This is a genomic window from Bradyrhizobium sp., assembly GCF_049519115.1.
In the GTDB taxonomy this organism is placed as follows: Bacteria; Pseudomonadota; Alphaproteobacteria; order Rhizobiales; family Xanthobacteraceae; genus Bradyrhizobium.
Genome location: NZ_JBEKRB010000042.1, coordinates 1 through 54,498 on the forward strand (window position 1 = coordinate 1; position 54,498 = coordinate 54,498).

Here is a 54,498-nt window from a genome sequence, read left to right on the forward strand (position 1 = left end):
GGCGCAAATGGTACTGCTTGATCCAGCGGCCCAATCGCGTGCGCGGCTGATAGGGAATGTGGGCGACGTAGTGCACCCATTCATAATGCAGGATCGCCAGCATCATGCCGAACAGCGCGGACGCTGAGCCTTCCGCGCCGAACACCAGCGCCACCAGAGCGGCAGCGACGGCGAGGTTGGGCACCAGAAACCAGATCGGCAGAAACAACAGGTCGAGCCGGCTGGGCTCGACATGGTGATCGTAATGCAGGCGATGTTGCAGCTTGCGGGCCGGCGGCCATGACAGCGGCGGCGCATGAAAGGCAAACCGATGCATGCCGTATTCGCTGAGGTAAAACAACAGCGCGCCGAGCAGGATCAAGGCGAGCCTCGGCTCGATCCAACCGGACAAAAACGCCAGCCCCAGGATGGCGACACCTGCCAGAAGCGCGGCCACACTGCCGTGACGAAGAAACACGAGGAACATTTCCGGCCGTCCTCCCGCAATTGCCCTGTATTTTATTTTTCTTCCTCGGGCGATGAAGCGAAAATATAGGAGAAGGCAGCCGGCCGCCAGCGTCTCCTTCGGCGGTCTGAAGATGTGCGGCTCATTTCTGTTCCGGGTGCAGCGCGGCCTTCTGCGCTTCCAGTTCAGCAATCAGCGCCTTGATCCGTTCGATGGTCAGCTGGTCGGTCATCGCCACCCTTACTTTCTTGTAGTGCTCGATCTTTTCGTCGAGCTCGTCGCATACGTCGCACATCCAAAAGTTCCCCGCCGGCAGCCGACAAGGGCTGTTGCTGATATGACGTCCGAAAAACAAATTGGTTCACCGTACACATCACCGTCAACGCGCCAAATCCCCTCTCGCCGATGTCGTATCCAGCCGATACCTTCAGCTTTGACAAAACGAAAAGGTGCCAAACATGAAGCGACCCGCGGCGACAGCGCCGGAGATTTCCAGCGCGCGGCGATTTGACCTCGTTCGACGATCGACGCCGGCGTTGTGTGTCGCAGTGTTGCTTGCGGGTACGATCGCGACGCTTGCCTCGATTTCTGCTTTGGCCCAATCGGCACCGCTGACCGGATCGGCCGCGTTCGGCGACTGGCGGGCCGACAGGCCGGGCCTCGCTCGCCTGATCCGCCCATCCGATTTGCCGAAACCCGGTGCCACCGCTTCGTCCGCCAATGTCTCGCATGTGGTGCCGCGGCCAGCTGCCGCGATGCCCAAGGTGCCGGATGGGTTCAAAGTTGAACTGCTCGCCGAGGGCCTGAGCGGACCGCGCGAAATGCAGACGGCGCCGAACGGCGATATTTTCGTTTCGGAAACCCGCTCGGGGCGAATTCGCGTGCTGCGGCTTTCGCAAGACGGTTCAAAGCCGGTCAAAAACGAAATCTACGCGGGCGGCCTCAACCAGCCGTTTGGAATCACGTTTTTCCCGAGCGACAAGCCGCAGTGGGTTTACGTGGCCAACACCGACAGCGTGGTCCGCTTTCGTTACCAGGACGGCGACCTGAAAGCCAAAGACGAACCCGAGACTGTGGTCGCCGAGCTGCCGCATGCGGCCGGGCATTCGACCCGTGACATCGTCTTCATTGAGAACGGCAAGCGGATGCTGGTTTCGGTCGGTTCGGCCAGCAACGATGCGGAAGGAATCAAGAGCAACCCTTCCGACGACTCAAAACTCGCACTTGGCGCAAGCTCCGGTTATGAGGCCCGCCGCGCCGACGTGCTTTCCTTCAACCCGGACGGAACGGAACCAAAAATCTTTGCCACGGGAATCCGCAATTGCGTCGGGCTCGCCGTTCACCCGACCACCGGCGACGCCTATTGCTCGACCAACGAGCGCGACGGTTTTGGCGATGACCTCGTCCCCGACTATGTCACCCGCGTGCGCGAGGGCGCCTTCTACGGCTGGCCCTGGTTCTATATCGGCAACCATGAGGATCCACGTCACGCAAGCGAACGGCCAGACCTGAAGGACAAGGTCACCGTTCCCGACGTGCTGATTCAGGCGCATTCGGCCTCGCTCGGGCTCACCTTCTACAACGCCAGCGCATTTCCTTCCGAATACCGCGGCGACGGTTTTGCCGCCGAGCATGGTTCCTGGAATCGTGCGAAGCGAACAGGTTACAAGGTGATCCGCATCCGCATGAAAGACGGCGTCCCGACCGGCGAATATCAGGACTTCATGACGGGCTTTGTCGCCGGCGATTCCGATGTGTGGGGACGCCCGGTCGGCGTCACGGTCACGCGCGACGGCGCGCTATTGGTCTCGGAAGACGGCAACGGCACGATCTGGCGCATCAGACATTAGCGCATCATCCGGAACAGTGTGTAGCGGTTTTCCGTCGCGACAAACGCGAAAGCGCTTGCGCGGAGATCATGCGCAAAAATAAGTGCCAAGGCGAGCGCCAGCGCGGACGGCTACTCACAATATTCCCTGCCGTTGAACACGAAACACTTCGGATTTTCCACATAGGGAAAAGCCCGGTGTACGAAGTATCGCCGGTGGCTACGCGGGCGCGTCTGCTCCGGATAATGTTGCACCGTTGGCCTCGTACAGCGGTCGTTGATGTCTTTGTCGGCAACCGGCTTCCATGACATGCGATCGCCATCGGCCGTACACGTCAGCATCAGCGACTTCTGAACGCAAACAAAAGCCCCCTCGCTGTAGGTCTTGCTTTCATAGAGGCAGGCCGGGCTAGCGTCCGGCTTGGGCTCAGGGGCAGCCCAAGCCGTATTCCAGGCCCCGCCCAGGCAGGTTGCTAAGGCGAGCGACAGGATCAAGCGGCGCATCATCTCGGCTCTCCCTTCAGGGGCAGCTTGCCGGTTAAGCCCCCGATTGATATGAAAAAGCGTAACAAATTTTTGGGGGCCCGGGGTGCGGTCCGCATTCCTTTTTTATTTGGATTTTTATTCTGCCTTTCGACAGATCCGGCGCTCGCTGACAAGCGCGTCGCCCTTGTCATCGGCATGTCCAAATATCAGCAGGCGCCCCGGCTCGCCAATCCCGCGCGCGATGCCGACGTGGTCGCGGCCCTGTTCAAGCAGGCCGGCTTCGACACCATCAACAATCAGCGCGACCTCGGCATCGTCGACCTGCGCCGGGTCATCCGCGAATTCTCCGAAACCTCGCGCGACGCCGATATCGCGGTGGTCTATTACGCCGGACACGGCATCGAGGTCGATGGCACCAATTATCTGGTGCCGGCGGACGCCAAACTCGTCAGCGACTTCGACATCGAGAACGAGACCGTCTCGCTCGACCGGGTGCTCAAGGCGCTTGAGGGCACCAAGCGGCTGCGGCTCGTGATCCTCGACGCCTGCCGTGACAATCCTTTCGCCAATACGATGAAGCGAAGCCTCGCCAGCCGCTCGGTCGGCCGCGGCCTCGCCAAGATCGAACCTACCATGACAGACACGCTGATTGCCTTCGCGGCCAAGGCGGGCGCGGTGGCGAGCGACGGCGATGGCGCCACAGTCCGTTCGCGACGGCGCTGGTGAAGCACATTGCCGAGCCGGGGCTTGATCTGCGCCTCGCCTTCGGCCGTGTGCGCGACGATGTGCTCAAAAGCACCGGCAACCGGCAGGAGCCGTTCGTCTACGGTTCGCTCGGCAGGCAGACCATGTCGCTGGTGCCGCCTGCGGCAAAGCCGGTTGATCCGGAAACCGAAGCCCGCGTCGATTATGAGCTTGCCGCCCAAATCGGCACCAAAGAGGCCTGGGATTCCTTCCTCGCCAGCCATCCGAACGGCCTTTATGCGAACCTGGCGCGGGCTCAGACCAGCAAGCTCGCGGCCGCACAGGAATCCCGCACCAAGGCCGACGATGCGCGGCGCGATGCCGAAGAGCAGGCCGCGTTGAAGGCTGTGGAGTTGCGCAAGCAACTGGAAGAGCAGAGCCAGCGTCAGACCGCCGAGGCCAAGCAGAAGCTGTCGGAGCAGGCAAAGAAAGACCTCGAAGAAGCCCGGCGCCAGGTCGCCGAGCAGGCCAAGAAAGAACTCGACGAGGCAAAGCGGCAGGTCGAACTGGCGCAGCAACAGGCCGAGGCCGCCCGGCAACAGGTTGAGGAAGCCAAACGCCAGGCAATCGCTGAAGCGCAGCGCCAGGTCGAACTCGCCAAAGCCGAGCAGGCCAAACGCGCCGTCAAGGAAGCCAATAAGGACGACGCCGACAAGCTTGCGAGCCTGGCGCCAGGCCAGGCCGCGCCCAAAGCGCCGACAGCGCCGCAAATCGACCAGGCCGACGTCACGCGGCTGTTGTAGGCGCACCTGAAACGCGTCGGCTGCAATGCCGGCAATGTTGACGGCACCTGGGACGACAGTTCGCGCAAGGCGCTCGAACTGTTCAACAAGAACGCCAATACCCAGTTCGACGTCAAAGTCGCGAGCCTCGACGCGCTGGATGTGGTGCGCAGCAAGTCCGACCGCGTCAGCCCGCTGATCTGCGCCAAGGGCCAGAAGGAGGATGGCGGCCGCTGCGTCCAGATCAGCTGTGGCAGCGGCAGCTTCCTGAATTCGAGCGGCGTCTGCGAGAAACGCCCCGATCCGGTGTCAAAGCCGCGCACCGCGACACAAGACCCGGCGCCAAAGCAGCGTGCGGCCCCTGCGGGCGGTGGAGGCGGCGGAAAGTGCTTCTCCTTCAACGGGAAAAGCTACTGCGAATAATCGGCCGCTGTTATTTCCTTCAAAACGTCTCTCTCGAAAATCGAGTCCGATAAAATTTCACGCCAAATGATTGGGGCCAGACCAATGATTGACCGTATCTCCGCCGCCATCCTCACGCTCGCGATGACCACATCGACGGCCTTTGCTGCACCTGCCCAGCTTTACGGCAAGTCGGTGATCGTGAGTTGGACCGAAAGCCGGATGCAGACCACCGACCGCGACGCTGCTCCGACCGCGGTGACAGCGTCGGGACAATTGTCGGTCTATGTCAGCGACAAAGGCCGCGCCTTCAGCCGCGTCAGCATGTCGGTATCGAGGGGGCGCGGAACAAGGTCGGGACAACGCGACACCGTGCAAGGCGACGGCTCGGCGAGGGCCGTCAGCTTTAGCGGCAACTCGATGAGCACGACCATGCCGCGCGGCAATGCCGGCGCGCTGCTGGTCTCGGTCAGCTTCGATTCGGGCTTTCAGGGCTGCAGCGCGCATGTCGTGTCAGGCAAGACAGGCGGCGCACAGTCCACACGCATCACCAGCATATCACCGGCCGTGAGTACGATTTCTATTCGGTCAAAACTAGCGGCGAGAGCTGCTCGATCCAGAGCGGCAACGTTTTCGGTAACTGATTTCGGCGAATGTCAAGCCTGTTCTTCCTGTGCGTAACTCCCCGGTCGCGGGGTCGACTCGGCGGCGGGTAATGGCGACAATCTGCAGGTAGCTTTGGTTTTTCGAGTTCACTGCAGGACGTCGTTGTTGAGTGTGTCACATACCCGGACCGTCTTGATGGCCGCGATGATCGGCTGTGCTGCGCTGTCGTGCGCGCGGGCGGGCGCGCAGTGGTGGTCTCGCGGGCCGTCCGATTTCGAGGAATGCGCCGACGTCGCCGAGAAGGCTGCGAGCAAGGACGCGAGACGGACCGCGCTTTCCGAATGTAACGCGAGATTCGCCGGCCGCCGCAAACCAAGCGGCGGCTACACCTATTTCGATTTCATGCAAAATCGAAGCTTCGACATCGCAGGCCCCAACCCGACGCCGGAAGAGCAAAAGCAGATCGACGAGCAATATGCGATCTATCTGGAAAATCAGCGGCGTCGAAACATCGCGGCGGCCTTTGCCGCGAAACAGCAGCAATTGCAGCAGCAGGCCTCGTTAACGGGCGAGAGCGATCGCGCGGCTCCCACGACCGGCGGCATCGCCAAGCCGCCAGTGCCTGCAAGCGACCCCCGGCGCGTCAAGCAAGCTGCTTGTCAGCAGCATTCCTTCTCCTGCGAATGGCCACGGCTTTCGGAAGGCATCAAGGACCTGAAAAAGGCCCTGTTCGGATCTTCGTCGAGCAAGGATAAGCGAAGCTAGTGTGGCGGTTCAGAAGTCCGCATCATTGTCGCCGCGAGTTCGTTATGCGGACTTCTGAACCAAAGCCACACTAGATCACTAGGTTTGCTAGTGTCCTTTCGATTCCGAAGTTCGAAACGTGGCTCCGTAAAATGCTACGAACTTCGGAATCGGGACACTAGCTCTTCGAAACCCCCGCCCGAACCTGCGCGACCGTCAGCCGCGGCGAACCTTGTTTCGCCGTCTCGGCCGCGGTGATCAGCGCCACGATGCGGCGCGACAGCGGGACGTTCAATCCACGACGATCGGCGATGGCGGTGATGACGCCCTGAAGGTAATCGATCTCGGTGCGGCGGCGGCGATCGAGGTCTTCCCACATCGATGAGCGCGCTTGCGGATCGATCTTCATGGCGGGCGCCAGTGCGATCGCAAACAGCGCATCGGGCAGCCGCAACAGATGCGGCACCAGGCTCAGCGGCACCGGCGTCGGCGATACCGGCTTGATGCCTTCGGCGCGCACCGCCATCAAGCCTTCGGCAATCTGGTCGGCAAACAATCGTCGCCATTCGCGGTCGCTAAGTTGCTCGCGCAGCGGCAGGCCGGACAGCGCATTAATGGCGTTGTTGAGGTTGACGAGCAGCTTGCCCCATTGCACGCCCGCGATATCGTCGGTCGGGCGCATCGCAAGCCCCGGCACTGAGAGTCTTGCGGCAGTATCGGCCGCATCGCGCTCGATCACGATATCGCCCGAGGTGGCACGATGAAATCGCCCCTCGCCCGCCGCGATGACATTGAACGGCACCATGGCCGCGAGCACCGTCCTCCCCGGCAGCCGGCTGCGCAGCAGCGCAGCATTGGCGACGCCGTTCTGCAAACTGACGATGACGGCATCGGGCGGCGCGTGAAGCGCGATCGCGTCGGCGATTTCGGCGGTATCGGCGCTCTTGACGGCGACCAGCACGACGCTCGCCTCGGCGAGAGCCTCCGGTTCCCCGGACAACTTCAATTGCTGAGATGCCACATGCCAGGACGAGCCCTCTAGGCACGTCAGGGTCAAGCCGAAGCGCTCGATCTCCGCGATCACGCGTGGGCGCGCCAATAGCGAGACGCGACGGCCAGCACTGGCCGAAAGGCCGCCGACAAAGCAGCCGATGCTGCCGGCACCCGCCACGACGATCGGCCGACCCTGTGCCATTTGTTGCTCCGCCCAACCTTCAAGCAGATGGCTCTGGTAGCCGACCACAGCAGGCTTGTCGCCTTGTAACCGTCATACCGCGCCGATAAGGTTCCTCCCCGGCGGGGCGGATGATCGGCAGGAGATGACGATGGGCTTACTCGACGTATTGAACGGAATGCAGAACGGACCGCGCGGCCCCTCCACCCCGAGCACACAATCCGGCGGCGGCATGTCGCCGATGACCATGGCGATCCTGGCACTACTCGCCTACAAGGCCGTCAAACATATCAGCGGCGGCTCGGCCTCCACGTCGGCACCAACGCCGGCGCCAACCCCTGGCGAAGTTGGCGGCAGTCTGGGCGGTGGAAGTCTTGGCGGGAGTCTTGGCGGTCTCGGCGACGTTCTCAAAGGCGGCCTTGGCGGCGTACTCGCCGGAGGCGCGGCGGGCAGCATCATCAGCGGCGGCCTGGGCGATCTGCTCAAGCAGCTTCAGCAGAACGGCCATGGCGATACCGCCAATTCATGGGTGAGCCCGGGTCCGAACAAGCAGATCGCGCCCGGCGATCTTGCCAACGCGCTCGGCGCCGATCAGATCAACAGCCTGATGTCGCAAAGCGGCCTGTCGCGCGATGAATTGCTGAACGGCCTCAGCCAGCATCTGCCCGAGGTGGTCAACCACCTGACGCCGGATGGACGGCTGCCGACAGAAAGCGAATTATCTGACCGGCTCTAAGCGAGCCGTTATTTTTTAGTCTGGCTTTTCGAGGAGGACGATAGTCATGGGCGGCATCATCTGGATCATCATTGTCGGCTTTATTGCCGGCATCATCGCGCGGCTGCTCTCGCCGGGCCCCAACAATCCGAGCGGCTTTATCCTCACCACGGTGCTCGGCATCGTCGGCGCGTTCCTCGCCACCTGGATCGGCCAGGCGATCGGTCACTATGGCCCGGACCAGGGCGCGGGCTTCATCACCTCCACCATAGGCGCGCTGATCGTGCTGTTCATCTGGAACAGGCTGGTGGCAAGCGGCGTGGTCCGGGACTTCAACAGGTAGTCGTCTTCATTCCGGGGCGCTGACAGCGCCCCGGATGTTTTCCCGAGCGTGTGGTCTTTGTTTGACGCGTTTTCTTCTTTATTCCCACTTCGCTCGAAAACGCTCTAGGCGATGAGATGTGCGCCGGCGTCGATCCGGACGATCTCGCCGGTCATGTTGCCCGACTGCGGCAAGGCGAGGAAGCAGACGACGCCCGCGACATCCTCGGCGGTGGAAGCCCGCTTCAACGGCACCTTGGCGACCACGGAATCGCGGATCTTCGCCGCTCCTTCGACGCCACGGCCCTTGGTGAACCAGGGCGTGTCGATATAGCCGGGACATACCGTGTTGACGCGGATCAGTGGGGCGAGCGCACGCGCCAGCGAAAGTGTCATCGTATTCAGCGCCCCCTTGCTCGCCGCATAAGCGACCGAAGAGCCGACCCCGCTGATGCCTGCAACCGACGAGACATTGACGACGGACGACGCGCGGTTAGACGCCTTCGCGCCCGCTTCCAGTAGCGATCGCGCGGCCCGCACCATCTGGAACGGCCCGATCGTGTTCACACCGAACAGGCGCTGAAAGTCCTCCGCCGAGAGACCGTCCATATTGTCGTGCGGAACGTGCTTGGTGGTGCCGGCATTGTTGACCAGCACATCGAGCCGTCCCCACGGAGCGGCTGCGGCCGCAATCTTCCGGCAATCCTCGTCGCGCGACACATCGCCCTGAACCACGACCACCTCGCCGCCGGCCGTGCGGCAGAGATCGGCGGTCTGTTCGGCCTCTTTCTGGCTGGAGGAATAGTTGATGACGATGCGCGCGGCGTTTTTGGCCAGAATGGCCGCCGTCGCGGCGCCAAGACCCGAGGCCGAGCCGGTGATAACAGCGCACAAACCATCCTTCGACATCGCATTTTCCTCAGCTTGATTTTGAATGTTTGTGGCGATCTACCACACGATTGCACCCTAAAGAAACTCCATTGCGCGGAATAACCCGTATGCCCGAACCGGCGTCGCTTCATTCCGCACCCGCAGGGGGCATTGCGGTCACTAACGCTTGTCAGGTCTACGCCTTTTCCCCATCATGGCCGCAACAAAAGCCTGCCGAGGAACGCCGTGATAGAAGCCGAGAACATTGTTGCGCAAACCGCCGAGCGGATATTTGCCGATCTGGCCGATGCGCAAACCATCAACAGCGACAAGAAAGACAGCTGGAAAGCGCCGCTGTGGCAGGCGTTGAGCGAAGCCGGCCTGCCGCTGTCCTGGGTTACCGAAGAATATGGCGGTTCCGGCGCCTCGCTGGCCGAAGGCTTTGGCGTCCTGAGCGCCGCGGGGCGTTTTGCGATTGGCGTACCGCTCGCCGAGACCATGCTGGCGGGCTGGCTGTTGTCGCAGGCCAAGATTTCGTGCCCCGCAGGCGAAATGACGCTCGCGCCAGCCGGCCCGAAAGACCGCATCACGCTCAACGCCGACGGCACCTTGTCCGGCCGCGCGCGCGGCATCCCCTTCGCGAGTGAGGCCAAACATATCGCGGTGCTCGCGCAAGGCGATGGCGGAAAGCTTTCGATTACGCTGATCGAAGCGGCCAAGTGCCGGATCGAATCCAGCCGCAATCTCGGCGGCGACGGCAACGACACAGTAACCTTCGATCGCGTCACGCCGGTTGCCGTCAAGCCCGCGCCCGACGGCTTCGACCTGACCGCGCTGCTTCTGATGGGCGCGGTCGCCCGCGGCCTGCAGATTGCAGGCAGCCTTGAGACGATGCTTGAGATCAGCGTGCGCTATTCCAACGAACGCGTTGCGTTTGAGAAGAAGATTTCGAAGTTCCAGGCGGTCCAGCACAATCTGGCGAAGCTGGCCGGCGAGTCGGCGGCGGCGTTGGCCGCGGCAACCTCGGCGGCGGACGCGTTTGCAACCGGCGCGTCGCCTGACGCTGCCTTCCTTGAAGCGGCGTCGGCAAAAATCCGCTGCTCGGAAGCGGCCGAGAAGGCCGCAGCGATTGCCCATCAGGTTCACGGCGCGATCGGCTTCACCATCGAGCACATCCTGCATCGCTACACGTTGCGGGCGCTGGCCTGGCGCGACGATTTCGGCTCCGAGAGCTACTGGGCGGTCGAACTCGGCAAACGCGTGGCCGCCAACGGTGCCGACGAACTGTGGCCGCTGGTCGCTTCGCGCTAACTCAATCAACCTCGTGAGATTCCCGGACGTAACCCAATGACCGCAGCCCTTCGTTTCGATCCGATCCGCCTTCCGCCCGAATGCGTCGCGCTGCGCAAGGAAGTGCGCGCGTTTCTCGCCGAGGAAATCGCCGCCGGCACCTTCGATCCGCACCAGCCGAACCGCGAGGACAGCGACGCCCCGGAATTTTCCCGCCGCGTCGGCGCGCGCGGCTGGCTCGGCATGACCTGGCCGAAGAAATATGGCGGCCACGAGCGCACGTTCCTCGAGCGCTACGTGGTGACCGAGGAGATGCGCGTCGCCAATGCGCCGACGCGGCGCTTCTTTGTCGCCGACCGCCAGAGCGGGCCGGTGCTTTTGAAATACGCGACCGAACGCATCAAGATGGACATCCTGCCGCGGATCTGCCGCGGCGAGGTCTGTTTTGCGATCGGCATGAGCGAACCGAATTCCGGCTCGGACCTGTTTGCGGCCAAGACCAAGGCGACCAAAACCGACGGTGGATTCCTGATCAATGGCACCAAGATATGGACCTCGTCGGCGCATATCGCCGATTACATGATCGCGATCTTCCGCACCTCGCCGCCCACCAAGGAAAACCGCCGGCACGGCCTGACGCAGTTTCTGGTCGACATGAAGAAGCCGGGCATCAAGGTCAACCCGATCGGCCAGATCACGGGGCAGTTCGAATTTAACGAAGTCGTATTCACCGACCATTTCGTTCCGGACGACCAGATGCTGGGCGAAATCGACGGCGCCTGGAAACAGGCGACATCCGAACTCGCCTATGAGCGTTCCGGGCCTGAGCGTTTCCTGGAGACTTATTACGTGCTGACCGAACTGGTGCGTGCGGTCGGGCCCTCGCCCGATACGCGTGCCGCCGAAGGCATCGGGCGGCTGGTCGCGCAGCTTCACACCATGCGGCGGATGTCGGTGTCGGTAGCGGGCATGTTGCAGGCCGGCAAGGAGCCGGTCGTGGAAGCCTCGATTGTCAAGGACATCGGTACGATCTGGGAACAGCAACTGCCGCACCGGGTCCGCGACCTCGCCGCCTTCGTCGACCCTGACGCCTCAAATCACGAGACGCTGGAGAACCAGCTGTCTTTCGCGATGAAGACCGCGCCAAAACTCACCATTCAGGGCGGCACCACCGAAGTGCTGCGCGGCATCATCGCGCGCGGGCTTGGTTTGCGCTAGCCGCGCGGGCTTGGTCTGCGCTAATTCCAGTTTATTGAATCGAGGATCGCATGAGCACCTACAAGGACATCGGCGTCGAGAAGATCGGGCATGTCGGCGTGATTGAAATCCGGCGGCCGCCGCTGAATTTTTTCGACATCTCGCTGATCAACCAGATCGCGGACGCGCTCGAGGAATTCGACCGCGACATCGAAATCCGCGCCTCGGTGCTGGCCGCGCAAGGCAAGGCGTTCTGCGCCGGCGCCAATTTCAACGATCCGGCGCGGCAGGAGCAGGAGGCGCGCGCCAAAGCCGATCCGGCCACAGGGCTTGGCCCGATCGCGCACCTTTATATCCAGGCCGTACGCATCTTCCGCGCCCAAAAGCCGATCGTCGCAGCCGTGCATGGAGCCGCGATCGGCGGCGGGCTTGGATTGGCGGTGTCGGCGGATTTCCGCGTCAGCTGTCCGGAGGCGCGCTTTTCCGCCAACTTCACCAAGCTCGGCTTTCATCCCGGCTTCGGGCTGACGGTGACGCTGCCCGAACTGGTCGGCAAGAACAACGCCGAACTGATTTTCTACACGTCGCGCCGGGTCACCGGCGAGGAAGCCACCCGGATGGGCCTTGCCAATGAATGCGTGCCGCAGGATCAGGTTCGTGAACGCGCCATGAAGCTCGCGCAGGAAATCGCCGAGTGTTCGCCGCTTGGCCTGCTCTCGACCCGCGCCACGATGCGCGCCGGGCTTGCCGACCGCGTGCTCGCCGCCACCAACCACGAACTCGCCGAGCAGACGCGGCTCCGCGCCACCGAAGATTTCAAGGAAGGCGTCAAGGCGACCGAAGAGCGGCGGGTCGCCAACTTCAAGGGGCGGTGAGGCAAGCGCCGCTATATCAACATGTCGTCCCTGCGGAAGCAGGGACCCATACGCCGCGACCTATCAAGGGTGCACTGAGGTAGAGACCATCTGTAACCACAAACAGCTGTGGTTATGGGTCCCCGCGTTCGCGGCGACGACGACTGTCGAATATTTTATATTGATGGCTATTTCTTCAATGATTCTGAAACACCGGCTTGCGCTTTTCGACGAACGCTTTCGCAGCTTCCTTGTGATCGGCGGTCTCGCCCGCGCGTGAATGATGGAACGCCTCGGCGTCGAAGCAGGTTTCCAGCGGCAATCGCTCGGCGTTGTTGATGTTGCGCTTGATGTAGCCGAGCGTGATCGTCGGCCCCTGCGCCAGCGACATCGCAAGTTCACGCGCCGCCGCGTCGACTTCGGCGTCAGGAACGACGCGCGTGACCATGCCGAGCGCCAGCGCCTCCTGCGCGGTCAATACCGGCGACATCAGATAAAGCTCGCGTGCCTTGGCGCTGCCGAGCATCTGGGTCAGGAAATAAGTCCCGCCGTAATCGCCGGACAGACCGACTTTAGCGAAGGCCGTCGTGATCTTGACCGACGTAGAGGCAACGCGAAGATCGCAGGCAAGCGCGATCGAAAGTCCGGCGCCGGCGGCCGCGCCGTCGAGCTGAGCCACTACAGGCTTCGACATCTCGTGTAGGACCCGCGAGACTTCCATGCCACGCCGCAAGTTCACCATCTTGTTCTCGAACGACATCGGCGCCCGGCCTTCCGCCATCGACTTGACGTCGCCGCCGACGCAGAAGGTGCCTCCAGCGCCTTTCAGCAGAACCGCACGGACCTCGTGATCCTCAGCCGCGCGCCGCGCCGCCGCCACCAGACCCAACGTCATGTCCGGATTGAGCGCGTTGCGCCGCTCAGGCCGGTTCATGGTGATCGTCAACAGGCCGGATTCGAGGTTCTGCAGGACGGTTTCGCTCATCGCGGTTTATTCCTTATTGTTATTGGTTGGCGTAGTCCCTGCGAACGCAGGGACCCAAAATCCCGGACGCCAGTTGTTGCCAAGCTATCTCGCCGCGTCCGAAACGATAGGCCACGGCGTACGGGTCCCCGCGTTCGCGGGGACGACGAAAGGCCGTCACTTCTTCACCAGCGGACACCGAGATTCCGAGAGCGGCTGGAACGCCTCGTCGCCGGGAATGGTCGCCAGCAGCTTGTAATCGTCCCAACGGCCCTTCGACTCCTGCGGCTTCTTGACCTCGAACAAATACATGTCGTGCACCATGCGGCCATCCTCGCGAATCCGGCCATTTTTCGCAAACATGTCGTTGATCGGGGTTTCCTTCATGATTTTCATAACGGCGGCGGCGTCGGTGGTGCCGGCCGCCTTCACCGCCTTCAAATAATGCGTGACCGACGAATAGACGCCGGCCTGCGCCGCGCCCGGCACACGTCCCACCCGCTCCATGAAGCGCTTGGAAAAAGCGCGGGTGTCATCGTTGAGGTCCCAGTAAAAGGCTTCCGCGAGCAGCAGACCCTGCGCGGTATCGAGCCCGACGCCGTCGATATCGGTGATGAAAGCCAGCAGCGGCGATATCTTCTGCCCGCCCTTCATGATGCCGAATTCCGCCGCCTGCTTGATCGTGTTGATGGTATCGCCGCCCGCATTGGCAAGCCCGATCACCTTAGCCTTGGACGCCTGCGCCTGGAGCAAATAGGACGAGAAGTCCGACGAGTTGAGCGGATGCCTGACGTCGCCAAGCACCTTGCCGCCGGACTTCTGCACCACGTTGACCGTGTCTTTCTCGAGGTCATGGCCGAAGGCGTAATCGGCCGTGATGAAGAACCAGCTGTCGAGGCCTCGCTTGACCGCGGCGAGCCCGGTCACATTGGCCTGCGAATAGGTGTCGAACACATAGTGCACCGTGTAAGGACCGCAGGCTTCGTTGCTGAGACGGATGGATCCGGGGCCAGAGAACATGATGATCTTGTTACGGGCCTTGGCGATCTCGCCGGCGGCGAGCGCGGTTGCCGAGGCGGCGACGTCGTAGATCATCTCGACGCCCTGATTGTCGATCATGTCGCGGGTGATATTGGCGGCAAGGTCGGCCTTGTTGAGATGATCGGCCGCGAGTATCTCGATCTTGCGGCCCAGCACTTCGCCGCCGAAATCCTCGGCCGCCATTTTCGCGGCCATCTCGGCGCCCGGCCCGGTGATGTCGGCATAAAGCCCGGACATATCGAGGACGCCGCCGAGCTTCAGCGGCGGTTTGCCTTGCGCGAACGCAGCGGTAGCCGTCGCAGCACACGCCACGCCGAGAAAGCCGGCAAGAAAGCCGGAAAGAACCCGTCTCATGAAAAGCTCCCTGCCCTGATCGCACTGCGGTAGAAACGCAATTGCCGTTATCGCAATCATGCCGCAAGCGTCCGGCAGCGGCAAGCTAGGTCCGATTCTAGCATTTGCATCCCGGTGTGGCAGGCACTTTTGCAAATGTTATAATCAAAGAACCACTGGGCAAATATAGGTTTCTGGTGGAGTTTTGGATTTGACATTCGCATTGCGAATTCCTGGCTAGCGGGTAGCGAATGTCACATCCACTCCACTAGCGCTCGAACGAACGTCGTTCGGTCGGATAGAATGACTAGATGGTCCGAGCCGCGCACGGTTAGATCCCAACCATGTCAAACCAGCTTCAATGGGCGACGACAATCGCGTTGGCTTTGGCTAATGTCGCAACCCTGGCTGCCGCGCCGGCTGCGCCTTGCGCGTTTGAGTTACAGGGCGAAGGCCGCGTGACGGAGGTGACCGACGCACGCAGCTTTCGTCTCACGGACGGGCGCGACGTGCGTCTTGGCGGGATTGAGCCCGCTTTCCCCGCGGAGGCGGACGCGGACGCCCGACCGTTATGGCCGTCAGACCGCCTTTGTGTGGCTATTGCCGCAGCAGACCCTGGTGCAACGGGAGCTTTTGGCGGAAGGCACGGCTGTGGTTTCCGCAACCGTGAACGACAGAGAATGTGCCGCGGCGCTTTTGGCTGCCGAGGCCAGCGCGCGTGAGGCTAAAAGAGGCATCTGGGCTGATCCCGCTGTCATAAAAAACGCGGAAAGTCCGGGCGATATCTTGGCTGGGATTGGGCGTATCATGCTGGTCGAGGGCAAGGTTCTGTCCGTCCGGCAGGCAGGGGCAACCACCTATCTGAATTTTGGACGGAACTGGACACGGGACTTCGCTGTGACTATTCCAAGGCGGGCGCTCGCCAACCTGGCGGCCGCTGGCCTTGAGCCTAAGGCGTTGGAATACAAACGTATTCGTATCCGGGGGATTGTTGAGGCGCATACCGGACCACGGATCGAGGTGGTTCGGGCGGGACAAATTGAGCTGCTGAAATAGCTCGCCGGGACAATTAGAACAATTAGAATGGCTGCCGTGGTGGACGTTGTGGGACGTCGCAAGACAAGCGTGAGTTGTCGGCCTTGGGCTTTACCGCTGGCGCCGGCCTTTCGAAGCTCGCCAGTGGGCCGAGCGATACCTCTTTGCGAGCTGCGAAAAGCCAAAGGCGCCGGCCAGTTGATAAATTCAGTGCCGCTTATCGATCTGGAGCCCCCGATACGAACTCGCCGCTTGCGGTGCGGGGGCTTCAGATCGGCGGCACTGGTTCTGGGCGCTACGTTTTTGCTTGCCGGTTGCGGCGACGTGAACCGGTTTCAAACTGCAGTCCCCTCTGCGCCAACGACCCCGGCCAAACCCAAGAGTACGTTCGTCCAGAGTCCGGCGGCCGAAAAGGAGCACGAGCGCATCCTGTCCAGTTACGGCGGCGCCTATGACGATCCGAGGCTGGAAGCATTGATCGGCAAGACCGTCGACCGGCTGGTGGCGGCCTCCGAGCGGCCTGATCAAGCCTACAAGGTGACGATCCTCAATTCCGGCGCGGTGAACGCTTTTGCGCTGCCGACCGGCCAGCTCTATGTAACGCGCGGTCTGATCGCGCTGGCCTGCGACACTTCCGAATTGTCCTCGGTGCTGAGCCACGAAATGGCGCACGTGCTGGCCAAGCACGCCTACAGTCGAGAGGATCAGGCGCGGCAGGTGGCTGCGGCTGCCGCGACCCGTGTCGTCACCGACGTCGGCAACGATCAGGATCCGACGGCGTTGGCGCTGGCAAAAACCAAACTGACGATGGCGAGCTTCTCGCGGCAGCAGGAATTCGATGCGGACAAGATGGGCGTCAGCATCTCGGCCAATGCGCATTTCGATCCCTACGGCGCGGCGCGGTTTCTGACGGCGATGGAACGCAACGCCGAACTGAAGGCAGGCAAGAATTCGGCCGATCCACGGGCGCAGGACTTCCTGTCCTCCCATCCGGCGACCCCGGATCGCGTCGCCAACGCCCAGAACACCGCGCGGCAATACACCTCGTCGGACGCCAACGAGCGCGATCGCGATACCTATCTCGCCGCGATCGACAATATCGTCTACGGCGAAGACCCGAGCGAGGGCTTCGTCCGCGGGCGCAGGTTCCTGCATCCCAAGCTCGGCTTCACCTTTACGGCGCCGGAAAACTTCACCCTGGACAATACCGCGCAGGCCGTGATCGGCGTGCGCGACGGCGGCGCGCAGGCGATGCGCTTCGACGTCGTACGGGTGTCGGCCGAGCAAACGCTCAGCGACTATCTCAATTCCGGCTGGATGGAAAACGTCGACAAGGCCTCGACCGAGGACATCACCATCAACGGTTTTCCGGCGGCCTCCGCCGTTGCCAGCGGTGACCAGTGGCAGTTCAAGGTCTATGCACTGCGCTTCGGCAGCGATGTCTACCGCTTCATCTTCGCCACCAAGCAGAAGACGACAGAGAGCGATCGCAACGCGCGGGAAACCGTGAACTCGTTCCGGCGATTGTCGCTCGATGAAATCCAGACCGCGCGACCGCTGCGCATCAAGGTGATCAACGTGCAGCCCGGCGATACCGTGGAATCGCTGTCGCACCGCATGGCCGGCGTCGATCGTCCGGCAGACCGCTTCCGCATCATCAACGGGCTCGAGGCCCATGCCCAGATCAAGGCCCGCGACCGCGTCAAGATCGTGGTGGATTGACCTGCGAAAGCAGGTCATCCCCGCGCGCGTTTGACGCGAACCGGGGATCTCGAGAAACAAACAGGGTAAGAATACGGGTCCGACAGATTCTTGTCGTCCCTGCGAAAGCAGGGACCCATAACCACCGACGTTGATCGTGACGATAGTCGTCGAACACATTGTACTATTGAGAAGCCGCGGCGTATGGGTCCCTTCTTTCGCGGGGACGACACATCGATAGGTTTCGCTAAATCACGCACCCAAGCAAAAAAAGCCCGGTCTCATCGACCGGGCTTTTTCAATTCGCTTGGACAGGAAAAGCTTACGCGGCTTCGTCCGCGACAGCAGCGTCGTCACCATCGGTGTCGGCATCCGTTTCACCGTCGGCCTCGGCATCCGCCTCAGTATCGGCCTCGGCCTTGGCGCCGCGGCGCGGGCTCTTGGCGAGCTGGCCCTCGATTTCCTTGACCGCTTCGGTTTCCGTCACGTGCTGCACGACGGCGATTTCGCGCGACAGGCGATCGAGCGCGGCTTCATAAAGCTGGCGTTCGCTGTAGGACTGCTCAGGCTGCGATTCGGAGCGATAGAGATCGCGCACGACCTCGGCGATCGCAACGATGTCGCCCGAATTGATCTTGGCTTCGTATTCCTGGGCGCGGCGCGACCACATCGTGCGCTTCACGCGGGCACGACCTTTCAGGGTCTCCAGCGCCTTCTTCACCAGCACGGGCTCCGACAACTTGCGCATGCCGACATTGGCGACCTTCGCCGTCGGCACCCGCAGTGTCATCTTGTCCTTCATGAAATTGATCACGAACAGCTCAAGCTTCGCGCCGGCGATCTCTTGCTCCTCGATGGCGAGGATCTGGCCGACACCATGGGCCGGATACACCACGAATTCGTGGGTCTTGAAGCCCTGACGCTGGGTCAACGGCTTCTTGTCTTCGACGCGCGGCGCGGCTGCCACGGGCTTGGCGGCAACAACGGGCTTGGTGGCGGCGACCGGAGCCTTGACGGGCGCCTTGGGCGCAACCGCCTTCGGAGCGGGCTTGTGGGCAGCAGGCTTGTGAGCAACAGGCTTGTGAGCAACAGGCTTGGAGGCGGCAACCTTCGAAGCAGTGGCCTTCGAACCGGTCGCTTTCGCGGCAGTTTTTGCAGTCTTGTTTGGCATTGAGCTTCTTTTGCTTTTTGAGGACTTGGCAGCCGAAGCCTTGGTTGTTTTCCGGGAATCCTTCGCGGACGCCGGGGCACGGCCCTTGGATGCACCCCGGCTCGTGGCCGCGGCGGCTTTCTTCGAAGCCTTCGAAGTACTCTTTGTACGCGTTTTTTGTGACACAGCCTGCGCGCGGAACTACCACGCCCCTGTTCGATGTTTTCACGGGAACCCATGGGGGCCGGCAAGCGGGCTGACGGGTTCGGCTAGCTACCGAAGTAACATAGCACATTTCCCGCGAAAATCAATGATTTATGCCTTCCCAGCGCCGTCCGGAGGCCGTTTTGTTATCGAAATCCGGAACAGGGTTAAGCCAATCGGCCATCCACAGCCGTTATTTGCCTGTGGAAAAAAATTAATATGACCTGTGCATAAGGCGGAAAACCCGCCCCCGGCGTCAGTCGCCGGTGCCGGCGTTCGGAGAAAAATATTTCTCGAACTTGCCTTCTTTCCCCTCGAATTCCTTAGCGTCGGCCGGGGAATCCTTCTTTTGGGTAATATTTGGCCAGGATTTGGCATATTCGGTGTTAACTTCAAGCCACTTTTCGAGACCCGGCTCGGTATCCGGCTTGATGGCGTCGGCCGGGCATTCGGGCTCGCACACGCCGCAATCGATGCACTCGTCCGGATGGATGACCAGCATGTTCTCGCCCTCGTAAAAGCAATCGACGGGGCAGACTTCAACGCAGTCGGTATATTTGCATTTGATGCAGGCTTCAGTGACGACGTAAGTCATCCAAGGCTCCGGAACGGGTCAGTTTTTAAGTCAGATTTAAGAGGGTTGCGTAGCCCAGGAACACCTGCGCTGCAAGGGAAGCCCCTCACCTGCAGGAGTGCAGATAGTCACTCCGGGCGGCCCTGCAAATCGACATAGAGGGCGCGCGCGGACGCCGCATCGCCCCGCCGCTCAGCAAATCCAGTCACCTTCAGCACGCGCACGGACCGGTCGAGCCCAACGGTGAGGACGTCACCCGCTTTGATCGCGCGACCGGGCGAGGTCTCGCGCACGCCGTTGATGCGCACGTGGCCCGCCGCCACCAGCGCGGCGGCATTGGTGCGGGCTTTCACCAAACGCGCATGCCACAGCCATTTGTCGAGACGTTGGCGCTCCACGCAACACCTAGTGCCCACTTTCCGAAGTTCGTGCTCCATCGCAGCACCCGCCTTCACGAACTTCGGAAAGTCGTGGGCACTAGCAAACTTATTTTTTCTAGTACCGCTTTATCGATCTGAAGTCCCTGATCGATTTCGCCGCTTGTCGTGCAGGGACTTCAGATTGGCGGTACCAGGCGGGAAGGTCTTGATCTGCTTCGGCGCGTTTTCTTCACGCGAACCGGTGCCCACTTCGCTTGAAAACGCTATGGGTCCTTGCGGCTCGCGCTCATCTGCTCCTTGAGCGCGGCGAGCTTGGCAAAAGGCGAATTGGGATCGATCGGACGATCACGCTCGCGCGGGCTCGCACTCGACGCATATTGCCGATGCGACGGCCCGCTTTCCCTTCCGCCCCGGTCGCGGTCGCGTCCGCCTCTGTCGCCGCGACCCTTCTCACGGCCTTTGTCCCGACCCTTGTCGCGTCCACCGTCTTCGCGTGACTTGCCCTTATTCCTGTCTCCGCCGTGTCCCTTGCCATCGACGCGATCGCGTGGCGGCCGGCCCTGCTCGCCGTCACGCGCTTCCTGTGCCGGTGCGCCATCGGGCGCCGGTGCGGCCGCAACAGCGCCATCTGCTGCCGGTTGACTGGGGCGGAGTTTGCCGAAATCACGGTGACGGTCGCGCCGTCCATGCCGATGACGTTCGCGCTTGGCGCCCTCGCCAGGCTCGCTCGCTCCAGCTTCACCGGCGGCAGCAGGCTGCGTGCCCTCGGCAGTGCGATCGGGGCGACGATGCCGATTGCGATCGTGACGTTGTGGCCGACGCTCCTCAGACCGGCCACCGGGACGCCAGACTTCGACCAGTTCGGGCTCGGCGGGTACTGCGGCCGCGTCAGTCGGCGAAGCAGCGCTCGCGCTTGCCGCTTCAGGAGCGGCTTCCGAACTCGCCTCGACCGGAATTTCAGCAGCGACAGATGGCGCCACAGCCGCGGCCTCGTCAGGCGTTGCTGCGCTCTCAGGCGCCGCTTCGGATGCGCCTGCTCCTTGTGCGAAATCGATCGCGGGCAGCAGCGTCGATGAAGCCACAGCCTCTTCGACGACCGGCGCCTCCGTCACTTCAGCGCTCAGCGCGGCATCAATCGTCGACGCGGCTTCGCTTGTGGCCGCCTCTGCAACAGGCTCGGCAGGAGTCTCGGAAGAAACAGCTTCGGAAGAAATGGCTTCAGATGAAGGCACCTCGGAGGCGGTCTCCGCCGGTGCGGCTTCAGCCGCAGGTTCAACCACCACCGGCTTCGGCGGCGGCGGACGGCGTTCCATGCGATAGCCGAGCGCACGCAGGATCGAGGCGAAATCTTCGCCCGCCGAACCCGTGAGCGACGTCATCGCCTGCGTCACCACAAAGCTGCGGCCATCGAACGCGCCGGCGGGTTTTTCTCCGGGCGAGGTTTCGCGCCAGGAGAGCGCCGGACGAATGAGATCGGCGAGCCTCTCCAGAATATCGACCCGCACCGCGCGTTCGCCGCATTGACGATAGCCGAGCACGCGATAGGCATCGCGCGGCAACGTCTTGTCGATCGGGAACGACGTGCGACCGCTGGACGCCAGATGCTGCGCGCCCGACAACGCGGAGAGATCGACATTGGCCTCTTTCAAGGCCCACAGCAGCGAAGCCAGTGCGCGCGCCGCGGGCTTGAGCAGCGGCGGCACGTAGATGTGATAGGCGCCGAAGCGCACGCCGTATTTGCGTAAAAGCGCCCGCGACGGCTGATCGAGGTCCTTCATCTCGGCCGCGATCTTGGCGCGCTCGAGCACGCCCATCGCTTCGACCAACTGAAACGCGATGCCGCGCGCAATTCCCGTGACGTCCTCGGCCTTGCTCATTTCGAACAACGGCCCGAGCAGCTTTTCGATATGGGTCTTCAGCCACAGATCGAGCCGGGTTTGCACGGCTTCGCGCGGCGCACCGCTCAAGCGCTCGTCGGAGATGATGCGGACGCGCGGATGAAGCGCGTCGTCGGCCGCCGTTAGCCGGCCGACCGCATCGCCGGTCCAGCGAATGGTTCCTTCCGAGGTCAGCACGAATTGATCGTCGGGAGCCGCGGCCAGTTTCTCGGCGCGCGCGTCGATTTCACCGGCGAGCGCCTTTTGCGCGGTCGCCTGCAAGGCCTTGGCCTCTGAGCCGGCTTCCGCCGCATCTGGCGCAAAGGTGAAACCGTCCAGACGGCCAATCACATGGCCCTCCACGATCACTTCGCCGGTCTTGCCGATTTCCGTATTCAACATCGCATTTTCCCGCAGGCGGCGCATCAATACACTGGTACGACGATCAACGAAACGCTCCGTAAGCCGTTCATGCAGCGCATCGGATAATTTATTTTCGACCTCGCGTGCGATCCCTTGCCAATGTTCGGGGTCGGCGAGCCAGTCCGGACGATTGGCGACGAAGGTCCAGGTGCGGATTTGCGCAATCCGGCCCGATAATGTGTCGATATCGCCGTCCACCCGGTCGGCCTGGTCGACCTGGGCGGCAAACCATGCATCCGGGATACGCCCTTTTTGCATCAGGAATCGAAACAGGCTCGTGACAAGTTCGGCATGGGCGGCCGGCGCGATCCGGCGGTAATCCGGGATCTGGCAGGCCTCCCACAGCCGTTCCACCGCGTCCGCCCCCTCCGCCATCTCCCTGATATCGGCGTCGCGCGCGACATGATCGAGCACGCGCAGGTCCTCGGCGATCGGGGCGCGGGTCAGAACCTCATGGTTGGGCGAGAGCGCGAGCGACACCTGAAGCGCGCCGAGCGAGGAGAAATCGAGCTTCGAATTGCGCCATTGCAGCATCCGCACGCTTTCGAAGGTGTGGTTCTGCAACGCATTGACCAGTTCCGGCTCGAATGGCGCGCAGCGGCCGGTGGTGCCGAAAGTACCGTTTCGTGTGGCGCGGCCCGCTCTGCCTGCAATCTGGGCAAATTCGGACGGGATCAGGCGGCGGAATTGATAACCGTCATATTTGCGGTCGGACGCAAACGCCACGTGGTCCACGTCGAGATTGAGGCCCATGCCGATCGCGTCGGTCGCAACGAGATAATCGACATCGCCGTTCTGGAACATCTCCACTTGCGCGTTTCGGGTGCGTGGGCTCAGCGAACCGAGTACCACCGCAGCGCCGCCATGCTGGCGGCGGATCAATTCGGCGATGGCGTAGACCTCGTCGGCCGAAAAGGCGACGATCGCGGTACGCCGCTGCTGACGGGTGATCTTGCGGTCGCCGGCGAATTCGAGTTGCGACAGCCGTGGCCGCGTCACGATGTTGGCGGCGGGCAGCAGCCGTTCGACCATGCCGCGCATGGTGGCCGCACCAAGCAACAAGGTCTCGTCGCGGCCACGCCGGTTGAGGATGCGATCGGTGAAAACGTGCCCACGTTCGAGATCGGCGGCGATCTGGATTTCATCGACGGCGAGAAACGACACGTCGAGATCGCGGGGCATCGCTTCGACGGTCGACACCCAGAACCGCGGCCGCGGCGGCTTGATCTTCTCTTCGCCGGTGATCAGCGCGACGGATTCCGCACCGGCACGGTCGACGATCTTGTTATAGACCTCGCGCGCGAGCAGCCGCAGCGGCAGACCGATCACGCCGGAGGAATGCGCCAGCATGCGCTCGATGGCCAGATGCGTCTTGCCGGTATTGGTCGGCCCGAGCACGGCGGTGACGCCGGAACCGGCCGCCTTTCCGTTATTGGCATGCGAGAAGGAAGTTGACGAAAGAGCCATGTTTTAAAGGGTTTCTGTGGCTTTCGGCGTTGAGCGCAAACCGCGCAAAATCAGTGACGAAGGTTCGGACCGGCGCACCTGCCGGCTCAAAAGTGTTTCACAATGCGACGCTTGTGAGGGTGGATTTAAGCTTCGGAACGAGTGCGGAACGAAAGGCGCCCGAATCGCTGACTCCTGGGATCGTCCTGCTTCGTTCACGCAACATATCGCGCAGATAGCCTCTTGGCGCACTAGATCAAGTTTGGCGTCGGCCTTCAAGCGACGGTTTGACGACGAAAACGCTTAACGCAGGAGTCGAATCAGAAGTGACCAAGAGTCAACAGGGATTCGGTGAGATCGTTATTCCGGGATGGTGCGTTGGCACCAGACCTCAGATGCGCAATTGCGCATCGGGGAATTTCGGGATTCCGGCCTCGCACTTCGCGCGCTCCGGAATGACCGTCAATTCGTCTTGGCGACCCGGGGCGGGGTTGGCGTCGTGATGAACTGGGTCGCTTCCAGCATCGCGATGCCGAGATAGGTCGGGATCACCACCCGAAACGGCACCAGGATGCGGGTGCCCGCGACCGGCGCGAAGGCGATTTCCATGTTGCGCGCGGAGACGAGATATTTGATCACCGGACGATCGGGGATGTAGCCCGCGACCGGCGTGAAATAGATCGCGCAGACCACGACCGGACCCTGATAGCCCTTCTCGGCCCTCACGGTCTCCATGCGCTTGAAATCGAGTTTCAGGTCGTAGCGCATGCGGCCGTCGAACACCGCGGCGCTGCCGCGGCAGGCGTCGGGCGAGAGCGGATCGGCGGTGCCGGGCACGCGCAGCATCGAGCCGGTCATCGGATCGAACACGCCCTTCTTGTGCGCCTCCGTCACCGGAATGCGATCGGGATCGACCGGCGGCTCCGGCTCGATCGCGTATTCCTTGATGGTACCGTTGCTGAGCACCATGTGGATGGCTTCGGATTTTTTCGACGTCGTGGTCGAGGCGCTGTAATTGGTCGAGACCAGCGCGCCGTTGACGACGCGCCCCTGCGCCGAGCCGGTGCCGGAGCTACTTGAAAAGCTTTTCAGGAGCCCCGCGGTGCCGCCGACGGCGGACGCCGTGAATTGATCGTCGGAAATTTCAATATTCCAGGCGCCCCTGCCGACGGGAATGCCGGCCAGCGTGGCCTCGTATTGCGCCTCGAGCTTGCCTTGCGCCGAAGCGGGCTGTGCGCCTGAGACCACAGCAATGCCGCATGTCCATGCGAGCGCCGCGAGCAACCAACGGGCCCGCCGGGACAACATCCTACGCAGATCGGTCACGGAAGCAGCTGTCCTCACAAGAGAGCGGGATCTTTGTTTCATTTAAACCAAAAAATCCGGCGAACAACGCCTGCACGCGCCTTTAGTTAAATCAGGGGCCGCTAAATCGGGGAGCAACCAAGTCACGGCCCTGGCGCTGGGCATGAACCCCCTTGGCATCTCAGGATATCAGCCCGGAATACGCCGTTTATGTGATAGCGAACCCGGCAAAAAGCCTGCCAAACCGGCCCTTTGGGACCCTTCCGAACCTTGACGGCTTGCCGATCTGCCCCTATACGTCCGCCGCTCCTCATGAATGGACGAGTTTTTGACCCTTGGCGCCGATCCGTATGATACGGACGAGAGCCGGGATGGAAGGATTTTTCAAGATGTCGCGGCGTTGCGAACTGACGGCCAAGGGCCCGCAGGTAGGTCACAAGGTGAGCCACTCCAATATCAAGACCAAGCGGCGCTTCCTGCCGAACCTGTGCAACGTGACCTTCATCTCGGATGCACTAGGCCGCAACGTGCGCCTGCGCGTCTCCACCAACGCGATCAAGAGCGTCGACCACAATGGCGGCCTGGATGCTTTCCTGTTGAAGGCCCGCGCTGCCAATCTCTCGCCCCGTGCGCTCGACCTGAAGCGGGCGATCGAGAAGAAAGTCGCCGCCGCGCCGGTCGCCAAAGCGAGCTGAACTTTCGCAAAACCTCTAGAAATTGAAACGGCCGGGTCAAAGACCCGGCCGTCTCGTTTGGGCTTTGTCCCGCCTTCGTGCGCGCTACTCGGCTAGCTCATCCAGAGCTGGATCGTTCACGGCCGGATCGTCCGGCAGCACCGAGAAGTCCTTGGACTTCTGCCCATCCATGACTTCCGCAAATCCTTCGGCGGCCATGCCGCGCTTGAGCAGTTCCCGAATGGCCGCCGCCCGGCTCGGCATCCGCCTCGCAAAACGCCAGGTATCGACGATCCGCAGTTCGTCGTGGGTCAGCATGATCTGGAGCCGTTCGCCTCGGTTGAGTTCGCCCATCTGACACTCCCCTCGAAAACTCACCCCATCAACGCAAGAGACCCAAAATGAGTTCCTTACTATTTATACTCATTGATCTAACTTTTTGGTTTTGACAAATAGAGCCAAAAAGCCACCCAATATGCCAATAATGCATTGAACTTATTATTGTTTTCTTGATCTCCGCTGTTTCGAAGCGCACCATCCCGTTTTGAGGGGATAGGAAAAAATGGCAATCTTGATCGATCATGGAGATATCGGACTGGCCGAGTCCGATCATCGGATCGCCAACAATCTCGCCAGGCTCAGCGGTGCCATTCGGCTGCAGCGCAACGCCGTTTCCAGAAGCGGCAAGCCCCTTACCGCAGACCAGGTTTGCCAACTGCTCGACGATATCAGCGCGCGCATCGAGGTAACTGCAAAACTTCACAAATCGCTCGCGGTGGCCGGCAACGGCAACGGCGTCCATCTCGGAAATTTCCTGGAGGAAATCGCCGAGATGATTGGCACGCTCGGCCCCGAAAGAAAGATGAACTTGACCGTCGCGTGTTCCGGCGAAAATCACATCGAACCGCGTCACGCACTCCATGCCGGGCTGATCACCGCCGAGCTTCTCACCAACGCCGTCAAGTATGCGCATCCAACAGGTTTGCCTGTGAGCGTGCAGGTCCGCTACGAGACCAATGACGATGGCTCGTTCCTGGTCGAAGTGACCGATGACGGCGTCGGCTTCCCGGAGAATTTCGACCCCACAACCGATGGCGGGCTCGGCTTTCAGCTGATGCGGGCGCTCACGAGAGGGCTCAACGCCGAACTTCAATTCGAGCACGACTGTCTTGGTGTTTGTGCCCGGCTTGTGAAACCGGGGACATTTGGCGGCGCAAACATCGAAAGTACGCCAGCAGTGAAAGGAAATTAACGTGGCATCTATTCTTCCGTTCAACCGCAAAGCGGGCACCGTGTTTGACGATCGAATAACCGAAATCATGGGCGAAGCTTTCGACAGCGCCTGCAAAGAGCTTCACGATAGTGGGCAGCCGTCCATTGTGTACGAGGTAATCGCCAGGCGTATCATTGATGCGACGAGGATCGGCGAGCGCGATCCGGTGCGCTTGCGCGATGTCGGATTGGCTGCGTTTGGGCGCCAGGACGACGGCAAGCAGGCGAGTTAGGCGGCTTCGGCTGCTTGCGTCTTGATTTGAATTTCTGGGATTCGGTTTTGCATGGCTTGTCGTACCAGCCTTGTGCTGCTCAGCAGGGCGCCGCAGTCCGTAGAGGATCTCTATCGTTTGGCTATTCCCAACGGATCCCGCCGCTTCCAAGAATATTAATCCGACAACCCCCCTGCAAACGCGACGACATCGGCGATCCCTTTCGCTCGGGAAACGCCGTTCGCCGACCTGCCTGGTGTGAGCAAAAGTGCTCACATTTAGATTGGCTCTCAGCCGATGCAGCCATCGGCACTGTGTTACAAGAGTGTGCACTTTCGGTTTTTGACGAGCCCGATTGCGTGTTCGAAGCCATGAGCGACCAGCGGCACGGACTAATATTAGTCGCCAAGAAAGCGCCGAGCCCTTCATGGTTTTGCATTCCGTCCCAACGCCACCCAAAGTTCTGGTCGTCGAAGACGAGATGCTGCTGCGCATGTGCGCAGTGGATATCGTAGAGGATGCAGGCTTCACCCCGATAGAAGCCGTGAACGCCGATGAAGCCCTCGCCATTCTTGAGTCCCGCTCGGACGTCGACCTTCTGTTCACGGATATTCAGATGCCCGGGAGCATGGATGGCCTGAAACTGGCGCATGCCGTCCATGAACGGTGGCCATCGATCAAGATCATCCTCGTTTCCGGCAAACTGACGCCGACCGACAGCGAAAGACCCACCGACAGCCGCTTCTTTGGCAAGCCGCTCGAGGTGAAGCAGATGATCGCGGAAATACGGGAGATGATCGGTCACGGCGCCCTGAAACTCGTACCCGCCGATATCTCCGGGCTTATTGCATGGGCCGGCCCCGTTGAAACTCAAAGCCATCGTGCCCCGCGAACGTCGAACGGTTACGCTTCCAATGAATTCCTGACGGCAGAAAACGACAGTCTTCGCCTGTTGCTTGAACAGGCGGGCATCGACGCAGAGGTTTTGTTGGCCCAGGCGGGCATCGACGCCAAGGAACGTGAGGCTGCCGATAAATTGCAGAAACTCATCCTGGAAGAACTGCACCACCGGATCAAAAATACCCTTGCAACCGTAACCGCCATTGCGTCGCAAAGCCTACGCACCGCGACAAACATTGAGGAAGGCCAACATGCTATTGAAGGGCGCCTGATCGCGCTCGGTCGAGCGCACGATCTGTTGTTGCAGGCCCGATGGGCTAACGCAGATCTCGCCAATACGATTCGGGGCGCGACCGAGCCGTATGACAGCGAAGGCGGAGGCCGATTCTCGATTTCGGGACCTGATATCAAAGTTACATCCGGCGCGGTGATCGCGCTGGCAATGACGCTCAACGAGCTTTGCACCAATACGACGAAATTCGGTGCGTTGTCGGTGCCAGGGGGAAGCATCGACATCGCGTGGAAGGTCGACGAAGGAAAGCAACGGCTGCAGATGATGTGGTCCGAAAAAGGTGGCCCCTCGGTATCCGCGCCTTCCCGCCAAAGCTTTGGGACACGCTTGATCGGATCTCTCGGCCAACAATTGAAGGGCCAGGTGAAACTGGCCTATGACCCGACCGGCTTTGTGTATGCGTTAGACGTCCCCATGACGTCGCTCGTCGCGGCGGCCTGAAGTCGCTGGAACCGATGTTCCCACGACACCCCGCGCTGAGGCCGTCATCTATTTCCAAATGTGAGCAAAAATGACCACTGGCTCAGCACGAAACCGGGCTACGACTGCCTGTCACCGCACTGCACTCGGCCTCTATCGGTGACGAGAGCAAAGCTTCCGCCTGACCCAAAGGGGCGTCATGCCGTCTGAAAGCCGACGGGCAAAGCCCGAAACCGACATCCGCTGCGAGGTGGCGCATTTTATCGAGATGCGGCGCAATGTTTTGCGGTATGCCCGGACGTTCCCGCCGGGAGGCGAACGCAATCAGCACCGGCAAATTGCGCTATCGCTTCGGAGGCTCTTCAGGAATAAGACATGGCTCGAAAGCCATACGTTGGACGGCTGACGCTGAATACGTTTTCCTCTTCCCAATTCCGCGCACCGCGAGACACAGCCGCTCAGCCAGCAAGCGTTGACGACGTTCGTCCGGGCCAAAGGAGGCCTTATGAGCAAGCCGCCTAAGGACATATTTGAAGCGAAGGTCTTTCTCGCCAAAGTCGGCGACGGGAAAACGATCCTCGAACTTCACAAGAACCAGAAAATTTTCGAACAGGGTGACGTCGCGGAGACGGTGTTTTACATTCAAAAAGGAAGAGTCAAGCTCACTGTCTTGTCCGAACAGGGCAAGGAAGCGGTCGTCGCAATCCTCGAGCCCGGACATTTCTTTGGCGAAGGCTGCATGAACGGCCACAAGCTGCGCATATCGACGACAACGGCAATGGAGGATTGCGTGATCACCTCGATCACCAAAGCCGCGATGATATCAGCGCTTCATGATGAGCCCAAATTCTCCGAACTGTTCATGGCCTATCTCCTGACCCGGAACAGCCGGATTGAAGAAGACCTGATCGACCAGCTGTTCAATTCAAGCGAGCGGCGGCTGGCCCGGCTGCTGCTACTGCTCGCGAATTTCGGCAAGGACGGCGAGCCACAGCGGATCAGCCCGAATATCAGCCAGGAAACACTGGCGGAGATGGTCGGCACCACCCGATCCCGGGTCAGCCATTTCATGAACAAGTTTCGCAAGCTCGGGCTGATCAGCTACAACGGCCATATCGAGGTCAACAACTCGCTGCTATCTGCGGTTCTTCACGAAAAGCCCGTGCTCAAAGAGCGTGATTAGGGCCGTTCATTAACTTTCGGAATGTGAGCTGTATTGAACAGCATCCCGGAACTGAAAGCGGGCATGGTTGCTTCATCACCGCGCCCTATCGGCTACCATCGGTGACTGAGAGTTCGGTAACACTCCCGCCTGACATGGAGAAAAGCCGTGACTTTACCCGACCAATTCTTGACCGATATCGAGCGCGCCCGCTGTTCTCGCTGCCAAACGCGGATGATGCTGGAACGCGTTTCAGCGGGGCCAATCGGCTTCGAGCACCGGCTGTTCGAATGCCCCAGATGCGACCAGGTTGAGATGCGGGTTATTGCATCGGATCCCTTCAACTCCAAGGCGGCAGGCTGGCTCGCCGGCGAACTCAGGACGCCCAACTGACGCTGACTTCCGGGAGCAATATACATGCTCGATAAACAAAACCAGGGTCCGCAATGCACCGCCTGTGGCTCTCCCATGAGGTTGGCCGCGATTGAGCCGAGCATGCGGGGCCAGGATCTGCGGACGTTTGCTTGCCCTCACTGCAAGAGAGTTCAGCGGCACATCATCGAAAGCAACGTGATGGAGGCCTGGGTATCTCCAAGGAAGTAAGATAGGCGGTCGCCGACGATCTTTCGGCTTCACGCTCTTGCCGAGGCGACACGATCAATGTGCCGCTCGCGGCAACAGATAGCGTACGGTCATGCCCATCAGGTTTTCCCGCGTCACCACCATGACGTCGCCTGCTTTCATTTCATTGCGCATCACCAAACGACATGAGACTAGTTTATCGTCCGAGTCTGGAAAGTCCCCGAGAGATGAATGCAGCTCGCGTGCATTGATCAGAATGTGCGACATGCCTCGGGAGACCGCACGTCCAAACTGGGCATTCAGTTCCTGACTGTAGTGGTCTGGCGAAACCATCGACGCTCTCCCTCAAGTGTTTGTTATTCTCTCAGTCAGTGCAGAAGATGCCCAGCGCGTTCACGGTAACGGCTCTACGCTCAATCGGCCGCGAAGTCGCTGTCTTTGTTTTGCCGTACCGGGCGGAGTTTTACCGTATCGGTCGGAACCGGCCAATCCCGGTTGGGATGCCGGTTTGCGCTCGATGCGCGCGGCTGAAGGACCCGACCTCTTTGTTTGACACGTTATCTTAAAAATGAACCGCGGCTGAATCGAATTCGCACTCGCACATCTGTGACGACACGTGATGCGACGGTTCCCCGGCGAAGCTTACGGATCCTTCATTGGAACTTCGTTGTAATCGCGCCTCTCGCTCATACGTATCCGTTCAACAGGGAAGGACACCATGAAGCAATCCGTAATTTTTCGCGAAAATGCCGAAAACTGCGTGCATCTTGCCGAGGGCGCGGACAACGAACCCGCCTTCCACCGTTACAAGCGCATGGAGGCCGCGTGGCGTGCTTTAGCCGACGAACAGGATTGGCTCGACGGCGAAGTTTCTCCCTCGCGTATTCCAGTCGTTCACGCCGGCAACGGCCATGCGCCGGCAGGACTGGCACAGCTCGATTCCGTTTCATGAGCGGCCGGTGAAAGTATCGCGATGAAAATTCTCGAACACTCCGAGAGCCACATTGTCAAAATGCATGATGGATCGGCTTGGCAGATTTTTCCCGGCGACATCGATCAGACGCTGACCTGGTTGCCGACGACGGAGCTTCGACTGTTTGAGATCAACGACGAGATCGCAACCCACGCGCTGATCAACACCGATGACGGGACGCGGGTTCGCGTCCGCGCGCTCGGTGAACCCTGGCCGGCAACGAAAACAAAGAAAATCCTCAAGCAGGGTTGAGCGCCGTTAGCCTGCCCTCAGCCGTCATTCCGGGATGCGCCGCAGGCGCAGGCCAGCATTCGTGCGGCACTATGGATTCCGGATAGCCGCTACCGCGGCTTCCGGAATGACGATTGAGTCTTGACACCCTTTTTGGCGCGTCAACTGATTTGCCCGTCGTGCCAATATATCGCTGGCTTTTTTCTTGTGACGACGGGCAAATCACCGGCAGTTTCCCGCGCGTCTTCTGCTCTCACGAGGGGCATTTCGCAATCGTCCCTAAACGTTGGTCAGAAGATGCGGTGGACGCAACAGGCGCATCAGACGAGCGCATGAGGCGGACGGCGAAACCATGTGGTCCTGACGCCCCGACGCTGGCGTCAAATCGGCGACGATACTTATCGCATCGCGCTGGTGACGGTGACAAAAACAGTCCGATCGCCGGGGAGCGTGGAATAAACTGTTTAAAACCATTGCGCGGGGAATGCCGGACCGATCCGGCGTGACCGCGGTGACCAACTCGGGATGCTTCCCTGCGCCCTCCATGAGGGATAAGGTTTTGTGATGGCTCGGGCGTTTGGCGTCGCGGGGCCGCGGAATTGCGCCTTCCGCTGGCACCACGCATGTGGTGAGATACAAAAAAATTCGGGGAGAAAACTGTGCCTCAACATAAAAGCCCGCTGCCCACGCGCCGGCAATTTCTGAAAAGCGCGAGCCTCGTGGCGGGCGCCGCGGCGGCTCCGGTGCTCAGGCCCGGGCGCGCTTGGGCGGCCGGCTACCCGGAGCGGCCGATCAAGATCATCGTGCCGTTTGCGCCCGCGGGCCCGACCGACATCATGGCGCGAATCCTGGGGCAAAATCTCGGTGCGGCGCTGCCCGGCCATGTGATCGTGGAAAATCGCGCCGGTGCCGGCGGCAATCTCGGGATCGGCTATACCGCGCACGCCGAAGCCGACGGTTACACGCTGCTCGTCACCTCGAGCGCCTATGTCGTCAATCCCAGCCTTTATGCGAGCGTGCCGTACGATCCTTTCAAGGACTTCGCGCCGATCGCCGAACTCGGCACCTCGCCCAATGCGATCCTTATCGATCCCAAGCTGGGCATCAATTCGATCGCCGAACTTTTCGCACGCGCCAAGGCGAAGCCAGACGAGCTCAACTATGCAAGCCCGGGCGCCGGGACCACGCCGCATCTTTCCGGCGAACTGCTCAAGATTGTAGGCAATGTCGAGATCACGCATGTGCCGTTCTCAGGCGCAGGGCCTGCGATCCAGGCGCTGCTTGGCGGCGTCACGCAATTGGCGGTCACCGCGTTGCCGCCGGCCCTACCCTATATCGAGTCCGGTGCGATCAAGGCGCTCGCCGTCACCGGCAGCCGCCGCTGGGTCGATCTGCCAAACGTGCCGACCATGGTCGAACTCGGCAACAAGGACTTCATCGCCGAGACCTTCCAGGCCTTCATGGCGCCGGTGAAGACGCCGCCCGACATCGTGGCGCGATTGTCGGCAAAATCGGTCGAGGCCCTGAAGAAGCCTGAAATCGTCGAGCAGCTGCGCGTCAACGGTTTCGAGGTGATCGCCAACGGCTCGGACGGCTTGCGCCAGCGCATCGAAACCGAAGTGCCGAAATGGCACGATGTCATTGCGAAGGCCGGCATCAAGCCGGTGTGATTGTGAGGGCAGAAATGGACGAAGTAATACGACCATGTCGTCCCTGCGAACGCAGGGACGACGAACACCTTTAAAGAAAGGACCCCCGTGAAGATCGTCGACCTCAGCCGCGAGCTTTATCACCGCACCCCGAATTATCCCGGCCATTCCGCCATCATCCACGGCACCTGGAAAACGCACGAAGAGTCGTTCGCCGACGGCGGCAACGTGCACGGGCTCGCCTCGATGTATTTCGCCATGCCCGACCATGGCGGCACCCATATCGATGCGCCTTCGCACTTCGACAAGCGCGGCGAGGGAATCGACAAATATCCGCTGGAAAAATGCATCGTGCCGGGCATCTGCGTCGATCTGCGCCATATCGCGCCGCGCGCGGAAATCACGCCCAGCGATCTCGAAGCGGCGGTCGAAAAATCAGGCCATCCGGTGCCGAAGGGCGGCACGGTGCTTTTGTGTACCGGCCATCACGAGCGAACTTTTCCGCGCAAGGAATATGGAACAGAAAATTCCGGCGTGAACGTAAAAGCGGCCGAGTGGCTCGCACACAAAGGCGTCGTGCACTTCGGCATCGATTCAATGCGGCCGGGGCCGGAAGGCAAAGAAAACCTTATGGTGCACAAGGCCTGCTTCGAACTCGGCATCACCCATATCGAAAGCCTGTGCAATCTCGAGACTTTGTTGGGCGCGGGTCCCTTTACGTTTATCGGGCTGCCGATGAAATGGCGTGGTGGAACCGCTTCGCCGATCCGCGCCGTCGCCGTGTTCGGGATGTGAGATGTGTTTTGTCTGTTATCTGGCTTCTTCACCTCTCCCCTTGTGGGAGAGGTGAAGCGAACTCGCCGTGACAGCGCGACGGCCTAAGGCGTCACCGGAAAGCCCGCCGGCAGCGCGATGCCCTTCTCGCGGGCCGCCTGGCGCAACAGATCCGGCCGGTCGGAGATGATTCCGTCGACGCCCATCTCGATCAGGCGCGCCATATCCGCGGGCTGGTTCACGGTCCAGACCACGACCTTCAGGCCCAGTGCGTGGGATTCGGAGACGAGCTCCGGCGTGAGGTCGCGGAGATAAGGCGACCAGACCGCGCCGCCCGCCGCCTTGATGGTGCGCGGAGTCGATCTTTCGTGCTCGGCCGGATTGAAGCCGGCAGTCCATTCCGACGCCTTGTCGCGAAAAACCGTCGGATCCCTTCCGCTTTGCACGGTCAGGTACACGGTCGGGATTTCCGGCGCGAGCTTTTGCACCAGCTGCAACGTTCGCCAGTCGAATGACTGCACCATGACGCGGTTTTCGAATTTCTCGGCCCGCAGCAGCTCAAGCAGAACTGCGACGAAGCGCTCCGGCGGAAGCGACTCGTCGGGATGGTTCGGGTCGATCTTGGTTTCGATGTTCAGCCGCACGTGGCTATCGCCGGACCGCCGCACCAGATCGATCAACTCCTTCAAGGTCGGGATTTTCGTGCCGGGCACCGCGTGCTGGTCCGGGAATTGGGCGGCATAAATGCTGCCGGGACGGATTTGCCCGACATCGAATTGCTTCACCTCATCCAGCGAGAGCTTGACGAGGGGAGTGCCGGGTTCAGCGACATATTTGCCGTCGGCGCCGCGTGCGAGATCGGGATTCAACCAGCGCTCGTGAGAAACCACAATCGCGCCGTCGCGCGTCACGCCGATATCGAGTTCCAGCGTGGTGACGCCCATCGAGAGTGCGTTGGCGAATGAGGCAAGCGTATTTTCCGGAAACAGCGCGCGGCCGCCGCGATGGGCTTCGATATCGAACGCAGAGACTTTCACGTCGGTGATGCCCGCCTGTTCTCCGCCCATCGCCTTTGGCACAACCAAGGCCGCGGCCACCAGGACCGCCAAGCACCGAAAGATCGATCGTCGATTGACTGATAGCACGATCTTACCGCGCACCGAATGTCGTTTCCCCGAACAGCGTCTTGTGCGAAGACGGCTGCGAGCGCCAATATTGCGGCGGGGCAAACACCTCACCGCCGAGTTCTGCCGCAGCGTGCCAGGCCCAGCGCGGATCATAGAGCATACCGCGGGCAAGCGCGACCATATCGGCCTTGCCGGAAGCGACGATTTCTTCCGCGTGACTCGCTTCGGTGATCAGGCCGACGGCCATCGTGGTCACGCCGGTGGCCTCCTTGATCGCCTGCGCAAACGGCAGCTGATAGCCCGGCGACAACGGAATTTTCTGCAGCGGCGAGATGCCGCCGGAGGAAACGTCGATCCAGTCGACGCCGCGTTTTTTCAATTCCTTGACAAGCTCGATGGTCTGTTCGAGATCCCAGCCGCCTTCAACCCAGTCGGTCGCGGAGACCTTGATGCCGACCGGTTTTTTCGACGGGAACACCGCACGCACGGCATCGAACACTTCGAGCGGATAACGCATCCGGTTTTGCAGGGAGCCGCCATATTTGTCCGTGCGCTTGTTGGAGATCGGCGACAGGAACTGGTGCAGCAGATAACCGTGCGCGCAATGCAGCTCGACGGCGTCGATACCCAGTCGGCTGGCCCGCCGCGCGGATTCGACAAAGGCCTCGCGAACGCGCTTGAGCCCCATGACATCGAGCGCGAGCGGCTTCAGTTCGCCGTCCTTGTGCGCCACATCGGACGGTCCCACCGTCTGCCAACCGCCCTCGGCGAGCGGTATCTGTTGACCCCCATCCCAAGGCTTGTGGCTAGATCCCTTGCGACCGGCATGGGCCAGTTGAATCGCGATCGCGATCGTCGAATGCCTGCGCACCGAAGCGAGAACCGGCCGAAGCGCCGATTCGGTGGCGTCGTTCCACAGACCGAGGCATCCCGGCGTGATCCGGCCGATGGCCTCGACATGGGTTGCCTCCATGCAGAACATCGCCGCTCCCGACAACGCAAAATTATTGATGTGGGTGAAATGCCAGTCGTTCGCCCTGCCGCCCTCCGCCGAGTACTGGCACATCGGCGCGACCATGATGCGGTTTGGAAGCGCCAGATCGCGCAGACTGATCGGAGAAAACAGGGCACTCATAAAACGGTATCCGGCATTGGAAATAATCGTTTACAACGATCTATAGTTCACTCCGATGACGGACGTCGAATGTCGAATGGGTAGAACGGGCTTCCGTAAACGCAACGGTCTTAAGGTTTGATGCCGTTAAGGTTTGATCCCGGCGGCCTTGATCACCTCGAGATTCTCCGCAATCTCGCGCGCCACGAAGGCATCCATCTGTGCTGGCGTCATCGGGAACGGCTCGACGCCCAGTTTCATCAGGCTTTGCTGCATCGAGGGCTCGGCCAAAAGCCTGGTTCCCGTATCGTGAAACTTGTCGATGATGTCGCGCGGCGTCTTCGCCGGCATGAATACGCCGAGCCAGAACACGCTTTCCGCATTTTTCAGGCCGGCCTCGGCGGGCGTCGGCACGTCGGGCAATTCGGCCGCGCGCTTCGGCGTCGAGATCACGAGCGCGTGTACACGGCCCTCCTTGATCAGCGGCAGCGCGGTTGCGAGCGGGCAAAAGTAGAAATCGATTCGCCCGCCGAGAATATCGGCGATCACCTCCGCGCCGCCGCGATAAGGCACATGGGTGGTTTCGATTCCGGCCGCGAGACGGAATTTCTCGGCGCTGATATGCACGGCGCTGCCGACGCCGACCGAGCCGAATGCGATCGAACCGGGCCTGGCCTTGGCATCCGCGATGAAGTCCTGCACGGTTTTCCATGGCCGCGAAACCGGCACGATCATCACATTAGCACTGACGCCGATCATCAAGGCCGACGTCAGGTCTCTGCTGATGTCAAACGGCAGCTTGGGGTAGATCGCGGGCGAAATCGCCAGTGCCGAGGATTGGGCGAGGATGCTGTAGCCGTCGGCATCCGCCTTCACGACGGTCGCCGTGCCGATCGTGCCGCCGGCGCCCGGCCGATTTTCGACAACGATGGCCTGGCCGAGTTCGGCCGCGAGCCGGTCGAACACCACGCGCGGCACGACGTCGGCGGCACTTCCCGCGCCAAAGGGGATTGTCGCCTTGATCAGGTGCGAGGGCCAGTTATCGGCCTGCGCCGTGGCCGCAAACACCACGATACCCGCCACGAACCCCCAACGCACGACGCCACGCATTCGTCACTCCGGTTTCCGCACCCGCCCCGACGAAGATTTCGTGCACAGATTTGCCCGCCGGCGCAAGCGGCGGCGCGGTTACCAAATCAGGCGGCTGGTCCGCATGGACGGGGCCTTAAGGTCGATGACGCGATAGTGATCTCACCGCTTAAGCGTGAATTGCAGCAGCAGGGTGCGCTGAATCAGCGAAAAATTATCGTCGGATACCATGGTCAGCACGGTCTCGCCCTCTTCGGTGACATGGGCGTCGATGCCTTCCATGTTGTCGACCTCATTTCCGAGATCGGCCTCGAAAATCGAGGGACCGTCGATCACGGCACCGGGCGCCACCGAACCGAGCGGGATGCGCCGGATGCGGATGCCAATTCCGGACAGCCATGAAAATTTCCGCTCCAGGATCAGGAGATCACCGGCCGGCAACAGCACGGCGTCGCTGACATCGAAATCTTCGGTGCGGCGAACGCTGAACTGCCCCGGCGTCGGACCTCCGACCAGAAACGCGATCAGATTGCCGCTGGCGTCGAGGCCGTGCTCAGACATCGCGATCAGCGTTCCCGAAAGCGGATGACCCTTCGGCACGAAGACCAGCGCTTCCAATCCCTTGTTGTTGGGCAGTTTGCTCGCCGCTTTCGGCAGCGGCACGACTTCGCCCCGCGCGCGGGTAAAGCCCTTGCTGAAATCGAAACGCAGCACTTTGTTGACCCGCTCGAGGCCGATGTACACGAATGAGCCGTCGATCGCGATCGACTCCGAATCGTACCAGCCGCGGGCCGTGATGGGTTTACCTTCGGAGCCCAGCATCGGCGCGGTCTCGACATCGGCGAGCCCTGTCATCGCGCGGCGTTGGTACTCGATGCGGCCGTTGAACCAGTGTCCCTTGTCGCTGAATGAAATGAAGCGTTCGCCTTTGGCATCGAGCCGTAGGCCCGACAGTCCGCCGAAGCGCGGGAAAGGCGAGGTCAGAACCAGCCCGCTTCGATATTCCAGCGCGCCGAATCTTAACCGATCATGGTCGTGGCGATCGAACCAGGGAATAGGCCGGGCTTTGACCTCGATCGAGGTGGCAGCCCCGGTCGATGCGTCTTCGCTGGAGCCGGGCGTCGGGACAAATTGCGCCTTGGTGGTGCGGGATGCGGCCGCAACCGACAGGCCTGCGGCGGCCATTTGGAGGAAACGACGACGCGAGCCAGCGAAATGCGGCATTGTTCTTCCGCACGGGTTCACGCCGGAATCAGGAATGCAGCCGGCGCCGCGGGGTTTTTGCGGCCGGCGCGGCCCCTTGGGTTTCGCTGAACAGTTCGGCCAGCTTTTCGGTGATGGCGCCACCAAGCTCTTCAGCATCCACGATCGTAACCGCGCGGCGATAGTAGCGCGTGACATCGTGGCCGATGCCGATGGCGATCAGTTCGACCGGCGAACGCGTCTCGATCTCCTCGATGATGTGGCGCAGATGCCGCTCGAGGTAGTTGCCGGGATTGACCGACAGAGTGGAGTCATCGACGGGCGCGCCGTCGGAGATCATCATCAGGATCTTGCGCTGCTCGGTCCGGCCGAGCAGGCGCTTGTGCGCCCAGTCGAGCGCCTCGCCGTCGATGTTTTCCTTCAGCAGGCCCTCGCGCATCATCAGGCCGAGATTCTTGCGGGCCCGCCGCCAGGGCGCGTCCGCCGATTTGTAGATGATGTGCCTGAGATCGTTGAGACGGCCGGGGTTGGCCGGCTTGCCCGCGGCCAGCCACGCTTCGCGCGACTGCCCACCCTTCCAGGCGCGGGTGGTGAAACCGAGGATTTCCACCTTCACACCGCACCGCTCCAGCGTGCGCGCCAGAATATCGGCGCAGGTCGCGGCAACCGTGATGGGGCGGCCGCGCATCGATCCGGAATTGTCGAGCAGCAGCGTCACCACCGTGTCGCGGAAGGTCGCCTCCTTCTCGTGCATGAAGGAGAGCGGGTGATAGGGATCGGTCACGACCCGCGACAGACGGGCCGGATCGAGAATGCCTTCTTCGAGATCGAATTCCCATGCACGGTTCTGCTGGGCCATCAACCGACGCTGCAGCCGATTGGCGAGCCGCGCGACGATGCCTTGCAGATGCGCCAGCTGCTTGTCGAGATAGCTGCGCAACCGCTCGAGCTCGTCGTGGTCGCAAAGATCCTCGGCCGCGATCACCTCGTCGAATTTCGGCGCAAAGGCGTGATATTCGGGACCGCGCGGCTCGTTCTGGCTGCGCGAATTCGGCCGCGTCGCTTCGCCCGGCGTCTCGTCGTCGCCCAATTCGCCATCGTCGAACGTGTCGGAGGTGGAGGCCTGCGCGCTTTCCATCGCGCTATCCGACATCTCGTCGGTCGTGGCCTGCGCCTGGTCGGCGCTCATCTCCTGCGCGGCGTCGGATTCCGGCGAGCCCTCGGCGCCGGACTGGTCGTTTTCGCCGTCGCGGCTTTCGTCCTGATTCTCGTCTTCATCGGCTTCCGCGTTGCGGTCGTCGCCCAATTCAAGCGCAGACAACAGATCATGGACCGCGTCGCCGAATTTCAACTGATCCTCGGCGAAACGGTCGAGTTCGTCGAGCCGTGCGCCAATCTTGTCTTCCAGAAATGGACGCCAGAGGTCGACCACCTTGCGCGCCGCGGTCGGCGGCGCGAGACCGGTCAGCCGCTCGCGCACCAGCATGGCCAGCGCATCGGACAAAGGCGCATCGGCGCGATCGGTGATCTCGTCGAATTTGCCGCGGTGAAAATGATCGTCGAGCATCGCGGTGAGGTTTTTCGCAACGCCCGCCATCCGACGCGAACCGAGCGCCTCGACACGGGCCTGCTCGATCGCTTCGAACACGCCGCGCGCCTGCGGATTGCCCGGCATCAGCTTGCGATGCACTTTCGGATCGTGGCAGGCGAGCTTCAGCGCAATCGAATCGGCGTGCCCGCGCACGATGGCAGCATCCTTCCGCGACATCTTGCGCGGCGGTTCCGGCAGCCGGGCCTTGCCCGGCGACAATCCCGGCCGCTCGGCGGCAAAACTGACCTCAAGCTCCGGCTTTTTCGCAATCGCGCGCAAGCACGCCGTCACCGAGCGCTTGAACGGCTCGGTCGGCGCTTCCTTGGGTCCGGTGCGGAACTTGCTGTTGGATGTGCTCATAGTGTCTTCGTAAGCCAATGGCGCGTCACGCCGCCAGGATAGCCGTCAATCGAACCGAACGCCTTGTATCCGCACTTCCGGTAGAAGCCGGGCGCTTGAGCACTCATCGTATCGACGTAGGAGCGTACCGCACCGAAGCGGCGAGCCTCGTCCTCGATCTTTTTGATCAACCCCGTTCCTCGGCCTTTGCCGCGAAATCGCTGGTCGATCCAGAACAGCTGGATGAATAGCACCGTCATCCAGACTTCGCCGACGACCCCGCCGACGATCTTTTTCTTTTCACGGAGCGAGACGGCGAAGCGCCGGTGGTGCTGCTTCCCCATCTTCTCTTCGTTGTAGCGGATGAGGCCGCCGAGCACCGCGCGCTTGGTCTCGCCGATCGTACGCTCGACGGCAATCGCCGGCATGGCTTCAGCTCAGCGCTACGTTGACCGCAGATTCGGCAAGCTCCGCGTTGAAGCAGCGCTGATAGAATTCCGCCACCAGCGACCGCTCCAGTTCGTCACACTTGTTCAGGAAGGTGACGCGGAAGGCAAAGCCGATATCGCCGAAAATCTCGGCGTTTTCAGCCCAGGTGATCACGGTACGCGGGCTCATCACCGTCGACAGATCGCCGTTGGCAAAGGCGTTGCGGGTGAGATCGGCGAGCCGCACCATCTTGTTGACGATGTCGCGGCCCTGGGTGGTGCGATAGTGATGGGCTTTCGCCAACACGATCTCCACTTCCTCGTCATGCGCCAGATAGTTCAGCGTGGTGACGATCGACCAACGGTCCATCTGACCCTGGTTGATCTGCTGGGTGCCGTGATAAAGACCGGACGTATCGCCGAGGCCGACGGTATTCGCCGTCGAGAACAGGCGGAACGCCGGATGCGGCTTGATCACCTTGTTCTGGTCAAGCAGGGTCAGGCGGCCGGAAACTTCCAGCACGCGCTGGATCACGAACATCACGTCGGGACGGCCGGCATCGTATTCGTCGAACACCAGCGCGATATTGTTCTGCAGCGCCCACGGCAGGATGCCGTCCCTGAATTCGGTAACCTGCTTGCCGTCCCTGATGACGATAGAGTCCTTGCCGACGAGATCGATGCGGCTGATATGACTGTCGAGGTTGACGCGCACGCACGGCCAATTCAGCCGAGCCGCGACCTGCTCGATATGGGTCGATTTGCCGGTGCCGTGGTAGCCCGTAACCATGACGCGGCGATTTTTCGCAAAGCCGGCGAGGATTGCGAGCGTCGTGGCGCGATCGAACCGATAATCGGCATCGACATCGGGCACGTGCGGATCGACTTCGGAATAAGCGGGCACTTCAAGATCGCTGTCGATGCCGAATACCTGCCGCACCGACACCTTCATGTCGGGCATTCCGGCGGGCTCCTGAGCTTTGGTCATGGCGGCGGTCGTCATCAATCCTCCGAGGTCTCGGGCGCTCCCGAAACCAGATTTATTGGGTGTGGCTGCGGATGTTTACCTCACGAAACCGTATCAGAGAGCTGCGATTGGCAGAAGCCCAGACGCCAATCAAAGTTCCGTTGGATTTTCATGTAGATAAGTAGGCAGTCGCAGTTTTGGAAGGCTGCTCTGCAAATCCTGACAAGTTTTAGTCGTGTGCTCGCGCGACTAAGGCGAGGGGAGCGGCGGCACTATCCTGCCTCTCCGTGAGTTGTGATAGGTCTGTGCGCCGGGCGACCGGCCCCAAAACTCAAGGATTTCCGTGGCTTCATTGATCGACCCATTTATTTCGTTCGTCTCGACCCATGCCTGGCTTGCTTATTTGACGCTGTTTTTGGCAGCACTTCTGGAGGCGGTTCCGATCGTCGGCGCCGTGATTCCGGGTTCGACCATCATCTTTGCGCTGAGTGCGCTGGTGCCCGGCGGCGAGCTAAAATTGGGGTGGGTTTTGCTGGCCGCGATCGCTGGCGCCTTGCTGGGCGATGGGTCCGCCTTTTTGCTCGGATACCGCGAGAAGCGCGAAATCCTGAAAGCGTGGCCACTTTCCAATTATCCGCGGCTGGTGTCCCAAAGCGAGGCCTTCTTTAACCGTTGGGGGACGCTCGCGGTATTTTTCGCGCGCTTCGTGCCGCCGATCCGGGCTTTCGTTCCAATCACCGCGGGCGCGCTCGGGATGGCGCCGCCGATGTTCTACGCCGTCAACATTCCGGCGGTTTTGCTATGGGCGCCCGCCCATGTGCTGCCGGGCGTGCTCGCCGTTTCAGCCCTGCACCGTTACGGAGGCTTTGCGCCCCACGAAGGAATCGCCAAGCACTACTGGATCCTCGCGGTCGTTGTCGGCGCTTTGATCGTTGCCCTGGCAAGTTGGGTGATCCGCCGCAGGCGTGGCGGCGGGGCGATAGAGCCTGCGGTTCAATCGGAGCACGGAAAGCCGTGAGGCGATCCCGTCTGGCCTACGCGCGGACGACCGTCTTCAGGTAATTATACGCCTTGATGATCTCGATCAGGCGGTCTTCCGTGGACCGGTCGCCGCCATTGGCGTCTGGATGATGTTGTTTCACCAGCGCCTTGTACTTGGCCTTGACGTCATCGAGCGTGGCTCCCGCGCCAAGTCCCATCACTTGCAGCGCCTTGCGCTCGGCGTTCATGACCTTGCGCGCTTCCGGCTTGGTCTGCTCCTGCGCGCCCGGGCCCGGTCGCCAGCGGCCTCGGCCGTTGAGTTCGCTGAACATCTGGAACGGATCGGACGCACCGTCCAGGTCGCCGTCGCCCTTCTTCGCACCGCTGTTGGCGCCCATTTTCCAGGTCGGACGGTGGCCCGTCAGCGCATCCTTCTGGTAGCGCGCAACGTCGTCCGGATTCATGCCCTGGAAAAAATTGTAGGACTGGTTGTACTCGCGGACATGGTCGAGGCAGAAATTCCAGTACTCGCGCGAATTTTCACGGCCCTTCGGCGCGCGGTGCGCGCCCTTGTTCTTGCACCCAGCCCATTCGCAAGCCGCGGCTTCGCTACCCGCCTGCGCCTGGCGCTTCGCGTTCACCTTGGTAGGCTTGATGCGAATGGAATCGAAGAATTTGGATGAATCGATTGGCATGCTGTCTTTGACTACGCAACGCTCCAGGCTTCAAGTCTTGACATTGCGAAACCCTTCACTCCCGGGATGACATTGACGAGAGGCAGCCAAAAGACGTATTGCCGCCACCATGAACACCAAAGGCATTATCACAAACAAGTTGAGCGAAGCTTTCTCTCCGGAAAGCCTCGACGTGTCCGACGAATCACATCTGCATGAGGGCCATGCAGGCCACAGGCCCGGCGGCGAGACCCACTTCAGAGTGTATATCGTGTCGGCGGCCTTCGAAGGAAAGAGCCGGATCGAGCGCCACCGCATGATTAATTCGGCGCTGGAAGCGGAACTGAAGGGCGGCGTGCACGCGCTCGCGATCAAGGCGCAGGCGCCGGGAGAAAGTGGCTAGTTTGACCGGGTCGCCGAGATCAAAACGGCTTTCCGCTTAAAACGCCTTGCCCGCCCGCCTCGGCTTTTTTTCGGCGGCTTCGGACTCGCGCGGCACCGCGACGATCCGAAGCGCCGTGATGCGGTTGCGCTCACGCCGCAACACACGGAAACGAAAGCCGTGGAAGGTGAAGCTCTGGCCCCGATCGGGGATCGAGCGCGCCTCGTGGATCACAAGGCCTGCAACCGTGGTCGCCTCTTCGTCGGGCAGGTGCCAATCCATGGCGCGATTGAGGTCGCGGATCGGCACCGAGCCGTCGACGACCACCGAGCCGTCAGGCTGGGCGCGGACGCCGGCTACCACGACATCGTGCTCGTCGGAAATATCGCCGACGATTTCCTCCAGGATGTCTTCCAGCGTCACCATGCCCTCGACCTCGCCATACTCGTCGACCACGAGCGCGAAGTGGGTTTTGCGGCGGCGGAAGGCCTTGAGCTGTTCGGAAACGGGACGCATTTCCGGCACGAACCAGGGTGGCAACATGATGGTTGAGACGTCGATCTTGGACGTATCGCCGTCGGCGGCCCGGATGGCGCGGAGCAGATCCTTGGCGTGCAGGACGCCGACGATATTCTCGGGCTTGTCGCGCCATAACGGGATTCGCGTGTACTCGGTCGCGAGCACCTCGCGCACGAGCTCTTCCGCCGGCAGGTCGGCGTTGATCATCACCATTTCGGTGCGGTGAACCATCACGTCGGAGACCTCAAGCTCACGCAGGTCGAGGAGCCCGCCGAGCATGTCGCGGTCCTGCTTTTCGACCTTTCCTTCGTGATGAAGCAGGTCGACCGCACCGCGCAGCCGTTCGAACGGCGACAGGATCGGCTGATTGTGGTGCGCCGTAACGTCAAACAATCTCAACAATAGCCGCACCACGGCTTCGACGACCGTGACTACCGGCCCGAGCAGGAACATCGCGATCTTCATTGGTCGCGCCACGGCGAGCGCGACGCGATCCGGCGCATTGATGGCGATCGTCTTCGGCAATACTTCGGCGAAGATCACGACGAGGACCGTCATGAAGGCGGTGGCATAGAGCACGCCGACTTCGCCGAACCATACCGTAAAGATGCCGGTGGCGAGTGCCGACGCACCGATATTGGCGATGTTGTTGCCGAGCAGGAGCGCGCCGATCAGCCGCTCGCGCATGGCCGAAAAGCCCGAGACGATCTGGGCGTCCTGATTGCCCTGCTTCGACAGCCGCAGCATGCTGGCGCGCGAGGCGCCGGTCAGCGCGGTTTCGCTGGCTGCGAAAAACGCCGACACCAGAAGGCAGACCAAAACGATGGAAACCGTGATCCAATCCATGCGCGTCTATCTATTTGGCCGGATCATGTCCGGCGCTCTAGTGTTCCGATTCCGGAGTTCGTATCACCTTGCGGCCCCACGTTTACGAACTTCGGAATCGAAGGAACACTAGCAAACCCGTTGATATAGTGTGACTTTGATTCAGAGGCCCGCATGACGAAATCGCGGCGCTAATGATGCGAACTTCTGAATCGTCACACTAGCTTGGCTTTCAGAAAATCACGAACCAATGACGGTTCGACCTTGGGCGCGATGACGGCGCGGCCGATCGCCTCAAGCAGGATGAAGGTCAACCGCCCGCGCTTGACCTTTTTGTCCTGTGCCATCAGCGCCATCAGGGCGTCCGCATCGGCAAGGCCCTCCTGAGCGAAGCCTGCGATCTCCTGCAAAGCGGTCGGCAAGCCGACGTCGGCCAGGTGGCGCTTGATCCTGATAGCGTCGGCCTCAGTAATCATCCCCAGTTGCGCCGATAGTTCCGCAGCCAGCACCATGCCGACGGCAACGCCTTCGCCATGAAACAGCCGGTCGGAGAAACCGGTTGCAGCTTCAAGCGCGTGGCCGAAAGTATGACCGAGATTGAGCAGAGCCCGCTCGCCATTCTCGCGCTCATCGCGCGCGACGATCGCAGCCTTGGCGCGGCAGGAAGTTGCAATCGCATGTTCGCGCGCGGCGCCGCCTGAGAAAATATCGGCGTGATTTTTTTCCAGCCAGGCGAAGAAGGCTTCGTCCCCCAGCAGCCCATACTTGGCGACTTCGGCGTAACCGGCGCGGAACTGGCGCGGCGACAGGGTATCAAGCACGGCGGTGTCGGCGACCACCAATACCGGCTGATGGAACGAACCGATGAGATTCTTCCCTTGCGGCGAATTGATGCCGGTCTTGCCGCCAACAGAAGAATCGACTTGCGCCAGCAACGAGGTCGGCACCTGCACGAAATCGACGCCGCGGCGCAAGATAGCAGCCGCAAAGCCCGCGAGATCGCCGACTACGCCGCCGCCGAGCGCGACGACAAGATCGTTGCGCTCGATCTTGGCCGATATTAGCGCCTCACTCACCTGTTCGAGAACCGCATAGCTTTTCGAACCCTCGCCTTCCCCGACGACGACATGCGACGCCGCAATTCCGGCCTCCGCCAGCGACGCTTCGGTCTTGGCGAGCCAGTGCCTTGCAACGGTCCGGTCGGTGACAATGGCGGTGCGTGCGCCCGGCCTCAACGCAGCGATGCGCTTGCCGAGCGAGGCGAGGGTGTCGCGGCCGATCACGATGTCATAGGTGCGGTCGCCGAGCGCGACATCGACGATGACTGAATCAGTATGTTTCAGCGGTGCGGTCATGATGAAACGCCCAGACTACCGCCGCTTTGTATGGCGCGGCCGGCACAAAGCTTTTCGTACAGCGCGCCCAAACATTCATCGACGATTTTTTCATGCGGAACGTCGCGCGACCAGACCGTCGCATCGGCCTGGCCGTAGACCGGCTCGCGCTCCCTGATTAGCCGCTCGACGGTGGCCTCGGGATCGGCGGTCTGCAACAGCGGACGGTCGGAGCGCCGCTTCACCCGCCGCATGATCACGTCGGTATCGACCTTGAGCCAGATCGAGACGGCCTTGGCACGGATACGATCACGGGTCTCCTGCCGCATCACGGCGCCGCCGCCGGTGGCGATGACCGCCGGTCCGCTGTCCAGCAGCCTTGCGATCACCCGCACCTCGCCGTCCCTGAAATCGGCTTCCCCGCGGGATTCGAAAATATCGGGGATCGACATGCCGGCCGCGGCCTCGATTTCGACATCGGCATCAAGGAACGGCAGAGCGAGCCGGACCGACAGCCTGCGTCCGATAGTGGATTTGCCGGCCCCCATCATCCCGACCAGCACGACCGAACGCCCGCCCAAGGCGGCCGCAATCGCGGCATCCTGGGTCGTACTGACAGCACTGGGCGAGACGATATCGGGCATTTCCTCGATCGATATTGTGCGGCGATGGGGCGACCATACTACCGCCGCTCATACCGTTGCTAGTGCGGCGAATTTGAAGTTCCTATCAGGATTGCGGCCGGGTCGTTATGGGAACTTCAAATTCAAGGCCGCGCTAGCGTTAATAGGTTGCTAGAGCTTCTTTGATTCTGAAGTTCGCATCAGAGGTTGCCGCGACACCAGGCGACCTTCGGAATCGGAGCTCTGGTGCACCGGCCAACAGAGCCGTAAACCCTTGCAACGAAATGTCGAACATGGTGGTAGTGAAATTGGGCCGATCCCGATCAATCCGACGGTTAATTCGCCTGTTCTAGGTGACGAATCGGACACCTGACGAATCAGGGCACTAGCTATGCCGAGCCTGTTCCGTTTTTTAACCGTCGTGGCGGTCATCGCAGGGGTCGTCTACGGAGCAATTTTTGCGCTGGCGAACTTCGTCAACCCGAAACCGCGGGAGATGACCATCAACGTTCCCCCGGACAAGTTCCTCAAGAAATAGAGGCGGGAGGCGGACCTCACCAAGAGAGGGTTCGTCAAGCATTTGGGAGTTAGGGTTTGCCGATGCGCGCCAAACCTTCCGACGCCAAGCTGATCGACCTGTTCCTCGACATGCTCGCCGCCGAGCAGGGCGCCGGCGATAACACGCTCGACGCCTACCGCCGCGACCTCACCGATTTTTCCGAATTCCTGGCCGCCAAAAGCCAAAGCTTTGTCGGCGCCGAGACGCAGTCCTTGCGCGACTATCTGGCAGATCTGGACACCAGAGGCTTCAAATCCTCCAGCGTGGCGCGGCGGCTGTCGGCGATGCGGCACCTGTTTCGCTTCCTGCTCAACGAGCGAATTCGCCGCGACGATCCGGCCGCCATCTTGTCGGGGCCTAAACGCGGACGCGGCCTGCCGAAAGTGCTGTCGATATCAGATGTCGATCGGCTGCTGACACGCGCTAAAACCCTGACCGAGGAAGCCGACACGTCGCCCCAGGAGCGGCTGCGCACGATACGGCTCTATTGCCTGCTCGAAGTGCTCTATGCCACTGGTTTGCGCGTCTCCGAACTCGTCGCATTGCCATTGTCCGCTGCGCGCAGCGACGCCCGGATGATCGTGGTGCGCGGCAAGGGCAATAAAGAGCGGCTGGTGCCGCTGAACGAAGCTTCGCGCCGCGCCATGGCCGACTATCTTGCGGCGATGGAAGCGCTGAAGGCGTCGAAAAAGAAAAACGCGGCCGCCTCGAAATGGCTGTTTCCTTCCTTCGGCGAAAGCGGCCATCTGACACGGCAGCACTTTGCGCGCGACCTCAAGGAGCTCGCGGCTTCGGCCGGTCTGGCGCCGCGGCTGGTCTCACCGCATGTGTTGCGCCACGCCTTCGCCAGCCATCTTTTGCACAACGGCGCCGACCTGCGCATCGTGCAAACGTTGCTCGGCCACACCGACATATCGACGACCCAGATCTATACCCACGTGGTCGAAGAGCGCCTGAAAAGTCTAGTGCGCGATCTGCATCCGCTGGCGGAAAGGTAGCTTCGAAAATCCGGTCACTGGCCACGCGCTCCGCGCCGGCCGGGTTCGATGGTTATCCCCATGATAGTGAACTCCTTGACTTCAGCAGCTTCTCCCCCGAAAGAGCCCTTCCCGCTCACTCCCGAACCCGATGTCGGCCTAAGGGAGCCCGTGCTGGCCTTGGAGCGCACGCTAAATATATGAAGATGCGTGCTTTCTTCGCGCAGCCCTGGAGCCGCTTCGCTCCAGGGCAGCTTCGCCCCTATATTGATTTGATGCCGGATCACATGCGCAGCTATCTCGATTTCGAAAAATCCGTCGCCGAACTCGATTCCAAGATCGACGAGTTGCGCGTGCTTGCGGCATCGGGCAGCGACATCGGCGAGGAGATCACCCGGATCGAGGAAAAGGCTGCGCAGGCGCTTGGTGACCTCTACGCCAATTTGACGCCGTGGCAGAAGACGCTGGTGGCGCGCCATCCGCAGCGGCCGCACTTCACCGATTTCATCGCCGGTCTCATCGCCGAGTTCACGCCGCTCGCGGGCGACCGCAAGTTCGCCGAGGATGAGGCACTCGTTGGCGGCTTTGGACGCTTCCGGGGCGAGAGCATTTGCGTGATTGGCCAGGAGAAAGGCGCCAGCACCGACTCCCGCATCAAGCATAATTTCGGCATGGCGCGCCCCGAGGGCTACCGCAAGGCGGTGCGGCTGATGGAGATGGCGGATCGCTTCGGCATTCCCGTGCTGTCGATCGTCGATTCCGCCGGCGCCTATCCCGGCATCGGTGCCGAGGAACGCGGACAGGCGGAGGCTATTGCACGCTCGACCGACGCCTGCCTGTCGCTTGGCGTACCGAATATCGCGATCATCACCGGCGAGGGAATGTCCGGCGGCGCCATCGCCATCACGACGGCCAACCGCGTACTGATGTTCGAGCATGCGATCTATAGTGTGATTTCGCCGGAAGCGGCCTCCTCGATCCTGTGGCGCGACGGGACCAAGGCCCAGGAGGCGGCAACCAATATGAAGATCACCGCCCAGGACATGCTGCGATTCGGCGTGATCGACCAGATCCTGAAAGAGCCGGTCGGGGGCGCTCACCGCGATCCCGCCGCCATGATTGCGGCTACCGGCGAGGCCATCGCCCAGGCGTTCGGCGGCCTCGCGCAGCTCGACGCCGACGCCATCCGCAAGCAACGACGGCAGAAATTCCTCGATATCGGCCGAAAACCGTTCTGAAGGCCGCTTTTACCGAATCGGAAGCGTGTTCCGCTGCCCCATTTTTTTCCCATTTCCGCCATCTCGGCCCCAATTGGGCCTTCAGCCGCTTGTTTAAATTTGATTCACCACGCCCGAGTGAGCACGGGTCGCGCGGCCAGTCGCGGCTTGCGACGACGGGGGCTTTAAGGATAATATTTTACTTAATGGCTTCAGGGCGTCGACGCTGGTTTGGGGTGCGAGAATTGCCCGTTGGGTGTGGAGCTTTGCATTGACCGGCCGCTCATTGGTTCGCGCGCTCATGACGTCTGTTGCGCTGTCGGCAGCTGTGCTGCTGGCGGGCTGCAATAGCGACGAGATCGGTTCGCTGGCCACCAATGCCAAGGCCAACCAGCCCGTCCCGCCCAAGCTGCTCGCGGCGATGGTCGAAAAGAACATGGATCTGCAATCGCCGATCCTGGTCCGGCTGTTCAAACAAGAGGCCGAGCTCGAGGTCTGGAAGCAGGACCGCACTGGCCGCTTCGCGCTGTTGAAGACCTATCCGATCTGCCGCTGGTCCGGCGATCTCGGACCGAAGGTCCGGGAAGGCGACCGCCAGGCGCCGGAAGGCTTCTATGCGATCTCGCCGGCGCAGATGAACCCGACGTCGGCCTACTACCTCTCTTTCAATACCGGCTATCCGAACGCGTATGACCGATCGCTCGGACATACCGGCTCGGAGCTGATGGTCCATGGCGACTGCTCGTCGCGCGGCTGCTACGCGATGACCGACGAACAGATCGCGGAAATCTATTCGCTTGGTCGCGAGTCGTTTTTCGGCGGCCAGAAATCATTCCAGTTCCAGGCCTACCCGTTCCACATGACGGCGATGAACATGGCGCGGCATCGCAACAGTCCGCACATGGCGTTCTGGAAGATGATCAAGGAAGGCAACGATCATTTCGAGGTGACGCGGCAGGAGCCGAAGGTCGATTTCTGCGAAAAGAAATACGTGTTCGATGCCGTAAAGGCGCCCGACGCCAAGCGCGAGCCGGTTTTTGACGCTTCGGCCAAATGCCCCGTTTATGTGGTGCCGGACGAAGTCGCCGACGCGGTGCGTGAAAAGCAGCAAGCCGATGACGCCGAATTCGCCAAGCTGGTCGCGAAGGGGACGCCGGTAGCTCAACTGAACACCGGCATCGACGGCGGCATGCACCGGGTATTCGCCGCCAGAGTCCCCAACGGTAACACCGGCCTTTCGGAAGCGGGTCCGGGTCCGTCGCTGTTCGCTGCGACCGAGGAGAAGGCGCCCGGCACCATTCCAGACACCGTCAATCCGCCGCGCGGGCCTGTGACCTCGCCGAGTGAACCTCTGGCGGCCTCACTGGGACGCGCCCCCTCGACGACCGCCTCATCGACGCGCGTGGCTTCTGCCGCCCCGGCGGCACAATCTGCAGCCCCGGCGCAAAATGGCGAGTCTGAAGGTTTCTTCTCCAGCCTCGCCCGCAAGGTCGGCCTTGGCGGCAACGCGGCGGCCGACACGACCGCCACCGCGACCCCGCAGCCGACAACAACTCCGGCCAAACCCAAGGTCGCCGACGCCAAGCCAAAGCCGGCGAAGGCGGACACCAAACAGGCTTCCGCCAAGCCGGCACTCAAGCCCGTGACCGACACCGCAGCTGATACTCCTGCGGCTGCGCCCGCCGCTTCGAACAGCCTTGTGGCCGGCGCCCAGCCGGTCGTGTCGGCGAACTCGTTCGAGAGCCGCTTCTCGGCGGGCAAATAAACCACAAGTACGCCAATCAAGGCACGATTATCACGATCGCGCTTTCGGGCTGTCTTTCACGCATGATCTCCGCGCAAACGCGTTCGCGTTTGTCGCGAGGAAAAACCGCTTCCCCCTTTTCCGGATCATGCTTTAGTCTCTCCCCAACGAATAAGAACGCCGGACCATCCTCGCCGATGGCCGGTCGAAAAAACGGGAGAAGGCTTATGGCCAGATCGGAAACGTCAGGCCTGCACCGCCGCAGGTTCCTGAAAGGTGTGGTCGCGGCCGGCGGAGCCACCGTAGCCGTTCCCCGAACTGCCGCCGCGCAGGCTTCCCAACCGGCGAAAGCCAATGCTCCAACGCCGACCGCCGCGGCGCAGGCCAAAGAGCGCGACCGGCCGCCGGAGGTCGAACGTCTAACGACCGAAAAGACCGGTTCCGACTTCATGGTCGACGTCTGCAAGACGCTCAACCTCGACTACATCGCGTCCTGTCCCGGCTCGACCTTCCGCGCCTTGCAGGAAAGCTTCATCAATTACGGGGCGAACAAGAAGCCCGAGTGGCTGACCTGCCTGCACGAGGAAGTCTCGGTCGGAATGGCACATGGCTACGCCAAGGTGGCCGGCAAGCCGATGGCCGCGATCATGCACGGCACCGTCGGCACGCAGCACGCCTCGATGGCGATCTACAACGCCTACTGCGACCGTGTTCCGATGCTGCTCTTTACCGGCAATGCCGGCCCGCTCACCGAGCGGCGGCCCGGCGTCGAATGGTTCCACAGCGTGCAAGATGGCGCGGCGACCGTACGCGACTTCGTCAAATGGGACGACTATCCGATGTCCCTGCAGCATTTCGCCGAGTCGGCCGTGCGCGGCTATGCGCTTTCCTGCGCGCAGCCGCCGGGGCCGGTGTTTATCGTCGCCGACGGTAAGCTTCAGGAAGATCCGCTCGAGGAGCGCGAGGCGCGCAAGCTCAAAATTCCCCGTCTGACCATGGCCTCGCAAACCGCGGGCGATCCGAACGCGCTGCGTGAAGCCGCGAAAATGCTGGTGGCCGCCGAATCGCCTGTGATCATCGCCGATCGCTACGCGCGTTCGCAAAGCGCCATGGACGACCTGGTGCGATTGGCCGAGTTATTACAGGCGCCGGTGATCGACAACCGCGCGCGCATGAACATGCCGAACACGCATTACCTTTGCCAGTCTGAGCGCGCAGGAACCTTGATCGCGCAGGCCGACTGCATCCTGTCGCTCGAGCCGGTCGATCTGTTCGGCCAGCTCAACACCATGCGCGATCAGATCGAGCGCACGGACTCGCCGAGGGTCAAGCCGGGCGTGAAAGTCATCAGCATCTCGACGCACGACCTGCTGATGCATGCGAACTACCAGGATTTTCAGCGTTATGTCGGAGCCGATCTCAACATCACCGCGGACGCGCAAACGACGCTGCCCTTCCTGATCGAGGCCGTGCAGCGAGAGGCTTCCTCCAACAGCAAAAGCGCCAACGAGATGCGCGGCGAGAAGCTGCGTCTGGCCTATCGCGGCGCCTTCGAACGCGCGCGAACCGAAGCAACATTCGCATGGGACGCAAAGCCGATCTCCACGGCGCGGCTTTACATGGAGCTGTGGGGACAGGTGCAAAAAGAAGACTGGGCGCTGGTCGCCGACGGCGACTTCTCGTCGCGATGGCCGCACCGGCTGTGGCCGCTGGAAAAACACTATCGTTTCATCGGCGGCTCGGGCGCTTACGGCGTTGGCTATCAGCCGGTCGCAGCATTAGGCGCAGCACTTGCGCATCGCGACGCCGGCGGCGGCCGCGTCGTGATCAATGTCTGCGGCGACGGCGAGTTCAACATGGCGCCGCATACGCTGTGGACCGCCGCCCACCATAACATTCCCTACCTGACCATCATCCAGAACAACCGCGCCTATCATCAGGAGATCATGCACGTCCAGCGCATGGCGAACCGGCACAATCGCGACATACGCACGGCGCCGATCGGCACGACCATCGACAACCCGAACATCGATTATGCGAAGATCGCAATGGGCTATGGCGCGCTCGGCATCGGGCCGATCGAGGACCCGAACGATCTCGCCGACGCCTTCCGCAAGGGCATCGCCGCGGTGAAAGCCGGTCAGCCCGTCCTGATCGACGTCATCACGCAGCCGCGATGAGGAGCATGCCATGAAGCAGTCCAGCCTCACGCTCCTGGCCCTGACGCTGACGATCGGATCGGCCTCGGCCCAACAAGCGCCGGTGCCTTCGGGCAACGCCGAGCACGGCAAGACGATCTATCGCGAAGTCGGCTGCTATCAATGCCATGGCCTGGCAGGGCAAGGCGCGCCCATGACGGGCCCGCGGGTGTCACGCACGGAATTTGCCTTCGACGGCTTCCTCAATCAGCTCCGTCATCCCGCCAATCAGATGCCGCCTTACGAGGCGGCCGTGCTTTCCGACAGCGACGCCGCCGACATCTACGCATATTTGCGGCAGATGGCGGCGCCGCCCGATCCGAACAGTATTCCGCTGCTGAAGATAGCGCGGTGAAAATTGACGAACCTATCTCGCCGTCGTCGAAGGATGACGGCGTGAGCGCCTCGGCTCTCACGCGTACTTGCCGTGGCAATGCCTGTATTTGTGGGATGTCTAGTCGGTTGTGAAGAACTCGGAGCGACGGGTTATGCGAGGCGCGGCGGTGCGAGGGTCTGACCGAAGATCAGTAGCAGGACGCGCAAAAATTGCCGGAACCAGCGCAGTAGCAAGCTGAAATTGTGGCCAGCGGCGGCGAGCACAGCGTTGATGCGGTCGCCTTCGCGGCCCTTGAGAT

General features: G+C 61.6%; 56 protein-coding genes and 1 pseudogene. 31 read left to right on the forward strand and 26 right to left on the reverse strand.

Going from position 1 to position 54,498, the window contains the following annotated elements; all coding sequences use genetic code 11:
• Positions 1-466, reverse strand: a 466-nt coding sequence (locus tag ABSE61_RS26475; RefSeq protein ID WP_423874105.1) for a sterol desaturase family protein, incomplete at its 3' end; no start/stop codon positions are given.
• Positions 467-587: 121 nt separating this feature from the next.
• A complete protein-coding gene (locus ABSE61_RS26480) occupies positions 588-740 on the reverse strand; it encodes a hypothetical protein (RefSeq protein ID WP_423874106.1) in 153 nt (50 codons plus the stop codon).
• A 163-nt stretch (positions 741-903) separates the two neighbouring features.
• Between ABSE61_RS26480 and ABSE61_RS26485 the strand changes: the two genes are divergently transcribed.
• Positions 904-2,295 carry a PQQ-dependent sugar dehydrogenase gene (locus tag ABSE61_RS26485; RefSeq protein ID WP_423874107.1) on the forward strand — a complete coding sequence of 464 codons (1,392 nt, stop codon included), beginning with the start codon at positions 904-906 and terminating at the stop codon, positions 2,293-2,295.
• A 110-nt stretch (positions 2,296-2,405) separates the two neighbouring features.
• On the opposite strand, the gene ABSE61_RS26490 is transcribed toward ABSE61_RS26485, so the two are convergent.
• Positions 2,406-2,780 carry a DUF1496 domain-containing protein gene (locus ABSE61_RS26490; protein WP_423874108.1) on the reverse strand — a complete coding sequence of 125 codons (375 nt, stop codon included), beginning with the start codon at positions 2,778-2,780 and terminating at the stop codon, positions 2,406-2,408.
• A 174-nt stretch (positions 2,781-2,954) separates the two neighbouring features.
• Here ABSE61_RS26490 and ABSE61_RS26495 point away from each other — a divergent pair, with 174 nt between their 5' ends.
• From ABSE61_RS26495 to ABSE61_RS26515, 5 genes are all read left to right on the forward strand, one after another.
• Positions 2,955-3,485, forward strand: a complete 531-nt coding sequence (locus ABSE61_RS26495) for a caspase family protein (protein WP_423874109.1) — start codon at positions 2,955-2,957, stop codon at positions 3,483-3,485.
• Positions 3,482-4,246 carry a hypothetical protein gene (locus tag ABSE61_RS26500; RefSeq protein WP_423874110.1) on the forward strand — a complete coding sequence of 255 codons (765 nt, stop codon included), beginning with the start codon at positions 3,482-3,484 and terminating at the stop codon, positions 4,244-4,246. The genes ABSE61_RS26495 and ABSE61_RS26500 overlap by 4 nt, the downstream gene beginning before the upstream one ends.
• 144 nt (positions 4,247-4,390) lie before the next feature.
• Entirely contained in the window at positions 4,391-4,648 is a 258-nt protein-coding gene (locus tag ABSE61_RS26505) for a hypothetical protein (RefSeq protein ID WP_423874111.1), read from the forward strand.
• An 84-nt stretch (positions 4,649-4,732) separates the two neighbouring features.
• Complete coding sequence (locus tag ABSE61_RS26510; protein WP_423874112.1) at positions 4,733-5,308, forward strand: hypothetical protein; 576 nt, start codon at positions 4,733-4,735, stop codon at positions 5,306-5,308.
• 120 nt (positions 5,309-5,428) lie between these two features.
• The gene (locus ABSE61_RS26515; RefSeq protein WP_423874113.1) at positions 5,429-5,998 is read left to right on the forward strand and encodes a hypothetical protein; all 570 of its coding nucleotides are present in this window, start codon (positions 5,429-5,431) and stop codon (positions 5,996-5,998) included.
• Between the two features lie 157 nt (positions 5,999-6,155).
• Here the strand turns inward: ABSE61_RS26515 and ABSE61_RS26520 are convergent, their stop codons facing one another.
• On the reverse strand, positions 6,156-7,172 hold the full coding sequence (locus tag ABSE61_RS26520) for a 2-dehydropantoate 2-reductase (protein ID WP_423874114.1): 1,017 nt from the start codon (positions 7,170-7,172) through the stop codon (positions 6,156-6,158).
• Between the two features lie 130 nt (positions 7,173-7,302).
• On the opposite strand from ABSE61_RS26520, the gene ABSE61_RS26525 reads away from it, so the two are divergent.
• A complete protein-coding gene (locus ABSE61_RS26525; RefSeq protein WP_423874115.1) occupies positions 7,303-7,887 on the forward strand; it encodes a YidB family protein in 585 nt (194 codons plus the stop codon).
• 46 nt (positions 7,888-7,933) lie between these two features.
• Positions 7,934-8,209 carry a GlsB/YeaQ/YmgE family stress response membrane protein gene (locus ABSE61_RS26530; RefSeq protein WP_423874116.1) on the forward strand — a complete coding sequence of 92 codons (276 nt, stop codon included), beginning with the start codon at positions 7,934-7,936 and terminating at the stop codon, positions 8,207-8,209.
• A gap of 104 nt (positions 8,210-8,313) precedes the next feature.
• Here ABSE61_RS26530 and ABSE61_RS26535 read toward each other — a convergent pair whose 3' ends face one another.
• On the reverse strand, positions 8,314-9,096 hold the full coding sequence (locus tag ABSE61_RS26535) for an SDR family NAD(P)-dependent oxidoreductase (protein WP_423874117.1): 783 nt from the start codon (positions 9,094-9,096) through the stop codon (positions 8,314-8,316).
• Between the two features lie 207 nt (positions 9,097-9,303).
• Between ABSE61_RS26535 and ABSE61_RS26540 the strand changes: the two genes are divergently transcribed.
• The 3 genes from ABSE61_RS26540 to ABSE61_RS26550 are packed head-to-tail and all read left to right on the forward strand — an operon-like array spanning position 9,304 to position 12,419.
• Positions 9,304-10,368, forward strand: a complete 1,065-nt coding sequence (locus ABSE61_RS26540; protein ID WP_423874118.1) for an acyl-CoA dehydrogenase family protein — start codon at positions 9,304-9,306, stop codon at positions 10,366-10,368.
• Between the two features lie 36 nt (positions 10,369-10,404).
• Entirely contained in the window at positions 10,405-11,565 is a 1,161-nt protein-coding gene (locus ABSE61_RS26545) for an acyl-CoA dehydrogenase family protein (RefSeq protein ID WP_423874119.1), read from the forward strand.
• Between the two features lie 50 nt (positions 11,566-11,615).
• Entirely contained in the window at positions 11,616-12,419 is an 804-nt protein-coding gene (locus ABSE61_RS26550) for an enoyl-CoA hydratase/isomerase family protein (protein WP_423874120.1), read from the forward strand.
• 175 nt (positions 12,420-12,594) lie between these two features.
• On the opposite strand, the gene ABSE61_RS26555 is transcribed toward ABSE61_RS26550, so the two are convergent.
• Positions 12,595-13,383 carry an enoyl-CoA hydratase gene (locus ABSE61_RS26555; RefSeq protein ID WP_423874121.1) on the reverse strand — a complete coding sequence of 263 codons (789 nt, stop codon included), beginning with the start codon at positions 13,381-13,383 and terminating at the stop codon, positions 12,595-12,597.
• 156 nt (positions 13,384-13,539) lie between these two features.
• Positions 13,540-14,757 carry an ABC transporter substrate-binding protein gene (locus ABSE61_RS26560; RefSeq protein WP_423874122.1) on the reverse strand — a complete coding sequence of 406 codons (1,218 nt, stop codon included), beginning with the start codon at positions 14,755-14,757 and terminating at the stop codon, positions 13,540-13,542.
• 579 nt (positions 14,758-15,336) lie between these two features.
• On the opposite strand from ABSE61_RS26560, the gene ABSE61_RS26565 reads away from it, so the two are divergent.
• Together ABSE61_RS26565 and ABSE61_RS26570 are read left to right on the forward strand one after the other, a co-directional pair.
• Positions 15,337-15,792 (forward strand): thermonuclease family protein, encoded by a 456-nt coding sequence (locus ABSE61_RS26565; RefSeq protein ID WP_423874123.1) that lies wholly within the window; start codon positions 15,337-15,339, stop codon positions 15,790-15,792.
• A 261-nt stretch (positions 15,793-16,053) separates the two neighbouring features.
• Positions 16,054-17,493 (forward strand): M48 family metalloprotease, encoded by a 1,440-nt coding sequence (locus ABSE61_RS26570; RefSeq protein WP_423874155.1) that lies wholly within the window; start codon positions 16,054-16,056, stop codon positions 17,491-17,493.
• Between the two features lie 301 nt (positions 17,494-17,794).
• Here the strand turns inward: ABSE61_RS26570 and ABSE61_RS26575 are convergent, their stop codons facing one another.
• The 5 genes from ABSE61_RS26575 to ABSE61_RS26595 all read right to left on the reverse strand — a co-directional run bounded on the left by ABSE61_RS26575 (position 17,795) and on the right by ABSE61_RS26595 (position 24,834).
• Positions 17,795-18,643, reverse strand: a complete 849-nt coding sequence (locus ABSE61_RS26575) for a CarD family transcriptional regulator (RefSeq protein WP_423874124.1) — start codon at positions 18,641-18,643, stop codon at positions 17,795-17,797.
• Between the two features lie 439 nt (positions 18,644-19,082).
• Positions 19,083-19,421: a ferredoxin FdxA gene (gene fdxA, locus ABSE61_RS26580; protein WP_423874125.1), complete on the reverse strand. Its 339-nt coding sequence runs from the start codon at positions 19,419-19,421 to the stop codon at positions 19,083-19,085.
• 107 nt (positions 19,422-19,528) lie between these two features.
• The gene (locus ABSE61_RS26585) at positions 19,529-19,798 is read right to left on the reverse strand and encodes an RNA-binding S4 domain-containing protein (RefSeq protein WP_423874156.1); all 270 of its coding nucleotides are present in this window, start codon (positions 19,796-19,798) and stop codon (positions 19,529-19,531) included.
• Between the two features lie 245 nt (positions 19,799-20,043).
• Positions 20,044-23,547, reverse strand: coding sequence for a helicase-related protein (locus tag ABSE61_RS26590; protein WP_423874126.1), 3,504 nt, complete (start codon positions 23,545-23,547; stop codon positions 20,044-20,046).
• Between the two features lie 441 nt (positions 23,548-23,988).
• Positions 23,989-24,834 (reverse strand): DUF3108 domain-containing protein, encoded by an 846-nt coding sequence (locus ABSE61_RS26595; protein ID WP_423874157.1) that lies wholly within the window; start codon positions 24,832-24,834, stop codon positions 23,989-23,991.
• A gap of 386 nt (positions 24,835-25,220) precedes the next feature.
• Between ABSE61_RS26595 and rpmB the strand changes: the two genes are divergently transcribed.
• Positions 25,221-25,526, forward strand: coding sequence for a 50S ribosomal protein L28 (gene rpmB, locus ABSE61_RS26600; protein WP_423874158.1), 306 nt, complete (start codon positions 25,221-25,223; stop codon positions 25,524-25,526).
• A gap of 84 nt (positions 25,527-25,610) precedes the next feature.
• Here the strand turns inward: rpmB and ABSE61_RS26605 are convergent, their stop codons facing one another.
• Positions 25,611-25,859 (reverse strand): hypothetical protein, encoded by a 249-nt coding sequence (locus ABSE61_RS26605; protein ID WP_423874127.1) that lies wholly within the window; start codon positions 25,857-25,859, stop codon positions 25,611-25,613.
• Positions 25,860-26,067: 208 nt separating this feature from the next.
• Between ABSE61_RS26605 and ABSE61_RS26610 the strand changes: the two genes are divergently transcribed.
• The 5 genes from ABSE61_RS26610 (at position 26,068) to ABSE61_RS26630 (ending at position 30,156) form a co-directional block, all read left to right on the forward strand.
• Entirely contained in the window at positions 26,068-26,757 is a 690-nt protein-coding gene (locus ABSE61_RS26610; RefSeq protein ID WP_423874128.1) for a sensor histidine kinase, read from the forward strand.
• 1 nt (position 26,758) lies between these two features.
• Complete coding sequence (locus ABSE61_RS26615) at positions 26,759-27,010, forward strand: hypothetical protein (protein WP_423874129.1); 252 nt, start codon at positions 26,759-26,761, stop codon at positions 27,008-27,010.
• A gap of 406 nt (positions 27,011-27,416) precedes the next feature.
• Complete coding sequence (locus ABSE61_RS26620; RefSeq protein ID WP_423874130.1) at positions 27,417-28,622, forward strand: sensor histidine kinase; 1,206 nt, start codon at positions 27,417-27,419, stop codon at positions 28,620-28,622.
• A 484-nt stretch (positions 28,623-29,106) separates the two neighbouring features.
• A complete protein-coding gene (locus ABSE61_RS26625; RefSeq protein WP_423874131.1) occupies positions 29,107-29,784 on the forward strand; it encodes a Crp/Fnr family transcriptional regulator in 678 nt (225 codons plus the stop codon).
• 147 nt (positions 29,785-29,931) lie between these two features.
• Positions 29,932-30,156 (forward strand): response regulator, encoded by a 225-nt coding sequence (locus ABSE61_RS26630; protein WP_423874132.1) that lies wholly within the window; start codon positions 29,932-29,934, stop codon positions 30,154-30,156.
• Positions 30,157-30,420: 264 nt separating this feature from the next.
• Here ABSE61_RS26630 and ABSE61_RS26635 read toward each other — a convergent pair whose 3' ends face one another.
• Positions 30,421-30,678 (reverse strand): hypothetical protein, encoded by a 258-nt coding sequence (locus tag ABSE61_RS26635; RefSeq protein ID WP_423874133.1) that lies wholly within the window; start codon positions 30,676-30,678, stop codon positions 30,421-30,423.
• 385 nt (positions 30,679-31,063) lie between these two features.
• Between ABSE61_RS26635 and ABSE61_RS26640 the strand changes: the two genes are divergently transcribed.
• From ABSE61_RS26640 to ABSE61_RS26655, 4 genes are all read left to right on the forward strand, one after another.
• Positions 31,064-31,297: a hypothetical protein gene (locus tag ABSE61_RS26640; RefSeq protein WP_423874134.1), complete on the forward strand. Its 234-nt coding sequence runs from the start codon at positions 31,064-31,066 to the stop codon at positions 31,295-31,297.
• A gap of 21 nt (positions 31,298-31,318) precedes the next feature.
• The gene (locus ABSE61_RS26645) at positions 31,319-31,570 is read left to right on the forward strand and encodes a hypothetical protein (protein WP_423874135.1); all 252 of its coding nucleotides are present in this window, start codon (positions 31,319-31,321) and stop codon (positions 31,568-31,570) included.
• A 638-nt stretch (positions 31,571-32,208) separates the two neighbouring features.
• Positions 32,209-33,219 carry a Bug family tripartite tricarboxylate transporter substrate binding protein gene (locus ABSE61_RS26650; protein WP_423874136.1) on the forward strand — a complete coding sequence of 337 codons (1,011 nt, stop codon included), beginning with the start codon at positions 32,209-32,211 and terminating at the stop codon, positions 33,217-33,219.
• An 87-nt stretch (positions 33,220-33,306) separates the two neighbouring features.
• A complete protein-coding gene (locus ABSE61_RS26655) occupies positions 33,307-33,993 on the forward strand; it encodes a cyclase family protein (protein WP_423874137.1) in 687 nt (228 codons plus the stop codon).
• Positions 33,994-34,076: 83 nt separating this feature from the next.
• Here the strand turns inward: ABSE61_RS26655 and ABSE61_RS26660 are convergent, their stop codons facing one another.
• The 7 genes from ABSE61_RS26660 to cobS all read right to left on the reverse strand — a co-directional run bounded on the left by ABSE61_RS26660 (position 34,077) and on the right by cobS (position 41,866).
• Entirely contained in the window at positions 34,077-35,039 is a 963-nt protein-coding gene (locus ABSE61_RS26660; RefSeq protein ID WP_423874159.1) for a glycerophosphodiester phosphodiesterase, read from the reverse strand.
• An 82-nt stretch (positions 35,040-35,121) separates the two neighbouring features.
• Entirely contained in the window at positions 35,122-36,234 is a 1,113-nt protein-coding gene (locus ABSE61_RS26665) for an NADH:flavin oxidoreductase/NADH oxidase (RefSeq protein ID WP_423874138.1), read from the reverse strand.
• A gap of 126 nt (positions 36,235-36,360) precedes the next feature.
• On the reverse strand, positions 36,361-37,323 hold the full coding sequence (locus tag ABSE61_RS26670; RefSeq protein WP_423874139.1) for a Bug family tripartite tricarboxylate transporter substrate binding protein: 963 nt from the start codon (positions 37,321-37,323) through the stop codon (positions 36,361-36,363).
• A gap of 141 nt (positions 37,324-37,464) precedes the next feature.
• A complete protein-coding gene (locus tag ABSE61_RS26675; protein ID WP_423874140.1) occupies positions 37,465-38,526 on the reverse strand; it encodes an esterase-like activity of phytase family protein in 1,062 nt (353 codons plus the stop codon).
• Between the two features lie 28 nt (positions 38,527-38,554).
• Positions 38,555-40,456, reverse strand: a complete 1,902-nt coding sequence (gene cobT, locus ABSE61_RS26680) for a cobaltochelatase subunit CobT (RefSeq protein WP_423874141.1) — start codon at positions 40,454-40,456, stop codon at positions 38,555-38,557.
• Entirely contained in the window at positions 40,453-40,863 is a 411-nt protein-coding gene (locus ABSE61_RS26685) for a GNAT family N-acetyltransferase (RefSeq protein WP_423874142.1), read from the reverse strand. The genes cobT and ABSE61_RS26685 overlap by 4 nt, the downstream gene beginning before the upstream one ends.
• A 4-nt stretch (positions 40,864-40,867) precedes the next feature.
• Positions 40,868-41,866, reverse strand: a complete 999-nt coding sequence (cobS, locus tag ABSE61_RS26690) for a cobaltochelatase subunit CobS (protein ID WP_423874143.1) — start codon at positions 41,864-41,866, stop codon at positions 40,868-40,870.
• Between the two features lie 307 nt (positions 41,867-42,173).
• On the opposite strand from cobS, the gene ABSE61_RS26695 reads away from it, so the two are divergent.
• Complete coding sequence (locus ABSE61_RS26695) at positions 42,174-42,848, forward strand: DedA family protein (protein ID WP_423874144.1); 675 nt, start codon at positions 42,174-42,176, stop codon at positions 42,846-42,848.
• Positions 42,849-42,864: 16 nt separating this feature from the next.
• On the opposite strand, the gene ABSE61_RS26700 is transcribed toward ABSE61_RS26695, so the two are convergent.
• Positions 42,865-43,506 (reverse strand): J domain-containing protein, encoded by a 642-nt coding sequence (locus tag ABSE61_RS26700; RefSeq protein ID WP_423874145.1) that lies wholly within the window; start codon positions 43,504-43,506, stop codon positions 42,865-42,867.
• A gap of 109 nt (positions 43,507-43,615) precedes the next feature.
• On the opposite strand from ABSE61_RS26700, the gene ABSE61_RS26705 reads away from it, so the two are divergent.
• Entirely contained in the window at positions 43,616-43,888 is a 273-nt protein-coding gene (locus ABSE61_RS26705) for a BolA family protein (protein ID WP_423874146.1), read from the forward strand.
• A gap of 36 nt (positions 43,889-43,924) precedes the next feature.
• Here the strand turns inward: ABSE61_RS26705 and ABSE61_RS26710 are convergent, their stop codons facing one another.
• The 3 genes from ABSE61_RS26710 to ABSE61_RS26720 form a co-directional block, all read right to left on the reverse strand.
• Positions 43,925-45,232 carry an HlyC/CorC family transporter gene (locus tag ABSE61_RS26710; protein WP_423874147.1) on the reverse strand — a complete coding sequence of 436 codons (1,308 nt, stop codon included), beginning with the start codon at positions 45,230-45,232 and terminating at the stop codon, positions 43,925-43,927.
• Between the two features lie 194 nt (positions 45,233-45,426).
• Entirely contained in the window at positions 45,427-46,566 is a 1,140-nt protein-coding gene (gene aroB, locus ABSE61_RS26715; RefSeq protein WP_423874148.1) for a 3-dehydroquinate synthase, read from the reverse strand.
• Entirely contained in the window at positions 46,563-47,189 is a 627-nt protein-coding gene (locus tag ABSE61_RS26720) for a shikimate kinase (RefSeq protein WP_423874149.1), read from the reverse strand. The genes aroB and ABSE61_RS26720 overlap by 4 nt, the downstream gene beginning before the upstream one ends.
• A 370-nt stretch (positions 47,190-47,559) precedes the next feature.
• On the opposite strand from ABSE61_RS26720, the gene ABSE61_RS26725 reads away from it, so the two are divergent.
• The 6 genes from ABSE61_RS26725 to ABSE61_RS26750 all read left to right on the forward strand — a co-directional run bounded on the left by ABSE61_RS26725 (position 47,560) and on the right by ABSE61_RS26750 (position 54,218).
• Positions 47,560-47,706 (forward strand): histidine kinase, encoded by a 147-nt coding sequence (locus ABSE61_RS26725; RefSeq protein ID WP_423874150.1) that lies wholly within the window; start codon positions 47,560-47,562, stop codon positions 47,704-47,706.
• A gap of 62 nt (positions 47,707-47,768) precedes the next feature.
• A complete protein-coding gene (gene xerD / locus ABSE61_RS26730) occupies positions 47,769-48,725 on the forward strand; it encodes a site-specific tyrosine recombinase XerD (RefSeq protein ID WP_423874151.1) in 957 nt (318 codons plus the stop codon).
• 254 nt (positions 48,726-48,979) lie between these two features.
• A complete protein-coding gene (locus ABSE61_RS26735; protein WP_423874160.1) occupies positions 48,980-49,942 on the forward strand; it encodes an acetyl-CoA carboxylase carboxyltransferase subunit alpha in 963 nt (320 codons plus the stop codon).
• A 250-nt stretch (positions 49,943-50,192) separates the two neighbouring features.
• Complete coding sequence (locus ABSE61_RS26740; RefSeq protein ID WP_423874152.1) at positions 50,193-51,686, forward strand: L,D-transpeptidase family protein; 1,494 nt, start codon at positions 50,193-50,195, stop codon at positions 51,684-51,686.
• Between the two features lie 206 nt (positions 51,687-51,892).
• Positions 51,893-53,845 carry a thiamine pyrophosphate-binding protein gene (locus tag ABSE61_RS26745; RefSeq protein WP_423874153.1) on the forward strand — a complete coding sequence of 651 codons (1,953 nt, stop codon included), beginning with the start codon at positions 51,893-51,895 and terminating at the stop codon, positions 53,843-53,845.
• Positions 53,846-53,855: 10 nt separating this feature from the next.
• Positions 53,856-54,218, forward strand: coding sequence for a c-type cytochrome (locus tag ABSE61_RS26750; RefSeq protein WP_423874154.1), 363 nt, complete (start codon positions 53,856-53,858; stop codon positions 54,216-54,218).
• A gap of 131 nt (positions 54,219-54,349) precedes the next feature.
• Here ABSE61_RS26750 and ABSE61_RS26755 read toward each other — a convergent pair.
• A pseudogene (locus ABSE61_RS26755) lies at positions 54,350-54,498 on the reverse strand (IS5/IS1182 family transposase); the annotation flags it as partial.

Excerpts from the sequence above, each read along its gene's own strand:
- ABSE61_RS26710 (WP_423874147.1), bottom strand. The coding sequence starts at position 45,232 with ATGGATTGGATCACGGTTTCCATCGTTTTGGTCTGCCTTCTGGTGTCG.
- aroB (WP_423874148.1), bottom strand. The coding sequence starts at position 46,566 with ATGACCGCACCGCTGAAACATACTGATTCAGTCATCGTCGATGTCGCG.
- ABSE61_RS26605 (WP_423874127.1), bottom strand. The coding sequence starts at position 25,859 with ATGGGCGAACTCAACCGAGGCGAACGGCTCCAGATCATGCTGACCCAC.
- ABSE61_RS26530 (WP_423874116.1), top strand. The coding sequence starts at position 7,934 with ATGGGCGGCATCATCTGGATCATCATTGTCGGCTTTATTGCCGGCATC.
- ABSE61_RS26480 (WP_423874106.1), bottom strand. The coding sequence starts at position 740 with ATGTGCGACGTATGCGACGAGCTCGACGAAAAGATCGAGCACTACAAG.
- ABSE61_RS26510 (WP_423874112.1), top strand. The coding sequence starts at position 4,733 with ATGATTGACCGTATCTCCGCCGCCATCCTCACGCTCGCGATGACCACA.
- ABSE61_RS26625 (WP_423874131.1), top strand. The coding sequence starts at position 29,107 with ATGAGCAAGCCGCCTAAGGACATATTTGAAGCGAAGGTCTTTCTCGCC.
- ABSE61_RS26670 (WP_423874139.1), bottom strand. The coding sequence starts at position 37,323 with ATGCGTGGCGTCGTGCGTTGGGGGTTCGTGGCGGGTATCGTGGTGTTT.
- ABSE61_RS26620 (WP_423874130.1), top strand. The coding sequence starts at position 27,417 with ATGGTTTTGCATTCCGTCCCAACGCCACCCAAAGTTCTGGTCGTCGAA.
- ABSE61_RS26520 (WP_423874114.1), bottom strand. The coding sequence starts at position 7,172 with ATGGCACAGGGTCGGCCGATCGTCGTGGCGGGTGCCGGCAGCATCGGC.
- ABSE61_RS26490 (WP_423874108.1), bottom strand. The coding sequence starts at position 2,780 with ATGATGCGCCGCTTGATCCTGTCGCTCGCCTTAGCAACCTGCCTGGGC.
- ABSE61_RS26550 (WP_423874120.1), top strand. The coding sequence starts at position 11,616 with ATGAGCACCTACAAGGACATCGGCGTCGAGAAGATCGGGCATGTCGGC.
- ABSE61_RS26555 (WP_423874121.1), bottom strand. The coding sequence starts at position 13,383 with ATGAGCGAAACCGTCCTGCAGAACCTCGAATCCGGCCTGTTGACGATC.
- ABSE61_RS26535 (WP_423874117.1), bottom strand. The coding sequence starts at position 9,096 with ATGTCGAAGGATGGTTTGTGCGCTGTTATCACCGGCTCGGCCTCGGGT.
- ABSE61_RS26750 (WP_423874154.1), top strand. The coding sequence starts at position 53,856 with ATGAAGCAGTCCAGCCTCACGCTCCTGGCCCTGACGCTGACGATCGGA.
- rpmB (WP_423874158.1), top strand. The coding sequence starts at position 25,221 with ATGTCGCGGCGTTGCGAACTGACGGCCAAGGGCCCGCAGGTAGGTCAC.
- ABSE61_RS26635 (WP_423874133.1), bottom strand. The coding sequence starts at position 30,678 with ATGGTTTCGCCAGACCACTACAGTCAGGAACTGAATGCCCAGTTTGGA.
- ABSE61_RS26720 (WP_423874149.1), bottom strand. The coding sequence starts at position 47,189 with ATGCCCGATATCGTCTCGCCCAGTGCTGTCAGTACGACCCAGGATGCC.
- ABSE61_RS26660 (WP_423874159.1), bottom strand. The coding sequence starts at position 35,039 with ATGGGCGGAGAACAGGCGGGCATCACCGACGTGAAAGTCTCTGCGTTC.
- ABSE61_RS26525 (WP_423874115.1), top strand. The coding sequence starts at position 7,303 with ATGGGCTTACTCGACGTATTGAACGGAATGCAGAACGGACCGCGCGGC.
- ABSE61_RS26515 (WP_423874113.1), top strand. The coding sequence starts at position 5,429 with ATGGCCGCGATGATCGGCTGTGCTGCGCTGTCGTGCGCGCGGGCGGGC.
- ABSE61_RS26675 (WP_423874140.1), bottom strand. The coding sequence starts at position 38,526 with ATGCCGCATTTCGCTGGCTCGCGTCGTCGTTTCCTCCAAATGGCCGCC.
- xerD (WP_423874151.1), top strand. The coding sequence starts at position 47,769 with ATGCGCGCCAAACCTTCCGACGCCAAGCTGATCGACCTGTTCCTCGAC.
- ABSE61_RS26700 (WP_423874145.1), bottom strand. The coding sequence starts at position 43,506 with ATGCCAATCGATTCATCCAAATTCTTCGATTCCATTCGCATCAAGCCT.
- fdxA (WP_423874125.1), bottom strand. The coding sequence starts at position 19,421 with ATGACTTACGTCGTCACTGAAGCCTGCATCAAATGCAAATATACCGAC.
- ABSE61_RS26640 (WP_423874134.1), top strand. The coding sequence starts at position 31,064 with ATGAAGCAATCCGTAATTTTTCGCGAAAATGCCGAAAACTGCGTGCAT.
- cobS (WP_423874143.1), bottom strand. The coding sequence starts at position 41,866 with ATGACGACCGCCGCCATGACCAAAGCTCAGGAGCCCGCCGGAATGCCC.
- ABSE61_RS26545 (WP_423874119.1), top strand. The coding sequence starts at position 10,405 with ATGACCGCAGCCCTTCGTTTCGATCCGATCCGCCTTCCGCCCGAATGC.
- ABSE61_RS26705 (WP_423874146.1), top strand. The coding sequence starts at position 43,616 with ATGAACACCAAAGGCATTATCACAAACAAGTTGAGCGAAGCTTTCTCT.
- ABSE61_RS26590 (WP_423874126.1), bottom strand. The coding sequence starts at position 23,547 with ATGGCTCTTTCGTCAACTTCCTTCTCGCATGCCAATAACGGAAAGGCG.
- ABSE61_RS26495 (WP_423874109.1), top strand. The coding sequence starts at position 2,955 with ATGTCCAAATATCAGCAGGCGCCCCGGCTCGCCAATCCCGCGCGCGAT.
- ABSE61_RS26575 (WP_423874124.1), bottom strand. The coding sequence starts at position 18,643 with ATGCCAAACAAGACTGCAAAAACTGCCGCGAAAGCGACCGGTTCGAAG.
- ABSE61_RS26610 (WP_423874128.1), top strand. The coding sequence starts at position 26,068 with ATGGCAATCTTGATCGATCATGGAGATATCGGACTGGCCGAGTCCGAT.
- ABSE61_RS26485 (WP_423874107.1), top strand. The coding sequence starts at position 904 with ATGAAGCGACCCGCGGCGACAGCGCCGGAGATTTCCAGCGCGCGGCGA.
- ABSE61_RS26560 (WP_423874122.1), bottom strand. The coding sequence starts at position 14,757 with ATGAGACGGGTTCTTTCCGGCTTTCTTGCCGGCTTTCTCGGCGTGGCG.
- cobT (WP_423874141.1), bottom strand. The coding sequence starts at position 40,456 with ATGAGCACATCCAACAGCAAGTTCCGCACCGGACCCAAGGAAGCGCCG.
- ABSE61_RS26645 (WP_423874135.1), top strand. The coding sequence starts at position 31,319 with ATGAAAATTCTCGAACACTCCGAGAGCCACATTGTCAAAATGCATGAT.
- ABSE61_RS26735 (WP_423874160.1), top strand. The coding sequence starts at position 48,980 with ATGCCGGATCACATGCGCAGCTATCTCGATTTCGAAAAATCCGTCGCC.
- ABSE61_RS26745 (WP_423874153.1), top strand. The coding sequence starts at position 51,893 with ATGGCCAGATCGGAAACGTCAGGCCTGCACCGCCGCAGGTTCCTGAAA.
- ABSE61_RS26665 (WP_423874138.1), bottom strand. The coding sequence starts at position 36,234 with ATGAGTGCCCTGTTTTCTCCGATCAGTCTGCGCGATCTGGCGCTTCCA.
- ABSE61_RS26725 (WP_423874150.1), top strand. The coding sequence starts at position 47,560 with ATGCCGAGCCTGTTCCGTTTTTTAACCGTCGTGGCGGTCATCGCAGGG.
- ABSE61_RS26595 (WP_423874157.1), bottom strand. The coding sequence starts at position 24,834 with ATGTTGTCCCGGCGGGCCCGTTGGTTGCTCGCGGCGCTCGCATGGACA.
- ABSE61_RS26685 (WP_423874142.1), bottom strand. The coding sequence starts at position 40,863 with ATGCCGGCGATTGCCGTCGAGCGTACGATCGGCGAGACCAAGCGCGCG.